Source organism: Methylophilus sp. Leaf414 (assembly GCF_001425425.1).
Taxonomy (GTDB): domain Bacteria; phylum Pseudomonadota; class Gammaproteobacteria; order Burkholderiales; family Methylophilaceae; genus Methylophilus.
Map to the genome: position 1 here is coordinate 461,374 of NZ_LMQQ01000004.1, position 57,671 is coordinate 519,044.

Genomic DNA, 57,671 nt, shown 5'->3' on the forward strand with positions numbered 1-57,671 from the left:
AAAATGAATATAGCGTTTACCTGGAGCGTTTACCAATGATGGATAAGCAGTTTGCATCGGCGAGTTACAGACCCTTATATGATCAGATTAAGGTGTTGATTACGCAAAGTCTGATAGGCGGTGAATGGCGCCCGGGTGATATGATCCCCAGCGAGATCGACCTGGCACAACGCTATAAAGTTAGCCAGGGCACGGTGCGTAAAGCCATTGATAGTCTGGCGACGGAAAATATCCTGATTCGCCGCCAGGGTAAAGGCACGTTTGTCGCTACCCATAACCAGGATGACGTGAAATTGCGTTTTTTGCGGTTGACGGCAGAAAATGGCCAGAAAGAGTTGCTGCAAAACGAGTTTCTCTCCTGTATCAAGAGTAAAGCCAACGCGCATATCGGCAAAGTATTAGAAATCAAGGCTGGTGCAACCACTATTGAAGTAAAGCGTCTGTTGACGTTTTCCGGTCGCCCCCTGATTTATGACCATATTGTGGTGCCAGCTGCCCCATTCAAAGGCCTGAACCGAGCCAAGGTTGAAGAAAGCAATGGCTCTATGTATAGCATGTACGAGTCACAATTTGGCATTCGCATGATACGGGCGGAAGAGCGCATTAAAGCCGTGGCGGCAGATACTGAAGTGGCGAAAGCACTGGGTTTGAAAGAAGGGTATCCACTACTGAGTATTGAGCGGGTGTCGTTTACTTATGGCGATAAACCTATGGAGTGGCGGTTCGGGTTGTGTCTGACTGATGATCACCACTACATGAGTGAGTTGGAATGATTAAAAATTCTTCATTAGCTGTGTTGAATTTCGCTGGCCGTGCTACTCGCACTGCCTGCGCTCATTCGCCTTGTTACTGAAATTTTTAAATCATTTATTAATAAAGCCAGGGCAATATTAAGGAAAAATCAATGGACGATTTAAAAAAACGCGCACTGGATTACCATCAGTTTCCCAAGCCGGGAAAACTGAGCGTTGAATCGTCCAAACCATGCGCCACCCAGCAGGATTTGTCACTGGCTTATACGCCTGGTGTAGCCGAGCCGGTGCGTGAAATCGAGGCGGACCCAGCCAATGCTTACAAATATACCAATAAGGGTAACTTGATTGCCGTGATTACCGATGGCACGGCGGTGCTGGGACTTGGCAATGTGGGCGCACTTGCAGGCAAGCCGGTGATGGAAGGAAAAGCCGTATTGTTCAAGCGTTTTGCCGGGATTGATGTGTTTGATATAGAAGTGAATGCAGCAACGCCGGATGATTTTATCCAGACAGTAGTAAATATTGCTCCTACGTTTGGGGGCATTAACCTTGAGGATATTGCAGCACCGCACTGTTTCTATATTGAAAATGAGTTGAAAAAACGCTTGGATATTCCGGTATTTCATGACGACCAGCATGGCACTGCAGTCATTGTTGCGGCAGCATTGCTGAATGCCCTTGAACTACAGGGCAAAGCTTTGCCTAATGTCAAAATTGTGTTTTTAGGCGCAGGCGCGGCTGGTTGTTCTTGTGCGAAATTGCTTAAGTTAATGGGCGCGACAAATATCATCATGGTTGATCGCAAAGGGGTGCTCGATACTTCACGTGATGATTTGCATGATAATAATCATGAGTTGGCCGTTGCGCCAACAGATGCCAAAACTCTGGCAGATGTCATATCCGGTGCCGATGTATTTATTGGCGTGTCCGCTAAAAATGGCATGCCGCCAGCACTGGTTACCGAGATGGCGGCAAAGCCTGTGATCTTTGCACTCGCGAATCCGGATCCTGAAATCTTGCCTGACCAGGTATTTGCACTACGCGATGACGTTATCATGGCGACCGGCCGCAGTGATTTTCCCAACCAGGTAAACAATGCCTTGTGTTTCCCTTATCTGTTCCGCGGCGCGCTTAATGCACAAGCGAAACAGATTACAGAAGAAATGAAAGTCGCGGCCGCTAAAGCATTAAGCGCGCTGGCACGTGAGCCGGTGCCGCAACAGGTGCTGGATGCTTACCAGTTGAAATCACTCTCATTCGGTAAGGATTACATTATCCCTAAACCATTTGATCCGCGGCTAATGGAGTTTGTCGCTGGCGCTGTGGCGCAGACGGCCAAATCAGGTAAATGAAGACAGTATGATTGTTAAAAAACCAAAAAAACAACGGCCCAAAAACCTCAATCTGTTCACCATTCGTTTGCCAGTCAATGCGGTGGTGTCGATTATGCATAGGGCCAGTGGCGTAGTGCTGTTTCTGATACAGCCGTTGATGTTATGGGCACTGTATCTCTCGTTGCGCAATGAGCAAGGTTACTCCGCTGTATCCATGCAGCTGCAGCAATGGCCGGCAAAGCTGCTGTTGACTGGTTTGGCCTGGGCTTTCTTTCATCATTTTTACGCCGGTCTCCGGCATCTGGCAATGGACGTGCACTGGATGACTACTTTGCAAAAAGCAAGATTCTCCAGCCGCGTGGTATTGGGTTTGGTGGCGGCGACCATGTTGTTTGTGATATTCGCCATCTGGAAATAAGTTTGGAATATTCTTTTTGCAGATTGAGTCTCAGCCATGCTTTTTGAACTGCTGACCGCAAAGTACCCTGGTATGCGGCTGTGGTTGACACAGCGCTTGTGTGCATTGTCCATGGTGGCGGGTTTACTGCTGTTTTGGGTGCGTGTGTTATGGCTGGCACCGCATGATTACGCCGGCTGGGTGGCTGTATTTGCACCTTGGTGGTGGCGTTTGCTCAGTATTTGGTTTTTTATCTGTATGTTGCTGCATGCCTGGCTGGGCGTACGAGATGTATTGCGTGACTACGTACCGCATTTAGGTATTCGGGTGGTGTTGCAATGGGTAGTCAATCTCGCTGTGTGCGGGAATGCATTAGCAGTTGTATGGATTTTGTTTGCAATGAAGTTTTAAGGTGATGGCATGACTGGGTTAACAATATGACTGCAAGTAATATTCAGCATCACAAGGTAGATGCCGTCATCATTGGTGGTGGTGGTGCCGGCCTGCGCGCCGCGTTACAGCTGGCTGAATCTGGTGCAGATGTCGCTGTGCTTTCCAAAGTATTTCCTACCCGTTCGCATACGGTGGCTGCACAAGGCGGCATTGCGGCAGCTTTGGGTAATGTCTCTGATGACAATTGGCTGTGGCATATGTATGACACGATCAAAGGTTCTGATTACCTTGGCGACCAGGATGCCATCGAGTTTATGTGCCGCAATGCCGCCAAGGCGATTATTGAGCTCGAACATTTTGGCATGCCGTTTGACCGGCTAGAGAATGGCCGTATCTTCCAGCGCCCGTTTGGCGGCATGACGCGTAACTTTGGCGAACAACCGATTTCCCGCACCTGTGCTGTGGCTGACCGTACCGGGCACGCCATGCTGCATACCTTGTACCAGCGTAATGTGAAAGCCAACACCCAGTTTTTAATCGAATGGTTCGCGCTGGATCTTATCCGTGACAGTGATGGCGATGTACTGGGCGTCATCGCTCTGGAAATAGAAACCGGTGATATCCATGTCATTCATGCCAAGGCAACCATGCTGGCTACCGGCGGTGGGGGCCGTATTTTCCAGGCCAGCACCAATGCGTTTATCAATACCGGCGATGGCCTGGGGATGGCGGCGCGGGCTGGCTTGCCGTTGCAGGATATGGAGTTCTGGCAGTTTCACCCGACTGGTGTACTCAATGCCGGTGTGCTGATCACTGAAGGCGTACGTGGCGAGGGCGGTTATCTGGTTAACAGTGAAGGCGAGCGCTTTATGGAGCGTTACGCGCCAACCGCCAAAGACCTCGCCAGCCGTGATGTGGTTGCACGTGCAATGGCGACTGAAATCAAAGACGGTCGCGGTGTAGGTAAATATAAAGACGCTGTCTACCTTAAACTGGACCATCTGGGCGAAGACATTATCAATAAACGTCTGCCCGGTATCCGCGAAATTGCCAAAACCTTTGCCGGGGTAGACCCGACTGTCGCTCCTATTCCGGTCGTGCCGACCGCACACTACATGATGGGCGGAATTCCAACTAACCTGGATGGCCAGGTAGTGATCCACGATGGCGAATCTGAACGTGTGGTCAATGGCCTGTATGCGGTGGGGGAGTGTGCCTGTGTATCGGTGCATGGCGCCAACCGCCTGGGTTCTAATTCATTGCTGGACCTGGTGGTATTCGGCAAGGCCGCTGGCGACAAAATGGCGGCAGATATTGCTACCAGCAAAACACACAAACCTTTGCCTGCCAATGCAGAAGAAGCCACCCTGGCACGCGTGCACCGCCTGGAAAGCCATTCAGCCGGAGAGAATGTAGCCGACACCGGGCACGCCATGCGCCAGGTGATGCAAAAACATTGTGGCGTATTCCGCTTTCCGGAATTACTGGAAACTGGTGTCAGTGCGATTGAACAAGTCGCCAGGCAGGCAGCGCATCTGCGTATCACAGACAAAAGCAAAGTATTCAATACCGCCCGCGTGGAAGCGCTCGAACTTGATAACCTGATGCAAGTGGCAATCGCGACCATGAGTGCCGCACATGCGCGACAGGAAAGCCGTGGGGCACATGCGCGCGCAGATTTCCCGGAACGCGATGATACTAAATGGTTAACGCATTCACTATATTTTGCCAGTGAACAAAAGCTGATTTATAAACCGGTGCGCTTGCAGCCGCTGAGCGTTGAAACATTTGCGTTGAAGAAAAGGGTGTATTGATATGCGCTTCTCCATCTACCGGTTTAATCCGGACGTAGACAAAAAACCTTACATGCAGGACTACGATATTGCACTGGAAGACAGCGACCAGATGCTGCTGGACGCACTCATGCGTGTGAAAGCGCTGGATGATACGTTGAGTATGCGTAAATCGTGCCGCGAAGGCGTATGCGGAAGTGATGCCATGAATATCAATGGCAAAAACGGATTGGCCTGTATTACCAAGCTGGAAGATTTGCAGGAGCCGGTAGTGTTGCGCCCTATGCCGGGCTTGCCGGTGATCCGCGATCTGGTGGTTGATATGACGCAGTTTTTTGAGCACTACAACTCAGTGATGCCCTATCTGCAAAATCACGAGTCACCGCCGGAAACCGAGCGCCTGCAAAGCCCTGAAGACCGCGCCAAGCTGGATGGCCTGTATGAATGTATTTTATGCGGAGCCTGTACCACCTCATGTCCCAGTTTCTGGTGGAATCCGGATAAATTTGTGGGCCCGGCAGGATTATTGCAAGCCTATCGTTTTATTGCTGATAGCCGCGATCAGGAGCAGGAAGCGCGTTTGGAAAACCTGGAAGACCCTTATCGTTTATACCGCTGCCATAACATCATGAACTGTACCGATGTCTGCCCGAAAAAACTTAATCCGAATGCCGCGATTGCAGCCATCAAGGATTTGAAAATCGAGAATGTTAAAGCGCACAAGCAGGATGCGCCGGGCAAGAAAATCTTTGGTATCAAAGTGCTTTAAGGAGTGGACATGTTGAATGCGGAAATCTTACGAGAGGCAGAACAACGAAGACTGGCCTGGCGATGCCGCCGTGGCATGCTGGAACTGGATATCGTATTGCAGCGCTTTGTCAGTGAACATTTTAATGGACTGACCCTGGCAGAAATGGCCCAGCTGGATACGCTCCTGGAATTGCCGGACAACGTGTTCTGGGAGTTGATACAAGAGGTGAAAACTCAAGCATCAGCCACAAAATCACTGGCTAAAGAGTACACAGCCGTGTTGCAGAAATTAAGGGAAAGCCGGCCATCGGCAGAACAGGAAACTGCATGATTCAGCATATGGGGGAAGAGCCAATCGCGCTGGACGCCAGCGCTTTAGGTGATTACTGGCCTGGGATCCAGTTGTATTATCCGCCGGTGAAATATGCGCCCAGCCTGGGTATTTATGAAGATATGGAGCAGGCAGCTAACCGTATGGTCAAGCATGCCCATTTCACCAATGCGCACACCCTGATTTTTGACCTGGAAGATGGCTGTAGACAGAAGGAAATGAGCCGGACTTTATTACGTCAGGAACTGCCAAAGCTGCGTAAAGTTAACGAGCGCGTGACAATTGCGATTCGTGCCAATTCTTTCCGTACTGATGAGTATGAAGAGGACATGAAACTGGTGCGCGACATGGGTGAGTATATCGATGTCGTGATGCTGGCTAAAGCAGGGGAGTCCTATGGCGCAGCAGAAGTACGCGACTTATCCAGTTTCCTGATCAGCATTAACCCACACATCACCATCCAGCCGATTATCGAGCACCCGAAATCGCTCAAAATCGCGCCTGACTTGATGCAGTACGACACGGTAAAACATGTGGTATTCGGTATCCATGACTTCTCCAAAGCATTAGGCATACACATCACGCCGGAACACTGGATAGAAGAGCTGTTTTACTTTATCAACCAGATGATTTTTGAAGCCAGGATTGCCGGTAAAGGGGTGATTGGCGGCGTGGAAACATTAATAGGCAGCAATATCATGCCGGACAAGTTTGTTGAGCCGCATGATGTGCGCCGCTGGCTGGACCTGCATGGTGATAACGAGTCGCGAGTGGTGTACAAGCATGCTTGCCAGGAAGCCGCGATGGGCCTGACCGGTAAGCAGGTGATACATCCTGGCCATATTCATTTATGCAAAACCGCCTACACGCCGTCACCTACTGAAATCAACCAGAAAGTGGCGATTTTAAAGGCAGCGATTGAAGCGGATGCTTTACTGGGTGGCGCAATCAAGTTTGATGGTGAAATGCTGGATCCACCTATGTTTGGTAAGGCCTTGCAGACATTGTTGCGGGCGCATGCATTAAGGGCGTTGAAGACCAGTGATATGGAGTTTGCTTTGCATGTACTGCAATTGATGCCGGCGCAAGTAGTACGCCAGAACTGGCCCTACGGCATTCTGCTTTAATCAATGGCTGCGCAGGCGAATCACGGCGTTGCGCGGTACTCGAAATCCTCATGTACTCGAGTACATTCCGGTTTCTGCGTGCCGTGCGTCTTGTGCTTCATCCCGCTCGCTCATTGATAGGAGTGATGGTTATTTAAAAGGCATTTCCAAAAGAAATGCGTATGACGCGTGATAACAACCCTGCACGCTTAGAGATTCAGGAAAGGTTTTGAGATGACACAGTTAGCACCTTATCCACAATGGCAATGGGATATCCCCGAGCTGTTCAATATTGGCGTCGCTTGTAGCGACCGCCATTTGGGAACTGCCAAGGCTGACGAGATTGCCATGATTGTGGAGGATGATACCTTCGGTACCAGCACGATTACCTTTGCTGAACTGGCGGAGCAGACGGACAGGTTTGCGCAAGTGTTGCGTGACCTTGGTGTTACCGTAGGGGATCGCATCCTGATTCGTTTGCCAAATAGCCTGGATTATCCGATAGCCTTTTTGGGAGCGATGAAAACCGGAGCGATTTCGGTGCCGACATCGACGTTGTTAACTGCTGAAGAAGTGGCTTATTTAGCTAAAGATTCAGGAGCTGTCTTCTTGGTCACGGATGCTGCTGCCTGGGCAACCATGTCTGCCAAAATGCAGGAAAATATCGCACAGACGCCTAACCTCAAGCATATTCTGCTGACACAATTGACTGATGAGGCAGTTGCTTCAACTGTTGTCAATGTATTGTCATTACAAACCGCATTGGCTGAAGCCACAGCAGCACAGGCTGCTTATGCTACGCGCGCTGAAGACCCTGCTTACCTGGTCTATACCTCAGGCACGACCGGTTATCCCAAAGGCGTGTTACACGCGCACCGTGCTTTGCTTGGGCGCCAGCCAGCGGCAGATTACTGGTTTAATTACAGTGATCAGTTGCAAGACCGCATTATGCATTCCGGCAAATTCAACTGGACTTATGTGTTAGGCACCGGCCTGATGGATCCTTTGTATCTGGGTAAAACCGTGATTGTGCATGAAGGTAAGAACGACGCACAAAAATGGCTGGACTTGATTGCCAAGCATAAAGCAACCATTTTTATCGGTGTACCAACGATTTATCGCCAGTTATTGCAGAAAACCTCCGCTACACAAGCGGATATTCCAAGCGTGCGCCACTATATGAGCGCTGGTGAGCATTTGTCCGATGAAGTGTTGGCGCAATGGCGTGAACGTTTTGGGTTGGATATCTATGAAGCGGTGGGTATGAGCGAGTTTTCCTATTACTTGTCGCAAAGTATTTACCGGCCTATCCGTGCCGGTTCGGCTGGTTTTCCGCAGCCTGGGCATGACCTGGTGTTGTTGAATCCGGAAACACGGGAACCGGTCGCGGCAGGTGAAGAGGGTATGATTTGTGTGCCTGAGTCTGATCCCGGGCTGTTCCTGAGTTATTGGAATCTGCCGGAAGAAACCGTCAAATACAAACATGATGGTTATTTCTTCACCGGTGACTATGCTAAATACGACGCTGATGGCTACATCTGGTTCCTGGGGCGCAAGGATGACATCATCAAGAGCTTTGGCTACCGCGTCTCGCCTTACGAGATTGAGCGGGTTTACAAAGGCCATCCTGCCGTGGCGGATTGTGCCGCGATTGGTGAAGAGATTGAGAAAGACAAATTGCTGGTGGTGATCTATGTGATACCTAAGCCGGAGTGTGAAGTGCAGGCAGATGAACTGATCGCCTTTGGTAAGCAACACCTGGCCGCTTACAAAACACCGAAAACGGTTTACCTGGCTAAGGAATTTCCACGCACTAAAAATGGTAAAATTCTACGTAAAGATGTTGGACCGGCGATTGCCTACATGAAAAGCAACGCCCGCTAACGATAACAATCATTTCAAGAACACCTATATCGAAAAACCATGGCCCTGATCAAGACCCAGGATTTTATCGAGAGTATTGCAGACGCCTTGCAATATATCTCTTACTACCACCCGGAAGATTACATCCGGGCCTTGGCCGTGGCTTACGAAAAAGAGCAGTCGCCTGCCGCGAAAGATGCGATTGCACAGATTTTGACGAATTCTCGTATGTGCGCAGAAGGCAAGCGCCCGTTGTGCCAGGATACCGGCATTGTGGTTGCCTTCGTGAAAGTCGGCATGCAAACGCAGTTTGAAGGCGATATGACAATCGCAGAAATGGTGAACGAAGGTGTGCGCCGTGCTTACCTGCATCCGGAAAATACCTTGCGGGCTTCTATTGTCAATGATCCGGCCGGCGCGCGTAAAAACACTAAAGACAATACACCTGCCATTACCCATATTGAAATGGTTGCGGGCGACACCGTCGATATCCAGATTGCGGCCAAAGGCGGCGGCTCGGAAAATAAATCTAAGTTGGCAATGCTTAACCCTAACGACAGTATTGTCGATTGGGTGATGGAAGTAGTCCCAAAGATGGGTGCTGGCTGGTGCCCGCCTGGTATGCTGGGTATAGGCATAGGTGGCAGTGCGGAGAAAGCCATGCTGCTGGCTAAAGAGTCATTGATGGAGCCGATTGATATCCAGGAGTTACAAGCCCGCGGCGCCCAAAATAAAATCGAAGAACTGCGGTTGGAATTGTATGAAAAGGTCAACCAATTAGGCATAGGCGCGCAAGGCCTGGGTGGCTTGACCACGGTGCTGGATGTGAAAATCCTGGATTACCCGACCCATGCCGCCAGTTTGCCGGTGGCGATTATTCCGAATTGTGCAGCCACACGCCACGTGCACTTTACGCTGGATGGTTCCGGTGTGGCAGAATTGGTGCCGCCAAGCCCTGATGTATATCCGGATGTGCATTGGGCACCAAGCCCGCAAGCTATCCGTGTTAATCTGGAGACGGTGACGCAAGAAGAAACCCAAACCTGGAAAAACGGCGATACATTGCTGCTGACCGGTAAGATACTGACCGGGCGCGATGCCGCACACAAACGCATTAAAACCATGCTGGAAAAAGGCGAGCGACTACCAGTAGATTTCAAAAACCGTTTTATTTATTACGTCGGCCCGGTAGATGCGGTCCGTGATGAAGCCGTTGGCCCGGCTGGACCAACCACTGCCACGCGTATGGATAGTTATACGGATATGATGCTGAATACCGGCCTGTTAGGTTCGATCGGCAAAGCGGAGCGTGGTGAACAGGCGCTGAAAGAAATCGCCAAACATAAGTCCGTTTATCTGATGGCTGTAGGCGGTGCCGCGTATTTAGTGAGCAAAGCCATTAAGAAATCCCGGGTGCTGGCCTTTGCAGACTTGGGCATGGAAGCGATTTATGAGTTTGATGTGGTGGATATGCCGGTGACTGTTGCTGTGAGTGCGAATGGCGAGTCTGTGCATAATACCGGCCCGGCACACTGGAAGAAAAAAATTGCCCTGCTTGCTGTGTAAGGCATACAAAAACATTGTGAGTGATATCACTGAACATAAGCACGATCTGGTAAAAGATACGTCATACAACTAAGCGCATAAATGAGGGTGGTATGATAAAAATGAACACTAGGGTTTTACAATATTCACTTGCATGGGCAGGGCTGATGTTCATATTTAGCCTGCCCGGGCATGCCGAATCGGCGCTGGATTATTTCACAGATAAAGATGGGCGCTACAGCGGACCATCACTTGAACAACAGGTAGCTTTAATGGATACGGATCGCAACGGCTTTGCCGATGTGTTTGAAGTACGTGCCTATCTGGAAAAGCAGCATGGCAAAGGCTACCAGAAAGAGTTGCTGGATAAATGGGAGTCATCTGCCTATGGAAAAAGTTGCAGTACCCCGTTTGCCAAAGAGTTATATGGAGACCGTACTCAATAGTCAGTTCGCTTAGGTGCAGATTTATTAACGGCTGAAAGAATGTTACACACAATTAACATTATGCCGAGTGGGCTGAATTATAATGACAAGATACTTCGCGGTTAGCCAATAACGCTGGCCCAGCATAACCAGTTTCAAGCATTACAACTTAAGTTTATTGATAGAGCTCACATCATGTTAGAAGCATACGACACCCACGTAAAAGAACGCGCCGCGCAAAACTTGCCTCCCTTACCCCTCAATCCCGAGCAGGTCGCCGGACTGGTGGAGTTATTAAAAAGTCCGCCAGCAGGTCAAGAAGCATTATTGGTCGACCTGCTTGAAAACCGTATTCCTGCAGGGGTAGACCAGGCAGCGTATGTGAAAGCGGCATTCCTGGCCGATATAGCCAATGGCAAAGCGCATTCTCGTTTGGTTAGCCCTGAAAAAGCGGTAGAGCTACTGGGCACTATGCTGGGTGGCTACAACGTGCAGGCCCTGGTTGCGCTGCTGGATACCCCCTTGGCAGCCCATGCCGTGAAAGCGTTATCAACCACTATCCTGATGTTTGATGCCTTTCATGATGTAGAAGAGAAAATGAAGGCGGGTAACCTGCACGCCAAAGCATTGATCACTTCATGGGCCAATGCTGAGTGGTTCACCAGCCGGCCAGCGCTGGCAGAAGAAATCAAGCTGGTGGTGTTCAAGCTGGATGGCGAGACCAATACTGATGACTTAAGCCCGGCGCAAGATGCCTGGAGCCGTCCGGATATTCCTTTGCATGCCAAAGCTATGCTGGTGAATCGCATGACTGACGGTCTCACTGTAATCGAAAACCTCAAGCAAAAAGGTTTGCCATTGGCTTATGTAGGTGACGTAGTCGGTACTGGCTCTTCACGTAAATCTGCCATTAACTCAGTGCAATGGTGGATGGGTGACGACATTCCATTTATCCCTAACAAACGTACCGGTGGCGTGGTCATCGGCAGCAAGATAGCGCCTATCTTTTTTAACACGGCTGAAGATTCCGGTGCCTTACCGATTCAATGCGATGTTTCCGGACTGAACACGGGTGATGTGATCGTGATTAAACCCTATGAAGGCAAAGTACTGTCTGAGGCGGGTGCATTACTTTCTACTTTTGAAATGAACCCGATTACCTTACCTGACGAAGTGCGTGCTGGTGGTCGTATTCCGCTAATTATTGGTCGCGGCCTGACTTCTAATGCACGCAAGGCCTTAAGCCTGCCGGACACTGATGTTTTCATCAAATCGATTCCAGCCAAAGATACTGGTAAAGGTTATACCCTGGCACAGAAAATGGTCGGCCGTGCATGCGGTTTGCCAGAAGGCTTTGGCGTACGCCCGGGTACATATTGCGAACCAAAAGCGACCACGGTAGGTTCTCAGGATACCACTGGAGGTATGACGCGTGATGAGTTGAAAGAACTGGCTTGCCTGGGCTTTAGTGCCGACCTGGTTATGCAGAGTTTCTGTCATACCGCAGCTTATCCAAAGCCGGTCGATATTAAACTGCAACACGAATTACCCGAGTTTATGTCCAGCCGTGGTGGCGTCAGTTTACGTGCTGGTGATGGCGTCATTCACTCCTGGTTAAATCGCTTGATCTTGCCGGATACGGTCGGAACCGGTGGTGACTCACATACCCGTTTCCCGATTGGCATCAGTTTCCCGGCCGGTTCAGGCCTGGTGGCATTTGCCGCGGCTACCGGCGCGATGCCCCTGGATATGCCAGAATCGGTACTGGTGCGTTTTAAAGGTGAAATGCAACCCGGGATTACCTTGCGTGACCTGGTGAATGCAATTCCTTATGCCGCGATCAAAGAAGGCACATTGACCGTAGGCAAACAAGGTAAGAAAAACGTATTTAATGGCCGTGTGCTGGAAATTGAAGGCTTGCCAGACCTGAAAGTCGAACAGGCTTTTGAGCTGGCGGATGCTTCAGCCGAGCGTTCTGCCAATGGTTGTACCGTGCTGCTGAATAAAGAACCGGTGATCGAATTCCTGAATTCCAACATTGTGCTGATGCAGAACATGATTGAAAACGGTTATGCCGATGCTCGCACACTGGAGCGCCGTATCGCCAGCATGAAAGCCTGGCTGGCGAAACCGGAACTGTTGCAACCTGATAGCGACGCCGAATATGCACATGTGATTGAGATTGACTTGGCAGACATCAAAGAGCCATTGGTGGCATGCCCGAATGACCCGGACGACATCAAACCATTATCCGCTGTCGTGGGCGACAAAATTGATGAAGTCTTTATCGGTAGCTGCATGACCAATATTGGACACTACCGCGCCGCCGGTAAAGTGCTGGAAGGCGCTGGCAGCATCCCAACGCGCTTGTGGATTGCCCCGCCGACGCGTATGGATGAAGCACAATTACGAGCAGAAGGTGTGTATTCCACCTTTGGTGTCGCCGGCGCGCGTACTGAAATCCCGGGTTGCTCGCTATGTATGGGTAACCAGGCGCGCGTGGCTGATAAAGCCACGGTATTCTCTACCTCTACCCGTAACTTTGATAACCGCATGGGTAAAGATGCACGCGTCTACCTGGGTTCTGCCGAGTTGGCCGCGGTGTGCGCAAAATTAGGCAGGATGCCGACGGTACAAGAGTACCTGGATACATTGGGTTCCAAACTCAGCAATACTGCCGAGATTTACAAATACCTTAACTTTGACCAGATGACACAGTACGCAGACTCACTGCAAAATGTGAAGAAAATCATACCGATACAAGAAACAGCCTAACCGTTTCAATAGCTATGCAAAAAGGGAGCCCAGGCTCCCTTTTTTGTTTTAAATCGAACGCATCCTTGCAACTGTAAAACCTGTATAGCCCACTTCAGTTTTGATTATGATGTATTTACCGGCGTAAGTTATCTGATGCGCACGCGTCACCTTATGTTGAGTTTATTCACCACTTTTCACTGTCAAGGAGAAACACATGAAACCGTTTGAACAAGGATTGGTTAATTATCAACATCGTTTATTGGCACATGATTATGGCCAGGTATTTTGCCGTTTTGATGCCGTGCAACAAACTTTGTGGAGCTATTTGCATCAGCCACAGCGTATCCCTTGCATCAACCACGACTTACTACTCAATCTGCATGCACATCATGAAGATATTCAGCGTAGCGGGGGTTATGTACAGACCGACGATGAAGAGGTGCTGCCTATTCGTTATTCAGTATTTGCTTCGGCCACACCGGGTTATTTCAATATGGGCGGCGATCTGCAAAAAATGGCCATGGCCATCCGCAATCAGGATAGGGCCCAATTGCAGGCATATGCAAAGCTGAGTATTGATGTTGTGGCGCAACGTGCCTTCCGTTTTAACCTGGATCACGTGACTAAAATATCGTTACTTCAAGGTGAAGTGTTAGGGGCAGGGATAGAAGCCGCAATGACCAGCGATATACTGATTGCTGAACGCCAATCCGTCTTCTGCTTCCCGGAATTATTTTTTAACATGATTCCTGGAATGGGTGCTTATAGTTTTATTGCGCGCAAAGCCGGTATGGCGGTGGCCGATAAAATGATTCTGGGTTGTGAGCGTTTTACGGCTGAGCAATGCCTTGAAATGGGCCTGATCGATATAGTGGTGGATGAAGGAGAAGGCGAGCAGGCGGTGCAGGCGTTTATCCAGAAAAACAGCCGCCAGGCAGAAGGCTTTTTATCTGCGCAAAAAGCTAAAGCCAGAATCAACCCGTTAACCTATAGCGAGCTGGAAGATATCGTCAACGTATGGGTAGAAAATGCATTGCGGCTGACAGAGCGCGATTTAAAAGTAATGGATCGTTTTTGTCGTGCCCAGACACGATTGTTCCCGGAGCAGGAGGCAGCCAAAGAGCAGGTGATATTAAATGATCAGCAGCAGACTGGGGAGTTACTGCAACAGCAGGTCGTAAATCAATAGGTGTTAAGCACTATTGAGGGTGCCTTCAGTTATCAATGCCAATTATTTGTTTGAGCGCTTAGAAGAAAGCTTGCTGCGATATAAGTGCAACTGCACGCGAGTTTCTTCATAAGCATCAAAAACTGCTTGATACAGACTGGAAATTGTTTGGGCATCCTCCATACTCAAGCCCAACAGGCGACGGCTGCGCTTGCTTAGTGGAATCAGGCCCATATTGGCTGATTCCCCGGCCAGTGTGTGCGCCAGCTTATGAACTTGCTCAAGTTTAAGGTCTAGCGTTTCTGTGCGCAAGTCACGGATCAAGTCGTCGGTAGTTTCGATAAATTCGGTAATTAAACGATACAAGAATGCTTCGCTGCCGCCCAGTTTCAGCAAATGTTCCATACGGTTAATATCAATCAAAGGCTCATTATAAGCTGCCATGTTCGCCACGCGTTCAGGGGCCTGCTCAATGGGCACGCTAACCGTTTTCACAGGCTCTCGTGCAGGTGCTGCACGTGCAACGCGTGTCGCCGGTTTGGAGGTTGGCTTGACTGTCTCACCGGTTTCAATGGTTTGTGCAACCGCTTCTATCAAAGTTTGGATCTGCCGGGAAATCACCGGTTTGGTCAGTACTTGATAGACGCCAGCATTTAAACAGCGGTCTTGAGTTGCTTTAGTTGCATCAGCGGTCAGGATCACCGTACGCAAAGGTTTGCTGCCAGGCAAGGCATGGTAAATATTGAATACTTCCAGGCCATTCATTTCCGGCATGTTGTAGTCAAGAATCATCAGGTCAAACTGGTGATGTTCCAGTGCATCCAGCGCATCATCGCCATTGTCGGCGGCTTTTACTACGCAATGCATCCGCTGCAATGTTTCATTCAAAATCATGCGATTAACTACATTGTCATCTGCAATCAATACGCGTATTTTCTTGCGGAACCGGGTGTGGCTGCTCAATGGCACCACGTTAGAGTTCACTTCAAGGTTGATCTCGTTTGTCGCCTGTTGCGTTGATGGCTCAGCATGTGCCAGAGGCAGCATTACTTCAAAGCTGGTGCCATTGGTTTCGTCGCTGGTGACATGAATTTTACCGGCCATCAGTTCAACCAATTGTTTGGCAATGGATGTCCCCAAACCTGTGCCGCCATAACGCCTGGTGATGCTGCTATCCGCTTGGGTGAAGCTATCGAAGATATGTGGCAATGCCTCGGGCTTGATGCCAATACCAGTATCGCGGATCTGGAACTTGAGCATGCTCATATTGGCATAGCGCTCGGCCACAGACACAACCACATCGACGCCGCCATGTTGGGTAAATTTGATCCCATTGGCGACCAGGTTCATTAATACCTGCTCGATATGATGCATGCTGCCGACATAATGACGTTCTACGCCAGGGTCTAGATCAAAGTGCAACCATAATTGTTTGCGATCAACTTCAATCTGGAACATCAACTGAAGCCGCTGAAACATGTCAGGAAGATAGAACGCGATTTCTTCCAGGTCAATTTTGCCTTTTTCAATTTTGCTGATATCAAGCACATCATTAATCAGCTTTTTCAGGCTGGTGGCGGAAGCGCCTACCATTTGTAACAACTCGGATTGTTTGATATCGAGTTTGGATTGAGCCAATAACTCACTTGCACCAATAATGCCATTGAGCGGCGTGCGCATTTCGTGGCTGATATTCGACAGGAAATTAGTTTTGGCCTCATTGGCTTCACCGGCCTGTTTGGTTGCTTTTTCCAGGCTGATCTGCAAGCGCAAGGTATGTGGCGGAATCAGCAATAATGTCAGCAGGAAACCATAAGCCAAGTGCTGGTGCTGGTTCCAGTAAGGGTTAAGGTATAAGGTGATGCTAAAACCGATCAGGCTTAATACATAACAGCCCTTAAAGAACTTGGTGCCGTAGCGCAGGCCATAGCCGATAATCAGCCATAAATAGATGCCGATAAACACGCCTGCCATCGGTCCGGAAATCATCTGTTCGACGGAGGTGGCCGTGATATCCATCACCATTGCAATCCACTGGCGTCTTTCGTTTTTCTGCGGGTTGCGCAGCGTATTTAAAAGCATCAGGAAGCCGCAGCACAAATACACCAGGCAAACGCCAACCGGTTGATAGCTACTGCCATTGAATAACAGGTACAGCGTGATGAAACTAACAAAAGTAACGCGAATCAAGGCCTGCTCAGTTTCGTTACTGACGGACTTGATTTCGATTAACTTATGTTTAATTTTTCTAATTAGATCGCGCATACCTGACGGCCAGAATTGTTGCATACAGATGCCCTTACATGGAGAACATCTTCTAAGATATATAACGGACAACTCTTAAGATAACTTAAAGTTTAACAGGCCCGATTTGATAATCAAAGAAAGTTTACCTTTGTAGCTGCCAAGCAGTGACAGTTGCTGCCATATATGATAAAAATGCCGATGGTTTTTAAGCTTTACCCTCCATTATGACTGATCCACTCATGTCTACGCCTGTTCCAGATCAACCCTCTTTCATAGCCCGCTGTCTCGGGCGCACGCGGGCCGTGCTGCCGATTACATTTTTTATCGGTGGATTTGCTTGGGATGCGATCACTATAGGAAAGAAAGTCGCCATTCTCGATATGGTGATTTTTGCCATTTATTTACTAATGGCTGCCATTCTGATGTATCAATTGGCCGAACCGAGCGCCAGCGCACGCCGCGTCCGTGAAAGGTTGATGGGCTGGCAGTGGGTCCAGAACAGAGTGTCGAGCTGGCCCGTGCACGACTGGCCTTACTGGATATTGCAGTTTTTGTTCGGCAGTGTATTAAGCGCGCTATTCATTCTCTATTTCAAAAGCTCAAGTTATGGCCTGGCCTGGGTGCTAACTTTGGTGCTGGGTGCGCTGCTGGTCGCTAATGAGTTTATGGAAAGCGAATACCGGCGTCTGAGTCTGTGCTGGAGTATGTTCGGTTTGTGCTCAATTCTGTGGTGTAACTTTGCGTTTCCTTTCCTGTTTGGTAGCGTGCATGCCGTATGGTTTTATTTAAGCACCCTGTTAGGTGCAGCTATTACATATGTGCTTTATAAACGTGCACCCAGCCATGCCGGACGCATCTGGCCGGTATGGGTGATTGCTGCTTTATTGATGGTCGCTTATCGTGCGGACATGATTCCGCCGGTTCCGCTGGTGAAACAGGCAGTCGTGGTCGCCTATGATTTAGAGAAATCACCTGAAGGCTACTGGATGACAGTAGAGAAATCGCCGTGGTGGAATTTCTGGCGGGTGGATACTGATCATTTACGCCTGGCGCCAGGCCAGAGGCTGGTCTGTTTTTCTTCGGTATTTGCACCACAGGGGTTGCATACCAAATTAGTGCATGACTGGCAGAAAAAGGTAGCAGGGCGCTGGGTTAGTGTATCGACCGCTGGATTTTCGCTGGTGGGAGGGCGGGATAATGGTTACCGCGGTTATACCTATAAAAGCAATGTCACAGCCGGCGAATGGCGGGTAAAGATACAAACGGCTACCCGGCAAACGATTGCCGTGAGCACTTTTGAAGTGAGTGTCGGCACGCAGTCTGATTCAGACCACCGCGTGCGTATCCGCTACTAAGCGCTTATTTCTGCTGGCCTTCACACCAGGCTCGCGCATGGTCATCTTGCGCTAATGTCTGTGCTAACCACTCTAATTGCGGCTCTACAGATTGGCGAAGTGTCCAGGGCGGGTTAATCACCCACATGCCGCTGCCATGCATGCCAAACCCATCGGCGCCGGCCTGCTGCACATCGAGGCAGATATGCAAATAATCCGTATTCAGTTCACGCAGTTTATCCAGCATTTGCTGCGGTTCAGGTCGTTGCAGTCGCGGATACCAGATCAGGTAAGTCCCGGTAGAAAAACGCTTTAGCGCTTCTTTGATACAGCTGACCACGCGCACATAGTCATCTTTGACTTCATACGGCGGGTCGATAAGCACCAGGCCGCGCTTGGTAGGCGGCGGTAAGCAGGCTTTGATCCCTTCAAATCCATCCTTGGCTTGAATGGAAACCTGCCTTTTGCGATGATCAAATTGCTGTTCAAGCAGGGTAGCATCTGCAGGATGCAGTTCAAACAAACGTAACTTATCGTCTGCTCTTAAAAAATGATCGGCGATACAAGGTGAACCAGGGTAAGAATCCTTGCCTGCGATGTTGTGCGTTTCTGAGACTGATTGTAAGTAACTGTCGAAAGCATCTGGTGGGCTGGTTTGCTGCAGTCTGGTAATACCGCCAAGATACTCAGCGGTTTTATTAGCGATTGCCGTATCCAGGCGATAAATACCCGCCCCGGCATGAGTATCTACGACCCAATAAGGTTTGTCTTTTTGATTGAAATATTCCAGCACCAGGCTGTAAACCCAATGTTTGAGAACATCGGCATGATTGCCGGCATGAAAGGCGTGTCGGTAACTTAACATGGCATAGCTCTTGAGGAGCCGCTATAAAACAATTCAATATTATAAGTCCATTTTTGTTGCGGCCTATTGTGGAATCACGCTAAATTGTTTTAGCATGCAGACATGGACAAATCTCATACAAAACACGCTGCAACGCATGACTGCTGTGGTTCAGGTCAGCAAAAACACCATGCAAAACATGATCACCATCACGATGACCATGTTCATGGTGATCACGAGCACACTAACCCGTTTTTAATTCCTTTTCTGGCAATCACTGTTTTTGCAGTAGTCGAGTTTGCGGGTGGACTCTGGACGCAATCGCTGGCATTACTTAGTGATGCCTGGCATATGTTATTTGATGTGCTGGCGCTCGGATTAGCCATGTGGGCCGCGCACCAGACGCGTAAAAGCCCGGAAACCAGCCGCCTGGAGTTACGCGTTTCCATGGTGAATGCTGCCTCCATGCTGGTGGTCGCGGTCTGGATCATTATCGAAGCGATTGAACGGCTTAGAAATCCAGTGCCTGTAGCCGGCGGCTATGTCAGTATCATTGCTGTATTGGGTTTGCTGGTGAATATCTTTGTTGCCAAGCATATGCATCATCAGCATCAACATCATGGGGGTGATGCCAGCCTCAATCACCGTGCCGCTTTTTTACACGTTCTGGGTGACCTGTTAGGCTCTGTCACAGCAATCGTCGCTGGGGTAGTGATTTATTTCACTGGCTGGGTGACTATAGATCCCATATTATCGATTGTGATTTCAGTTTTACTGTTTGCCGTCACCGTTAATTTAATCAGGGACATACGACGCGGCACTGTTAATCATCCACATTAGCTTGTACTTTAATTGATAGGAGAACACTTATGCCATACGTGAATGTCAAACTGGCTGGTTCTGTGACCAAAGAACAGAAAAAGCAAATCGCCAAGGAAATCACAGAAACTCTGACCAGGCATGCACAAAAACCTGCCAGCTATACCTATATAGTATTTGAAGAAGTCGAATACGAGGATTGGGCGATTGGTGGGGAGTTGCTGGGTTGACGCCTTCAAAGTTAACGTCTTGAACCCATGCACATGCGTGTAAAATACACGCATGTTTGATCCCAAACCCATACTCAAGAATTTGCCGAATTTGCCGGGTGTCTACCGCATGCTCAATGCGGAAAACACGCCTATTTATGTCGGCAAAGCCAAAGACCTGAAAAAACGGGTTTCCAGTTACTTCAATAAAAATATCAACAGCCCGCGGACCAAAATGATGGTGTCGCAGATTGCCGCTATTGAAACCACAGTGACCCGCTCCGAGGCGGAAGCCTTGCTGCTGGAAAATAACCTGATTAAAGGCTTGATGCCGCGTTACAACGTGTTGTTCCGCGATGATAAGTCCTATCCTTACATCAGCCTCACCGGCGACGCGTTTCCCAGGCTGGCGTTTCATCGGGGCGCGCAGCGTAAAGGACATCAATATTTCGGGCCTTTCCCGAGTGCATTGGCGGTGCGCGAAAGTATTCAGTTGCTGCAGAAGGTATTTAAATTACGCACATGTGAAAACACCGTATTTGCCAATCGTTCCCGCCCATGCCTGCAATACCAGATTGCACGTTGTACTGCGCCATGTGTGAACCTCATCTCGGAAGAGAATTACGCGAGCGATGTGCGGCACGCTGCCATGTTTTTGCTAGGCAAAACCAACGAAGTGATCGATGCGCTGGGTAGCGAAATGAATAAGGCCGCCGAAGCGTTTGAGTATGAGCATGCCGCGATTCTGCGTGACCGTATGCAAGCCTTGCGCCAGGTGCAGGCCAAGCAGTTCGTCAGTGATTTCAGTGTCAGTGACGCTGATGTGATTGCCTGCGCCGAGACACAAGGTCAGCACTGCATTAACCTGGTGATGATCCGTGGCGGAAGGCATTTGGGCGATAAAAGTTTTTTCCCAAAAAATAGCCAGGATGCTGAACTGGTAGAAACGGTAGAAGCGTTTCTCACACAGTATTACATTTCGCAAAACACGCCGCCATTACTGGTCTGCGGGGCTGAGGTAGCCAAGGATGAGTTTGAAGAAATATTAAGTGAACAGTCTGGCCGTAAAATCAGAGTGTTAACTAATGCCATTGGCGATAAGAAGGTATGGCTGAAAATGGCGCAAACGAATGCTGAGCTGGCGCTACAGCAACGATTGGCAACTTCAGCCAATCAGCAAGCGCGGCTGGTTGCATTGCGTGAAGCACTGCATCTATCAGAAGGCACAGAGCGCATCGAGTGTTTTGATATCAGTCACACCATGGGTGAAGCGACTGTTGGCAGCTGCGTAGTGTTTGACCGCGGCGATATGCAAAATAGCGAATACCGGCGCTACAACATCACCGGCATTACGCCAGGTGATGACTATGCGGCCATGCGAGATGTATTAACCCGGCGCTATCGCAAAGTGGCGGCGGGTGAGGGCAAGCGGCCTGACCTAGTGTTTATCGATGGCGGCAAGGGTCAGCTAGGCGTTGCTATCGAAGTCATGCAGGAAGTCGGTCTGGACGATATCTTGCTGGTCGGCATTGCCAAGGGCGAGGAACGTAAGCCTGGGCTGGAAACCATGATCTTTTCGGATACGGGTGAAATGCTGAATTTGCCGACCGATAACCTTGGTTTGCATTTGCTTCAGCAAATCCGCGACGAAGCGCATAGATTTGCCATTACCGGCCACCGTGCCAAACGAGCTAAAGCGCGAATTACATCCAGCCTGGAAGAAATCGAAGGCATCGGTGCCAAGCGGCGCAAAGCCTTGCTGATGCGTTTTGGTGGCCTGGATGGGATAAAAAGTGCTAGCATAGATGAAATTGCCCAAGTCGAAGGCATTAGTCAGGCATTGGCGCAAAGCATTTATGAACGCCTGCATTGATTACTTTCAAGCGACATCAATAAGAAACAGATATCTATGTGGACTATCCCCAACCTGCTAACCTTGCTGCGTATCGCCATGATTCCGGTGTTCGTCGGCATGTTCTACTTTCCAGCCAATGCAGTGACAGCACAAGGTTTACCCGCCCATTGGGTCAACCTGGCGGCTTCTTCCGTATTTATGCTGGCCGCATTTACCGACTGGCTGGATGGCTACTGGGCACGCAAATATCAGCAGATGTCAAAGTTCGGCGCATTCCTGGACCCGGTGGCAGATAAATTAATGGTTGCTGCAGCACTCATCGTGTTGGTAGAGTTAAATCGGGTAGGGGCCGTGGTTGCCCTCATCATCATAGGTCGTGAAATTGCCATCAGTGCTTTACGCGAGTGGATGGCCAGTATCGGTAAAGGTGCGAATGTTGCAGTGGCCGTGGTGGGTAAAGTGAAAACTGCAGCACAAATGCTCGCCATTATCCTGTTGCTTTGGTACGACCCGCTGTTCGGGGTGAATATCCAGTGGTTGGGCGAGTGGTTGATCGTCATCGCTGCATTATTGACCCTGATTTCGATGGGTTATTACCTTAAAGCAGCATGGCCTGCCATCCGCGAAACCATCTGAAAAAGCATTCCTGCATAAAGTCTGGTTTTTTCATAAATCTTCCTTGACACAGGGTCAAAAATCATTAAAATGCCAGCTTCCTTACGACGCATGGCGCAAGGAAATACGCGGGAATAGCTCAGTTGGTAGAGCGCAACCTTGCCAAGGTTGAGGTCGCGAGTTCGAGACTCGTTTCCCGCTCCAAATTCAGGGGAAAGCACTGCTTTCCCTTTTTAACATAAGTGGTTTTTATGTTGTTGGTTCTGGCGCGATAGCAAAGCGGTTATGCCGCGGCCTGCAAAGCCGTTTAGGCCGGTTCGACTCCGGCTCGCGCCTCCAGATATGCGGGAATAGCTCAGTTGGTAGAGCGCAACCTTGCCAAGGTTGAGGTCGCGAGTTCGAGACTCGTTTCCCGCTCCAAATTTCTCTCAAGCACGTCACCTAAGAGGGTATGCAAAACCCTTCAAAGTGTTAAAATACGCAGCTTGACAGACCTACCGCCCGGATGGTGAAACTGGTAGACACAAGGGACTTAAAATCCCTCGGCTTAACGGCTGTGCCGGTTCGATTCCGGCTCCGGGCACCATTACACAAAATCAATACCTGTTTATTCGGCTAAGCCAATAAACAGGTCCAGCCTAAACATCCCGCAGCCCTTTTTCCCTGTCCAAGCGTATACTGAGATATGTTGTAGAGACTACATTTCTTGTCAGCCGGATAGACTCAAAGGAACTGCCAGGTCTATCTTGTATCTATTCATATAAATAATAATCTTTGCCATGGTGACGCAGGTTTTTTTTGCAGTAAATCAACTTGGAGTGTTTATGAAATACATACTCATCCTGCTCATGGCCATTCATTTGACGGCATGCATAACCACGCCTCAAGTGAAGAGTAGCGAAGTGGCACCGGCGCAAAATTACCAGTTCGCAGGCGATAATGAATCCACCAAAATTACCGGTTTGCTGGAAAAGTACGGCAATGACTGGGCCTATCACGGTGCGTTTCTGACGGTTAAAATTGGTAACGAGGAAGTGATCGTAAGAAAGCCTGTCGATAGATATAATTTTTCAGGCGAAGTTGGCGGCAATACTTATCGTGACAAAAAGGTAAGCGCTTCATGCATAGGTTATGCGGTGACGGATAGATGGACGGATGTGCATTGTACTGTCTTCGTCGGTAATGAGCAGACAGTGACGCTGACATTCTAGTGGGTTGTAGTGGTTACACTTACTCTAGTGCCGCTGTAATATCCTTTATCAACCTAAAGTGGGCGTTGTTAATTCAATGTCCACTTTGCATTTAATAGCATGTAAATAGTTTTTCCCTTTTTAATCAAAGAATTAATTTCAATCAAATATGGTTACCTTATAAAAACATATAAGGAGGCAATCATGAATTTCAATACTATTGATGCTGTCAGCAAAATCGGGCATACGAATACAGTGCTTAAATTTAATAAGAAAGATATTGAAGACTCTGTAGAACAAAACGCTACTGCTAGCAAAACTTTCCTAAGTGAATCTTCCTCTCAAAAAGTGGGTGTGAAAGATCCGTACCAGGAATTGAGCGACTTTATGAAAATGACGGATGCGCAAAAGATGCAATATCTCTGGCTCAAGAAACATGGCATTTCACAAGAGGAGTTTGATGCCATGAGCGGTGAAGATAAACAGAAGCTGGTTGAAAAAATGCAGGAAGAACTGAAAGCTCAGATGAAAAACGCAATTGAGTCACCAGAGAAAACATCGTTATCCTTAGCCTAATCTGCGACTAATCCTGCGCACAAAGTTTGTTCGCTTTCCTAAACATAAAACACTACGTAAGCCCTTTCTGACAGCAGAATACGTTTTATCTTATGCCTTTGCCATAATGAAATAGTTATCCTGAGTTTGCTGATTTCAATGAGCTTGTCTCATTTAGAACGCGGCATCGAACGGTGCCTTTAGGCACCGTTTTCATTTTGATGAGAGCAATTTATTATTCTTCCATAAGATCGCTGCATTAGGCTAATTGCTTGTCACACCTTAAAAAACTAAAAATGAAGAGTGAATAGACTGAGATGACAATGAAAGAAACCTGGGTATTGATTAAAAGCGCTTTTACTTCGTGGAGCGATGACTACGCACAAAGTATGGGTGCTGCTCTGGCGTATTACACCATGTTTTCGATTGCACCTCTATTGCTGATCGTGATTTCTATTTCGGGCTTGATTTTCGGGCAAGAAGCGGCACGTGGCGAAATCATTGGCCAATTGAATAATCTGATGGGCGAGCAGGGTGCAGAAGCGGTGCAGACGCTTCTGCAAAGCACCAGTCAGCCACTTGAAGGCGTCACTGCAACCACTATTGGCATCATATTATTGCTGGTCGGTGCCACCAGTGTCTTTGGTGAGCTGCAAGATTCCCTGGACCGTATTTGGAAAGCGCCGGCAAGAGCCAAGAGTGGTGTGTGGAAACTGATTCGCGCCCGATTATTGTCTTTTGGCATGATCATGGGTATTGGCTTTTTACTAATGGTTTCCCTGGTATTCAGTGCAGGCTTATCAGCCATGAGTAAATGGTGGTCACCGGTATTTTCTAGTTGGGTGATGGTGGCTAGCATCTTCAATTTCATATTCAGTTTTTTACTGACCACAGGCATGTTTGCCATGATCTACAAAATCATGCCGCGGGCGAGGATCCGCTGGAACGAAGTGTGGATAGGGGCACTACTAACTGCAGTTTTGTTTACCATAGGTAAATGGTTAATCGGTATTTATATCGGCAGAAGTGCGATTTCAAGCGGTTACGGTGCTGCCGGTTCTATTCTGGCCTTGTTGATCTGGATTTATTACTCTGCACAGATATTCCTGATAGGCGCCGAGTTTACCTGGGCTTATTCGCATATTTTCGGTTCACGAAAAGGCAGGGATACACCAGAAGACCTGGCGAGTGCTTTGGTGGAGAATGGCGCTAAAACGCTGGAGTCTGACAGCAAAATTGCGCAAACCGTGCGTACCCAAAAACGTAAGCCCCGGCTTAAATAAGCTTCGCTATATCATTTAACCTTGCATACATATTTAATTTCTACATTATCAATTCTAATATTATATAAAATTGTATAATGATCCCGGTTCCAGCCTCAGTATTGATCTCGATCAATACGCCTGACAGCAACGATAGGCTGAGAAGACTCCAGGTCTTCAAACCGAACAAGAGTTTAAAATGTGGGAAGTAGTGTGATTTACGTTGAATTAAAATCTGTCATTCTAAAAAAACAATTGGTATGGGGTAGAACCATCACCATCACCGAAATTGCCGATGCAAGCGGGATCAGCCGCATGACCCTGCATCGTATGCTCAAAGACCAGACCTACAATGCCAGCACTGATCACCTCAATAAGCTGTGTGCTTACCTGGAATGTACATTATATGACCTGGTTCGCTGGGAGCCTGATAGCCCTAATTTGCAGGAATATGTCGCCTAGCCTTCACTCATTTCTGTTTCCAAGCAGCCTCTCGAATACAGCTCCTTCGCAAAACCCTTGTCAAAAACTGCATTGTTTACGGCTTTTTGCCCCAAAGCTTTAATTAAAAGCGCTGATTTATAAAAATCTGCAGAGCCATGGTTTTACCTGAGTTTGAGGCCAGGCAAAGGCTGGTAGGGTGTTTCGGGTAATGTTACCCGTTTGAAACAGTTAAGTTGACTGGTTTTTCCAGCGTTTTTTCTGCAATCCATATCTACGCAAACTCACAATAATAAGAGAAATTTTTTGGAATTTCTTTTATGCGTTTGTCGTCCGATGTCTCGTCGTCTGCTCACTCCCTGCAAAGGGATTGCAGCTATTGGATGCAACAGCTTGTTGAAGCCTGGAAACAGGGCGACTGGCCTCTGTGTCTGACATTGGCGCAGAAAATCACGACTGACTTCCCCGAGGAAGGCCTGGCCTGGAAGTTACTGGGCAGTCTGTATCAGCAGCAAGATCAATTAAGCGCTGCCGTAGAAGCCTTTTCACAGGCAGGAAAATTGCTGAAGAAAGATGCCGAAGTATTCTATAACCTGGCGAATGTACATGCCCAGTTGCAGGAGCATCCACAAGCAATCAAAAATTACCGCCAGACGCTCAAACTAAGCCCGGCCTTTAGCCGTGCCTATGCAAACTGGGCGAGCGTACTTAAAAAAACCGGTCAATTGAAAGAGGCCGAAAAACTATTGCGCCGCGGCCTGAATATTCACCAGCAGGATGGCCGTGTCAACTTTGAACTGGCAACCTTGCTGCATGAAGCAGACAAGCCATTGGAAGCGATCCAGTATTACCGCGAAGCGGCAGCTATCGAGCCAGGCAATGCCATCATCTTTTTTAATATGGCGGTCGCGCTGGAGCTATTGGGTAACGAAAGTGAAGCCATTCAGGCCTATGAAACAGCTATTGCACACCAGCCAGACTATGTGGAAGCTTATAGCCATCTGGGCGCGCTATATCTTAAAAAAGCCAATTTTGATGAAGCGGAGCAATGGCTGCTTGCGGGCTACGCTGTCAACTCGCAAGAATTATCCATATTAAAAAATCTTGCCAAGTTGTACCGGGTCACGCAACGTACACGCGAGTATCAGCATTACGTTGACCAGGTCATGCGCATGCAAGACTTTAATGCGGAGCAATTGAATAATGTAGCCGCTGAATTACTGGATCAGTGCCTGTACGCAGAGGCTGAGCGCTATTGCAATAAAGCTTTGGAGCAGGATCCCGGTAACCCTTATATTTATGGCAACCTGGGATTGATCGAGAATGCACGTTCAGCGTTTGACAAGGCATGCCTCAACTTTGAAAAAGCCCTGGAGTTGTTGCCTGATTCTGAGGTGATACTGAGCAATTACAGTATCAGCCTGCGCCTGTTGGGACGCTATCCTGAAGCGATTGCCAGCCTGGAAAAAGCCATCGCGCTCAAGCCTGACCATCTGTCAGCTTATATCAACCTGAGCAGTATTTACCTGGATCTGGGCAAAGCTGAACTGGCGATTGAGATACTGGAAAAAGTACTGGTACAGGACCCTGACCATGTTATGGCGCTGAGAAACCTGTTGTTTTCAGATAGCTATGTGAATTACCTGACTGAAGAAAAACATACTGCCTATGTTGCCAGACTTGGGCAGTTGATGATGCAGGAAAAAACGCCGTTCCAGGCATGGAACATCCACAAAAATGACCAGCGCTTACGCGTAGGCATTGTGTCTGCAGATCTGAGACGCCACCCGGTTGGTTATTTCATTGAAAACTGGGTAAAGCATTTTAATCCTGGCCAGCTGGAAGTCTATGGCTACTCTACCGATGGTCGTGAAGATGTACTCACGCACGAATTAAAAGGCTATTGCAACGAATGGCGTTCACTGGCTGGTTTGACCGATGAACAGGCTGCACGCCTGATTCATAACGATGGCATTCATGTTTTACTGGATTTGTCCGGCCTGACCGGCGGCACACGCTTACCTGTATTTGCCTGGAAACCGGCGCCGGTACAAGCTGCCTGGCTGGGTTACTGGGGTACCACTGGCTTGCCGGTGATGGATTATGTGATTGCTGACCCTGTCAGTGTCAATGCACAGGTGGCACAACGCTTTACCGAGCAAATTGCCTATCTGCCGCATACCCGATTGTGTTTTACGGCACCGCCATTCGATATTGCCGTCAATGCCTTACCTGCTGAACAATCGGGAGTTGTCACTTTCGGTTGCTATCAAAACTACACCAAAGTCACCGATGCGGTATTAACGCTTTGGGGACGCATTTTTTCGGCACACCCAGCAGCCAGGTTACGCTGGCAGTGCAAGACCTTCAACGATGCCGCCGCCAGGGCGGAAACTCTCGAAAGATTAGCTAACGTTGGTATCAATGCCGAGCGTTGTGAATTGCTGGGGATGGTGACGCGGGAGGCTTACCTGAAAAGCCATCACGCAGTGGATATGATCCTGGATACTTTCCCCTTCAGTGGCGGTACCACGACTTGTGAAGCCTTGTGGATGGGTGTACCTACCCTGACATTATTGAGCGATACGCTGATCGGTCGCCAGGGTGCCAGCATGCTGACCTGCGCAGGCTTGAGCGACTGGGTGGCGGAAACTGCTGATGAATATGTAGAAAAAGCGGTGACATTCGCCAATGATTTGCCGGCTTTGGCCACCACGCGACTAGGTTTGCGGGCAACAGTGTTGCAGTCACCATTGATGGATGCTGCACTATTTGCGCAAGATTTTGAAAGGCTGTTATTCAGCTTTTGGCAGCAGGCCACATCCGGCCTGAAGGAAAATCAGCTACTTGCTCGCGCGCCAGTTCAGGCCGTGTTTAGTGGGGAGCAACCGGTATGGGTAGTTAGTGCCACACGCATGAGCGAAGAAGCCTTCTGGCGCGATGCGGCGCTGGGCAAATCTTTAAAACGCCATATGCGCCAGGATGCGCGACTGGTTGCCAGGATCGCTTGTGAGAACACGCGCGGCCTGTCCGAGATTTTTAATGACGCCATTGCTGCTGCGCCTGATGATGCCTTGCTGGTATTTATCCATGACGATGTCTGGATTGATGAAAATACTTTTGTACAAACAATCTCTGACGGCTTGCAGCAATACGACGTGATTGGGGTGGCCGGTAATGCCCGTATTCAGCCCGGCCAAACCGGCTGGTGTTTTGTCGATACCAAATTTACCTGGGATGACACCGCTTATCTGCGTGGTGCAGTTAGTCATGGCCAGCACGCATTCGGTCCTGCATCAGCCTATGGCGAACCTGCCGGTGCTGCGCAATTAATGGATGGCGTTTTCCTGGCCGCTTATAAAAAGCGACTGGTCGAATCACAGGTGAGCTTTGATCCGCAGTTTGACTTTCACTTTTATGACCTGGATTTTTGCCGTACCGCCACCCGTGCCGGATTGCAACTGGGTGTGTGGCCTTTGCGCATGACCCATCAAAGTGGCGGTGCATTTGGTACCCAGCGCTGGCGTGATAAATATTTGCAATATGCGCAAAAATGGGAACCAGCATTGCAAACACCATCCGCTGCGCTGGAAGCCTCCATTGCCGAAGTGTTTGACCAGGCAGCTGCGGAGCAGCAACTGGGCCGGTATGCTGAAGCACGCGCGCTGTACCAGGAAATCTTGCAGATTCATCCCCAGCATGCACTGTCATTACATAACCTGGGCCTGATTGCCTGGGATGAGCAACAGCATACGCAAGCGATTGCTTTATTTGAGCAGGCTCACAGATTGGAGCCAGAGCAATGGCAATTATTGAGTAATTACCTGAATGCGTTACACGGTTCAAATGACCCTCAATTCCAGGAAGTACTGGGAAAGGCATTGCAAAGTGGCCAGCATACGCAAGCACTGAATGCTTTATTGGCCTCATGGGGGTTGGCAGAGCAGGCAACCAGTGTTCAAGCCCTGGAAGCGGAGGAGGCCGATTTAATGCGTCTGTTTGAGCTTGCCAAATACACCGAGATGCAACAGCGTTTGGACAGTGTGTTGCAACAGCACCCGGACTGGCTGAACGGCTGGAAAATGCTGAGTGACGTACGCATTTTGCTGAAGGAAGATGCACGCGAGCCGGCCAAGCGCGCCCTGGCACTCAATGCTAATGACCCGATAGAACATTGCTATTACGGCCTGGTGCTGAAAGCACAGGGTGATTTGACCGCTGCCGTCCAGGCATTTGAACAAGCCATCGCACTGAAACCGGATTACGCAGCTGCCTACAATAACCTGGGTATTGTGCTGAAAGACCTGGGTGCCGTGGATAAAGCGATCGCCCACTTTAAACAGGCACTGACATTACAACCTGGCGATGCCGGTTGTTTCAGCAACCTGCTGTTTTGCATGAGCCATGCGCAAGGCATTCCCGCAGGAGAATTATTGCAGGCCCACCAGGCCTATGCAGAATTATATGAAGCACCGTTAAAAGCTCACTGGCAGCCACATGACAATGACCGAGACCTGGATAGGCCACTGAAAGTAGGCTTTGTGTCTGCTGATTTCAGGGCGCATTCCATTCCCCATTTCCTCAAGCCATTGTTGCTTGGCTTGGCAAGTAACCAGCAACTGGAGTTGCATGCTTATTATAACCATCCAATAAGTGATCAAGTCACCGCAAAAATGCGTGAATATTTTGCCAGCTGGAAAGACGTCACTGAGCAGTCTGATGAGGCTCTGGCAAATACAATCCGCCAGGATGGCATTGATATCCTGATTGATTTATCCGGCCATACCTCAGGTAACCGCCTGCTGACATTTGCCAGGAAACCTGCGCCTATCCAGCTTAGCTGGCTGGGCTATATGAACACCACAGGCCTGGCTGCCATGGATTACTACCTGACTGATGAGGCATTGACGCCGGTTGGTGAGTTTGATGCCCAGTTCACTGAAAAACTGGTGCAGTTACCGGTAAATGCGCCATTTATGCCAGATACAAGCATGTCTGAGGTTAAGCCATTGCCTGCGTTAAGCAATGGTTATATCACCTTTGGCTGCTTTAACCGCCCGAACAAAATCACGCAGGCCACCGTACAGTTATGGGCGCAGCTAATGCAAGTTGTGCCAGATAGCCGCATGATCCTGGGGGGTATATCCTCTTCAGAGAATGGCAGTCATCTGGTGAGCTGGTTTCAGCAGGCAGGCATCGCGGGTGACCGCCTGCAACTGGTTGCGCGCAGTCACATGGCTGACTATTTACAGCAATACCATCGTGTAGATATTTGCCTGGATACCTTTCCGTCGAATGGGCTCACCACAACCGCCCATGCCTTATGGATGGGTGTACCTACGCTTTGCCAGGTAGGTGATCGCCTCAACAGCCGCGGTGCAATGGCATTGATGCAGCATGCGGGCTTAAACAACTGGATTGCTGCAGATGCACAGGCCTGGATAGCTCAAGGGGCCAATTTATGTGCTGATCTTGCAGCGCTGGCAGAAGTACGTAACGGCATGCGTGAGCGCTTGCAACAGTCATTGTTGTCACAGCCTGCCAAATTGTCAGCCACCCTTGCTGATGCATTACGCGTGATGTGGCAACGCTGGTGCCAACACCAGACTGCACAATCTTTTAACATGCACTTGCTTGCAGAAGAGAGCGACGCCCTGGCGTCACCTGCAACCCAACTGACCGCAACCAAACAAATGACCTTAAAAGGACCCACCATGGAAACTTTAGCGATGCAATCTGCCCCTGCGGAAACAGCTTTAGACTCACAAAACGCTCACCAACAGACACTGGAACAAACCGTTGAAGAAGTCTTGCAACTGGCGATACAGCACCAGGAAAAAGGGGAGTTGACTGAGGCAGCAGCGCTGTACCAGGAGATTCTGGGGATTGCCCCGAAACATGATGTGGCTTATTACGGGCTGGGGCTTATTGCTTTGCAGGAATCCGCTAAAGCAGCGTTGCCGTTACTCGAACAGGCTGTGATCCTGGCACCACAAACGCAGGATTACTGGACTGCCTATGTGCACGCCTTAATGCAAACCACAAATCAGAAAGAAGTGACTGAGGTCATCGCTTTCGCCAGACAGCATGGTTTGTCTGAAGCAGCGATCCAGCAACTGAACCAGGCCTGCCAGGAATTTTACGCGCAGGCTGTGCCGGTGACTGTTGCACCTGTTGCCACAGGCAACCAGAAGCCAGCAACTGTTGGTGGTTATATTTACCGCGCGCAAGACAACTTTTACCAGCGTGCGCAGGCGGAAGCCTTTGGCTACGAGGATGCCGGTAATGCCGAGCAACGGTTGTATGACATCATCCGCCAGGCCCGCGACAAAAGTGTATTTTCGGATGAATTGGCTTCCAAAGCCACTGACTGGCCCAGCTATTACCACCTGACTTCACAACGCGCCAACCTGTTGCGTCCTTTTGCAGAGAAAATAGCTAACGGTAAGGTACTTGAGCTGGGTGCCGGTTGTGGCGCGATCACACGTTTCCTGGGTGAGCTGGGTGGGGAAGTGGTCGTGGTGGAGGGCAGCCCTAACCGCGCCCGTATCATCGGCCAACGCTGCGCTGAGTTAAAGAACGTCAATGTATTCTGCGATCTGATCCAGTCTTATGAGACGGATGAAAAATTTGATGTCGTCACTTTGATTGGCGTGCTGGAATACGCGCAAGTGTATGTCAAGGAACCTAATCCGCTGCTGACTTTACTGCAAAAAGCCAAGTCTTTCCTGAAAGAAGACGGCATGCTGATTGTGGCGATTGAGAACCAGCTGGGCCTGAAGTATTTCAACGGCGCGCCTGAAGACCATATGGGTCAGGCGATGTATGGAATTAATGATTCCTACAGTACTACCAGCCCGATCACCTTTGGCCGCGTCGAGCTCGATGCATTGATCCGCAGCGCCGGTTTTGAAACGACAGAACTGTATGTGCCACTGCCTGATTACAAAACACCGGTCACTGTGATTTATCCTGAAGGGTTTAACACTGCGCATAAAGCAGCAGGCTGGGATATCGGTGCTTTGGCTGCCGGTTCAGTCGTGCATGACAGACAATCGCCACGTCATCCTACCTTCTCGCTGGAAAATGCATGGAAAGTCCTTGCCCGCAATAACCTGGTAGAAGACATGGCCAACTCGTTTATGTTCGTGGCTTATCCTACGCAGCAAACCGGCAAACAGCATCCTGAGGTACTGGCAGCCCATTATGGTTGCCAGCGCCAAGCTGTATTCAGCAAGGAAACCCAATTCGTGCAGGCTGACAAGGGATTGGTAACACGCACGCGTAATACCGGTGAGACTATCAAACTGCTGACAGCAGACTGGGAACAATCTCCTTACCACGGCGGTACTTTATGGATGGATAAACTGACCCAATTGGTGAACCGTCCTGGATGGCGTGTAGAGCATCTTGCTGCCTGGGCTGAAGTATGGGTAAAAGCACTTGCTGCCAATGCGACACAGGGTGGACATACCCTTCCGGAGTTTGCCGGTGCTACCGATTTACTGCCATCGAAATACTTTGATGCCACCCCGACTAATTTCGTGGTGGATACACAAGGGCAGGGCCATTTCTTTGACCTGGAGTGGGACTTTGCCATTCCTTTGCCAGTCTCGTTCGTGGCATTGCGTGGCCTGTTCCTGACGTTGCATCGCATCCGTGGCTGCGCCAAGCCGCATGCGAATACGCCATCTAATATTGGAGGCTTGTCACTGGCAATCCTCGAAACACTGGGATATACCTACCAGGATCATGAGTTACAGGCGTTTATCAGTGTATTCAACCGTTTGCAGAACCTGATCCAGGGCTTGCCGGAACAACATGTGAATGGCTTGACGGCGGAATTCTCCTGCGCTGTATTGCCGGTGCGTCAGCTGTTTACTTAATGAACGGGGTTTGATGAAAGCCTGCCATTGCGAAGTGGCAGGCTTTTTTATGGTTGCTGGATATGAAGCTCAGCAGACTAGCAAACTGTACGCTTAGTTTGCTTGCAACAAAGAGCAGTAGCTTTGAGGGTTTAATCGGTATTTCTTTGGTAATTCACCTATGTATTTCGCCCTTAGGCGAGTTACTTTTCTTTGCTTGCCCAAAGAATAAGTAACCAAAAGAAAGGGCACCCTAGCTTCCGCTTGTTTCCTGCGTTGCTCGTCAAAATAAGCGGTCGCGAAACTCGCCCTGACAAACCACACACTTCGTGGCTTGTTGCGGAGCTCATACAGTCGCTCCCTTATTTCTTATTTTGCCTGCGCTACTCGGCGCGTCAGATAGGGACCCGTGAAAACCACACGCTCGCAGTTTAACGAGACTCGCCGCATTCATTCCCGCACAATCATTGAAATAAAACAAAGCAAACCTGCAAAACAAAAGAATTGATTTGTGGGATTTAGTCTTGGGCGTTTAAAAGGGCACTAAGCGCCCTCAATGTAACCATTTAGTTATCGTTTCATCGTGGTGGTTTTAAACGGGCCCCTATCTGACGCGCCGAGTAGCGCAGTCAGCGTGGGAGTCTTCGGCCAGCGTCTGTTTGAGTTCCGCGGTGGCTTGCGATTTGTGCAAGCCGCTAGGGCGAGTTTCGTTGGACGCCCACGTTGACGAGCAACGCAGGGAACAAGCGGAAGCTAGGGTGCATTTCTTTTGGTTACATTTTCTTTGTGCAAACAAAGAAAAGTAACTCGCCTAAGGGCGAAATACATAGGTGAATTACCAAAGAAATACCGATTAGGAACTTCACATATCAGCCAGCAGGTGAGTACAATCATGTTGCGCGAAATCCCTGCCAGCACTGAAAATCTAGAACATCGTTTCCATACACTTGCGGATATGCGGAATAGATGCCGCCGAATTAGGCGCATGCTTGCTCAGTTTCACCAGCGTCTGCAACGCCTTATCCGCCTTCTGCTGCAAACAATACACTTCTGTCAGATTACTCAGCGGAATCGCAGGGTTTTCCTGCGCGAAATGCACCGCTTTTTCCAGCAGCATCTCGGCATCTTCAAATTGTCCCTGGCTGACCAGCAAGGTACCCAGGTCATTGTAGGGCTCCCAGCAGGTACTACCTTTTTTGATCAGCTCCAGCATGATCTGGGTAGACAGTTGCATATCGCCTTCTGCAGCCAGCTGTTCTGCATGCTGGTACGTCGTACGGTCGATTTCTACCTGGGCTGTCAGTGGCGGTGTCGGTAATGGCTGGCCTTGCAAGGCTGCGACCATATTGTCGACAATCAGTCTGGCGCTTTCACCAAGATGGGCAAATTGCTGTTTTTTATTCGTATCAATCTCGGTCTGGTATTGCTGCGGATTCTCCAGCACATTCAATACGGTGTCTCGCAGGTTGGCGCGTGTGGTTTTGGTGACATAATCATATGGCACGCAAGCCGGTCTTGGCGGGTTGGTGTCAGGAATCACCCAGTCAATCACCGCTACGCCGGGCACGTCCAGCAGCAAAGCTTCGGTCAATACACTGGATTCGTCAGATACCATGACATCGGCCAGCCCCAGGCAGTACATAATGCTGATCTCGCGATCAATCACATAGACATTGTCGGCGCAGCCTCTGTGCAGGGCATCCATCTCGTCAATATTATTCAACACCCAGCGGTATTTTTCTGACCAGGGCGCCTGTTTCAGCAGGAGGTTGACCGGCAAATCCTTTAACGCCTGTACAAAGTCATCCTGCTTGCCGTGGTTTTCCCAGGAAGGAGCATACAACACAGAGCGCTCGTATTTCAGACCCAGTTGCTCGCGCAGGGCTTTCGCCTGTTGCTTGAATTCATCCTGGTTGCGGTAGACCAGGTCGGCCTTGGGCCAGCCCAGATCAAATACGCCTAATTTAGGCCTGGCCTTGGCAAATACTGCCTGGGTTTGCCAGCGGTCTACCCAGTTGGCGCCGGGTACGATGCCCATATCAAAGGCATCCCAAGGTTCGTGATGCCAGAAGTGCGGCCAGATATCATGGCGCTGTGCCAGGTCGTGCAGCAATATGATGGAAAAGCCGGCATTGGGCTTGCAAGCATGCTCGCAATAGACACCGATTTCAGCATATTGCCTGGAATCCATGCTCCATTGAATCGGAAAACCTCTGCCTGCCGCTTCATCCGCGATAGGTGCTAATGCCTGGCGCTCGCAATTATCGGTATAAAAGAAAGTAATCGCAGGCAGGGTGCTAAGTGTGGATGTCGTCATGATCAGTCGTTATCCATGTAAATGTTTGGAGAAAATCACACTGAAGCGAAATTCGCTTTGCGTATAGTTGGGCACGCAGCTTTCAAAGGCCTGGTGCGGCCATTGCGGCAACTGATTGATAAACCATTCCGGAGTGTAATAAGTGTGGTGCAAACCACGGTATTTCTCTTCGTATTCAGCCTCAGTCAGGGCTTCACGGCGAGCCAGCTCACAGGCTGCCCTAGTGGCTGCATTCGGGACATCCAGTATGGCAATCCCATGCCTGGCTTTTTTCCACATGGCTTGTAATACCTGTGCGGCGGTCGCTTCATCGAAATAGTGAAACACGCTATTGGCAATGACAAAATCGTAGCCTGTTTCGGTATCGAGAGACTGGGCACCTTGTACCAGGAATTCACCGTCTGGCATGGCTTTTTGTGCAGCTTCTATCAAGCCTGCGGCATAATCCAGGCCGCCGACTTCCAGTGCCATCTGCTCGCGCAACGAAAACAGGAAAGCGCCGGCACCGCAACCTACTTCAAATACGGAGTTGCCCGGTTTCAGGCCCAGCTTTTCACTGATACGGCGGGTATATTCCTGCCAGTCGGCCAGGTTGATCTTGCCGGCACCGCTATCAAAGCCATCCAGCGAGATCAAGGTCTCGAGCGTGATTGCATGTTGCGGTTGCAGGGTACGTTTTTCCCAGATTTGTTGCCATAAATTGCTCATGAGTTAGCTTCCATTTTTTGACTGACGGCTTTGAGAACACGGGCACGCAACTGCGTGCTGCTGATACCTTCTGTGCGTGGCAGGATATGTAGTTTCTCAGCCGCGATCGGGTTGCTGTTATCGTGGCCGTGTACCAGTAAATCAATATTGTGCTGCTGCAGGAAATCGTCATCCAGCAGCCATGGGCTGGGCACGACTTCATCGACATCTCGCATTGCCAGTAACACTTCTGCACGAGCGGTATAATCCAGCTCAGGCTCATAGCCTTTCTTGCTGCGGATTTCTTCGTCGGTGGTCAAGGCCACTACTACGTGACCTAGCTGTTTCGCCTGTTTCAGCAGGCGGACATGGCCGTGATGGATCAGGGTGGCGGACATATCAACCATGATGCGTTTTGGTGCGTTCACGCCAGTACCTCCAGCATATTTAAGATCTCACCCGTTGCCGCTGAACCGAGGTGCGCTTCACCCAGGTGGCAGACTACGCTGCCACCGCTGATGCCGCGTGGTGCATACAACACTGCACGTGGGTCACGCGAGCCTATCCTGGCATCTACCCAGGTGCACAATGCAGGCTGGTGACTCGCGGGATGGGTGGCATAGCTTGAAAATTTTTGCAGCATGGCCGTTTTATTGATAAATACGGCTTCGCGTAAATCATTATGCTTGGGCAACACTTCATATAATGAAGCAATTGCATGGTAAGGGCCGGTCATGCGCCGCTCCAGATGCGTATGCAGGTTCAGGTAAAACCCGTCCACGCTATTGGTCGGCAACTGGTTAAATGCAATGAATGCAGCACCGGTCAGGCCAAACAGTCCTTTGCAGGAACTATAGGCAATCACATCCGCCTGGTCGTGGTCGGCTTCCAGGCCGATAGAGGCGGTCGCATCCAGGAAAAGTTGTGCATCTACGCGGTTTGCCAGCACACGTAATTCATTCATGGGTAGTTTCAGGCCTATGCTGGTTTCGGTGTAGCAGGCGACGACCCAGTCATATTGTCCAGCAATATCTGCAATATCCAGCCAGTTGACCACGGTAACCGTACGCACATGGCCCAGACGCTGGGCTGCTTCGGCAAAACTTGCCAGGCGTTGGGCATAGTAGCCGCTGTCTATCACCAGCACTTTGCCGAACAGGAAATTCAGTGAGGCGATTTCCAGCGCCAGGCTGGCAGAGCCTTGCAGGCGGGCGATCTGGGCATGACCTGTCATGCTTTTTAATGCATCGAGGACAGCCTGTTCTACCTGCTGGTAATCTGTATCGCCACGGCCAAAACACGGCCGCAAGCCGAGCAGGTTTTCTTCCAGCAAACTGGCTGGGCCAGCAGTAAACAAGGCTTTGGCGCTATTTTTCTGCGTGATATGCGCCAATAAAGTTGGCGACTGGTCAGGCATACGCGACCTCTTCCAAAAATTGCATAAAGTCTTGTTTGTTCTGTGCCGGTGTACGGGTAGGGCGACCTAAATCAGCGCGTGCTCCACGTCGGCAAAGTACTTCGATAAAGCAGCTTTGGCCCAGGCTCAAGGCATACTGTAATGCCTCACTGAGCTGGCTGTTCGAACTGACCCGGATGACCCACTGGTAACCGGCTGCTTTGGCTATGCTGGAAAGATTTAATTGTGCGGCCACGGTAGGCTGGCCGCCAACAGAATCATGCGCACCATTGTTAAAGACGATATGTACCAGGTTGTGTTGTTGTGCGCTCAATGTCAGGCTGCCCATATGCATGAGCAGGGCGCCATCTCCATCCAGGCAAACCACTTGCCGGTCCGGCTGTGCCAACGCGATGCCGCAGGCAATTTGTGAAGCGTGCCCCATGCCGCCTACGGTCAAAAAATCTCGTGCATGACCACTATTGTTTGCATGCCTGAATTCAAACAGCTCGCGCGATGCCATGCCAGTCGTGGAAACCACGGCGACATCTTTGGAAAGCAGGCTGACGATACGCGTCAGCATATCTTCACGGCTAGGCAGTAAAGCATCTTTGCCAACTGGTTTGTTGGCCGATTTTGGTTTGTAAGGCGCAAAACTTTGTTTGCGCACCACCAAAGCCACCGGGCCTGACCTGCGTTTTGCCAGGGAAAGCAGCCGGCGGGTTTGTGTCAATGCGCAACTAAGATCGGTCTGGAAAATTTCAAACGGAATACCCATGATTTCCAATTGCTCAAGCGTGATCTGGCCTTGCTTGACGTGCTGCGGTTCATCATGGATCTGCGTACCATCTTGCTGCATTTCACCACGCCAGCCAATCACCATCAGCATGGGGATACCATAAATCTGCGGGTCAGCCAGGGAAGCGACAGGGTTTACCACATTGCCGAGACCGGAATTCTGCATATAGACCAGTGCCGGACTGCCAGTGGCAAGGTAATGCCCCATGGCCAGACCAGTAGCACCCCCTTCATTGGCGGCAATCACATGTTTCTGTTCAGGCAGGCGATCAGAAAAGCAGGCGCATAACTCCTTTAATAAGGAATCAGGTACACCGGTAAAAAACTGCACGCCTGCCAGTTGCAGCGCCTCAAGAAATGCACCAGCTTCTATCATGGTGGATGCTCCTTTTATTATTTGGTACCAGGGATCAGTGACAACACGTCGTTGATCGACATCAGTTCGGATTCGACTTCTGCGGTCCGCCCATTTCTGAGAATTTCCATGGCCGTACGCTGCATGGCCGGATAAGCTGCGCGCATCATGTGGTTGGCATAAATCACCAGATTGAATCCACGGGCGGCCAGTTCTTCTTCGGTCACCGTGCAGTAACTGGTAGGTACACACACCAGTGGCGTCGTCGGGAATTCGGATTTAAAGATTTTGGCAAACTCGAATACTTCGTCCGGCGATTTCTGGCGGCTGTGTATCATGATGCCGTCCACGCCTGCACCGACATAAGCTTGTGCACGTTTGACGGCGTCTTCCATGCCTTTTTCCAGGATCAGGCTTTCGATACGCGCAATCACCATAAAGTCATCACTGACACGGGCGGCACGGCCGGCGGCGATCTTGTCGCAGAAGGGTTGAATGTCATCCTGCAATTGCGCAACCTCATTGCCAAACAGAGAATTCTTTTTTAAGCCTATCTTGTCTTCAATGATGGTGGCGGAAATACCAAGGCGTTCCATGCTGCGCACATTGAGTTCAAAGTGCTCCAGCTTGCCGCCGGTATCAGCGTCCATCACCAATGGTTTGGTGGTGACATCGAAAATATCGTTGATATTGGATAAACGGCTGTTGATCTCCAGTGCTTCAATATCCGGTTTGCCGCGCGCAGTGGAGTCCGTCAGTGAACTGGACCAGAAACCATCGAACTGGCAGTTCTTGCCATTGCGTTGGGCGATCGCATGCTCTGCAATGAGGGCCGAGATAGGGTTATGTGCTTCGATAAAACGGGAAATCGGTTTGGCAGCCAGCAATCTTTTTAAGGTACGGCGGCGGATATCCGGCGTGGTGCCCAGCGTTTGTATCTGGCCCAGCATCTCGTTGGATGAGATGCCGCGGGTATAAGGAATCTCAATGAGATGGCCGCCATATTCAGCCAGTGCTGCGCGGGCGCGTTCACGATAAGGCAGTAATGGACCATCCAGCCAGTCATCGCCATGCACCATGATGTCAGGTTTGTGTTTCAGCAGGTTGGGTGCGTAGTCCCATTCGTCCTGTGGTACGACATTGACCACACCGCGAATGTTCTCAACGATAGATTTACGTTGATCATAAGTCAGGTAGGGCAAGCGTTTGTGATCTGCCACAGCCGCATCCGACAATAAACCAATCGTGACATCGCCGTACTTTCTTGCCTGCTCGATGATATTGATATGCCCGTGATGCAGAATATCTACCGTCATACCTACATAAACTGATGCCATGCAACACTCCTATATATATGCCTTGTTCACATCCGCCAGAAAGGCGAGCTGAACATCTGTAGGAATTATGAAGTGCAGGGCATGAAATTAATTGTGTGAAAAACGCCTTAAAGTACCTTTAAATCCTTATCTATATATAAGGTTGCTTTGCAGGCAGATATCGCATCAGCTAGTTAAATAAATTAAGAGGTGATTCACGGCTAACTCCGCAAATGAGTTTGGGCTGGCCTTATTTAAAATAGGTCAAATTGAATTTATAACCATTAAATTTAAATAAGGACTAAAGAACTCCGAAGAGCCGTCGTTAACAGAAACAAGTGCTCGACCGATGTAAAGATGTAAAAAAAGAAATTTTAAATGCAACATTAAAGAAATTTCGGAAGCGGTCGATAACATAAACAACAACGATGAATTAGCAAGATTTAGTAAGTAGTAAGCGAATCAACGTTGAAGTAATAGTAATACGACGATTTGACACTTAACTGGATATACGACTCTCAAGGAGAAATAACATGGCTGCTGTAATTAACACAAACATTGCATCTTTAAACGCACAACGTAACCTGAGTGCTTCACAATCAAGCATGAATCAATCGATTCAACGTTTGTCTTCAGGTCTGCGCATTAACAGTTCTAAAGATGACGCTGCTGGCTTGGCAATTGCTACACGTATGGACGCACAAATCCGCGGTATGGATGTAGCGGTTCGTAACTCTAACGACGCGATTTCTTTCCTGCAAACTGCTGAAGGTGGTTTGAGCAAAGGTACTGACGCTTTACAACGTATGCGTGAACTTGCTGTACAGGCTGCTAACGGTTCTTATAGCTCTGGTGACCGTGCAAACCTGAATGCTGAATTCTCACAACTGTCTTCAGAATTGACCCGCTTGAGCACTGCCACCAAGTTTAACGGTGAGCCAGCTTTAGGTCAGGGCTATCAGTTCCAGGTAGGTGCAGATGCATCTGACACCATCAGCGTTAGCTCTGTAGCTGCGGTAAGTATGTCTGGTTCCCTGTCTACAGCAGCTTCTGCTTCTGCTGCACTGACAGCGATCGATGCGGCACTGGATACAGTGAACACCAACCGTGCGACATTGGGTGCTTACCAGAACCGTTTTGAATCTGTGATCAGCAACCTGCAAATTTCGTCTGAGAACATGTCTGCTGCCAAGTCTCGTATCATGGATGCCGACTTTGCTTCAGAAACAGCGAAGATGACACGTGCTCAGATCCTGCAACAAGCTGGTACAGCAATGTTGGCTCAGGCGAACCAGTTGCCTAACCAAGTGATGACACTGTTAAGAGGTTAATTCCCTAACCAGTTGAATCCCATCCACAGAGACCCGTCTCTGTGGATTTAGGTTAAGCAGAAGGAGCATTATCATGAGTCAATCTATAGATGGAGTAGGCGGACGTCCGGTAAGCGGACTGGCTGCTGTAAACAGTCTTAAGTTGGTGAAGTATGGAAGTGGTGAGCAAAAACCTGCTGAGGTGTTAGACAAGGCAACCTTGACAGGTGCAGTCAACAAACTGAATGAGTATGTTGCCCCTGCATTGCAGACCATTGAGTTTTCAATTGATGATGAGTCTGATCGCATTGTGGTGAAAGTAGTGGATACCGAAACGCAAAAGGTATTACGCCAGATCCCGAATGAAGAAGTGCTTGCGATTAGTAAAACCCTGGATAAGTTGCGTGGCCTGGTGATCAGGCAAACGGTCTAGGGTAACTTTGTTTAAAGTGTCTGGAGAATAAAAGATGGCTTCAATTACATCCACAACCGGGGCATCCGGCTTAGCAATCGATTCGATTGTGACAGGATTGATGACGATTGAGAAACAGCCATTAACTCAAATCCAGACCCAGATTACATCCTATAACAGCAAGCTTTCTGCCTACGGTAAACTGAATAGTGGTTTAAGTGCTTTTCAGGCAGCAGTGGATAAACTGGCTACTGCAGCCAAATTCACAGCACAATCAGTCAAAGTTTCTGATGGCAGCAGTATCGTAGCCACGGCTGACGGTACAGCGGCAAATGGAAACTACAATATTTCCGTTACGCAACTGGCGGCTTCGCAAAAAATTGCTACCTCTGCCTATGCCAATGCCACAGACATCATCGGCACCGGTACCCTGAATATTTCGTTCGGCACTTTTACCGCTGCGGATAGCGGAAACGGTACTCCGGCAAATTTTAGTGCCAATGCGGATAAACAGGCGATCAGTATTACGATAGATAGCACCAACAATACGCTGGCTGGTATTCGGGATGCAATCAATGCGAAAAATGCGTCTGTATCTGCCTCGATTGTAAATGACGGCAGTGGCAACCGTCTGGTCATCACTTCAAAAGATACCGGCGCAGTGAACAGCCTGAAAATCGATGTGACCGACAGCGATGGCAACAGCACGGATGGCACAGGGTTATCTGCGCTGGCCTATGATCCTATGGGTGCAGTCGGGACCGGTAAAAACATGACCCAGCTTGTAGCAGCACAAAATGCATTGTTAACCGTGGATGGATTAAGCATCAGCAAATCAAGCAATACCCTGAATGACGTAATCCAGGGGGTGACTTTAAACCTGAAATCCATCACTGCCACCAGTGCAACCCTGGAAGTAGCGACAGATACAGACACTATCCAGGCATCAGTACAGAATTTTGTCGATGCCTACAATAAATTAAATACCACTTTGCGGGACCTGACCAAGTTTGTGGAAGGCGGTTCTACTTCCAATGGTCCGTTATTGGGTGACTCCACCACCCGTGACATCATGGTGAAGCTGAAGTCTATGCTGGCTCGCCCTTCAACCACGGCAACTACCTTCCGTACATTGGGTGATATCGGTGTGAAATCGGATTATAAAGATGGCACGTTAACTCTGGATACCGCGAAACTGACAAGCGCATTAAGCACGAATCTGGGTGATGTAGCCAAGTTATTCGCACCCTCTGCAAAAACTTCAGATCCTCAGGTGACTTATGTCAGCAGCTCAGCCAAAACACAGACTGGTACTTATGCCATCAATGTGACCAGCCTGGGTAGCAGTACACAGGATGCCAGCGGCATGATTAATGGTGTGACTGCCTATGGTAGTGGTGCCAGTTTGATTGGTGCGGCTGACAACGCTGCACAAGGTTTGAAAGTCGCTATCAATGGTTCTGCCACCGGTGCACGTGGAACAGTCACATTTAACAAAGGCCTGGCCGGAGAATTAAGCAGCATGATAGGCAGCTGGCTGGACAGCACTGGTTCAGTAACCACCAAAACCGAAGGTATCCAGACATCGATTAAAGCATTGAACAAACGATCATCGGATTTGAGCGCCAAGCTGCCAGCCATTGAAGCCCGTTACAGGGCGCAATATGCAAAACTGGATGCATTGCTGTCTGGCATGCAAAGCACAAGCTCATATCTTAGCCAGCAAATTGCTGCATTGAATAAAAGCTAACAGCATCAAGAATTAGGAATCAGGAGAATTTTATGTTTGGGACAAAACAATCAGGTATCAATGCTTATGCAAAAGTTGGCTTGGAAACAGGCGTGGTGGATGCCAGCCCATTAAAGCTGACTGTAATGCTTTATGAAGGCGCTATTACTGCTTGCATTCATGCCCAGCAAGCAATCCAGCAAGGCAATATCGAGAAAAAAGGCCAATGCCTGACCAAGGCCGTGACCATTATCGATAATGGCTTGCGCTCAAGCCTGGACAAACGTGCTGGTGGCCAGATTGCCAGCAACCTGGACCAGTTGTACCAATACATGACCCGTAGCCTGATGCAGGCCAGCCTGCACCTCGATGCGAAAAAAGTAAATGAAATACAGCAACTGTTGATGGAGTTGAAAACTGCGTGGGAATCCCTGGAAAAATCCGGTGTACAAAAGACTGTCCAGGCTGGCGCACCTTTCAATGCACTGGTTTCCCAAAAGTCACAGTCCATTCCTGCAGTAAACTCAAATCGTTTGGTTGTTGCCGGAGTATAAGCGTATGTCAAAAGCACTGATTGATACCTATGAATCTTCTGCGAAAATCATGGAGCAAATGCTGATCGCCGCCAGGCAAAGTGCCTGGGAGAAAGTCACCGAGCTCGAGCAATCTTATATGCTCAAAATTGAGGTGATTAAAACCCTGGAACAAAACCTGAGGTTGCAGTCCGAGACATTAAGCCCGGAAGAGCATGGCCGCAAACAGAAACTGGTGCAGAAGATCCTGGCTGACGATGGTGAGATACGTAATTTGCTGTATCCGGTCATGCACAGGATTACCGATATGATTTTTGATGCGCAGCTACATGCGCGCATACCGCCGGACGCCATATAGATGATTCCTATCCCGCAAGTTCTCGCTAATCGTTTCGTTGCACAGGAAACAGAGAGCTTGCGTGCCGTCTCCTCTATCATGCCGGTCGAAGGGGCACAATCCGAAGCGCCTTTATGGAGCCGCTTGCGCCCGGGAATGCAGTTTTCCGGGATGATCCTGCAAAAAGAATCCAATGCCGCCAATGGCTCCGAATTAGCCAATTTCAAAGTCCAGATTCAACTCCCTAACCAGCAACCGGCTGTGGTACAGATGCAACTACCAGCACATCTTGCCCAGCAGCAAGCCCTGCAAATGCAATACCTGGGTCAGGCAGCTACTGGGAAAGATGCACAAAGCGTATATCCGCAGGTGCGTTGGGGAATACAGACACAGAATAAAAGTGCTGATCAGCCTGCCACCAGCTTGGTGACGGCCGGATCGCTGACCGCGTCGCAGTCAGATGCAGCCGACAATTTGCCTCAGTTATTAGGGGCCATGGCCGGCCAGACTGCCAGCCAGGTAGATTTAAGTAACCCTGCCCAGCAATTACAACGCTGGCTAAGCTCACCCATGTTTCAACAACAGGCGAGTGCATTGCAGGCGCAAGCCATTGTCAGTCATAGCCCGCAAAAGCCACAAGTGCTGGCGCAAGACTTGAAGCATGCACTGGATAGCTCAGGCCTGTTTTACGAATCCCACTTGAAAGATGCCGCGCTAGGCAGCCGCCCATGGCATCAGTTACTGCAGGAACCACAAAACAAACCAAATTTTGTGCCGCCGGAAATGGTGGCGCAACAGCTCCAGGTGCTTGAACAGCAACGACTGGCCTGGCATGGCGAAGTCTGGCCAGGGCAAAGCATGCAATGGGAAATCAGCGAGCGTGAGTCTTCTGCCCATTCGTCGGATGACCCGACCTTAAACGCCATTCAAAGTAACCTGAAATTACAACTGCCGCGCCTGGGCGAAGTCTCAGTGCGTATCACCATGGTGAATGGCCGTTTTTCAATTCGTGTACAACCGCAGGAGGCCAACATACTGGCGACTATGCAATCGACGCGTAGTCAGCTAGCCATGAATCTTCAGTCCGCCGGGCTAACGCTGGAATCATTACAGATTACCAGCGAGACACATGAAGCAGTCAGCCAATAATATGCAGCCGGATAAACACTACACCCAATCTGCAGTGGCGCTGGCTTATGAAGCAGGCGACCTCGCGCCCCGCGTAGTGGCAAAAGGTAAGGGATTATTGGCGGAACGGATTATCGCAATTGCAAAAGAGCACGATGTCTATGTGCATGAATCGCAGGCATTGTTGGGATTATTGATGCAGGTGGAGCTGGATGCGCATATTCCACCGCAGTTATACCAGGCGATTGCCGAGATTCTGGCATGGTTATATCAGTTAGAGCAGGGTGAAGTGAGGGAAGCGCCGCTGGTGTAAAGGGTTGGTGCTGAATATGCTGGTGGAACTGTCACTATTAGGCAGTTATAACGACGATTCCAGTTACACCTGCATATTCATCATGTCTTGATAAGCACTTACCAGCTTGTTGCGCACCTGCACGGTAGCCTGGAATGCAATGTTGGCTTTTTGCCCGGAAATCATGACATCAGACAGGCTGACGTTGTCATTCCCCATGGCAAAATCCTGTCCCAGTTTTTCGGACTGAAGTTGCATATTGTTAACCGAATCCAAAGAGGATTTCAAGGCGTCGCTAAAGCTGACCTGGCTGGTCGGGCTGGCCGCAGTGGGTTTCTGTACAGCATTAAGTGCCTGGGTTGCGCTGGCACCCAACCCTTCGGGTTTCTGGGCAGCTGCTCGCAATTGCGCCAGCATGGACGAGATGCGTTGAGCATCAATACCGCCTACGCTCATGTTGGACTCCTTTCATTATCGGGTTGTTAACCCACTTGTGTCGATGGTGTCACTTTAGCATTGCGCTATTGGAGTCGCTCTCAAAAATAGGCGATATTAAGCCGTCTTATTTGCCAATTTGAATTTGCAGGTGAGGCGCATAATGTGTCCCATGTATGAATACCAATGTAATGGTGTTCTGTTTAGATTTAAGACATGCCTGCTGCAGTACCTTATGTCTGGTGCAGGTGATCAACATGGAGATTTAAATGGCTGCTGCTGATGCCACGCTTGCTTCAACAATAGAGTCCACCACTGCGACACCGGATATATTCGGTAAGATGGGCCAGAAATTGCTGCTAGTAGCTGGAATTGCCGCCGTGGTTGCGGTGATGGTAGTGTTTTGGCTATGGAGCCAGAAACCGGATTACCGTGTCCTGTTCTCCAATTTTGCCGATAAAGATGGCGGTGCCATCGTTGCTGAACTCGACAAGCTCAATATCCCATACAAATTTTCTGAAGGTGGCAGTGCCATCATGATCCCTGCCGACCAAGTGCACCAAGTGCGTTTGAAACTGGCAGCACAAGGTCTGCCAAAAGGCGGCAATATCGGTTTTGAATTACTTGAAAACCAGAAGTTCGGTGTTTCCCAATTTGTTGAACAAGTCAATTTCCAGCGTGGCCTGGAAGGCGAACTGGAGCGTAGCATCCAGTCTATTTCTGCTGTCCAGGCAGCGCGTATTCATTTGGCTATTCCTAAACCAAGCGTGTTCGTACGTGAGCAACAGTATCCGACAGCTTCCGTATTATTAAACCTGCATAATGGCCGCCGTCTGGATGGCCAGCAAGTGGCTGCTGTGGTGCATCTGGTGGCCAGTAGTGTGCCCAACCTCTCGGCAGACCATGTGACCGTGGTAGACCAGAATGGCAACCTGTTATCCGACAATGCGAATAAATTAAAGCAAAACGGCCTGGACCCTGAGCAAATGGCTTATGTGGAAAACATGCAAAGCAACATTGCCCGCCGTGTAGAGTCCATCATCACACCGATTGTGGGCGCGAAAAATGTACACGCTGAAGCCAGTGCTGAAATTGATTTCTCAAACACTGAGCAAGCCAACGAATCTTACAAACCAAACAGCAAACCGGAAGACATGGCGGTGCGTAGCGCACAAAACCACGAGTCACAAAATAGCAGTGGCAGTAATGGTGCCGTGCCAGGTGCAGTATCTAATCAGCCACCTGGTGAATCTACTGCCCCTGTCAATGCACCAGCCGCACAGGGCGGGGATGAAAATGCGCCGGCTGCAGCTCCACCAGCACCGCCACAAAACACCCAAAAAGACACGACTACCAATTATGAGCTGGATAAAACCATCAGTTATGTCCAGCAGGCTAAAGGCGGTGTCAAACGCCTGCACGTAGCGGTCGTGGTTAACCATATCCCGGTAGTGGATAGCACCGGTAAAACAACTTACCGCGCACTGAATACTGCCGAGAAACAGCAAGTGAGTGACCTGGCGATGCAGGCGATGGGTTTCAACCGTGAACGCGGTGACACTATCTCTGTGGTCAATACGCCATTTATCAGCGAAGCACAGGAAAAACTGGCTGAGCCACCATTGTGGAAAGATCCGATGGCAATCGAGTATGGCAAGGATGCCTTGCGTTTCCTGGCTGGTGTGATTGTCCTGTTGATGATCTACAAGAAATTGCTCAAGCCTCTGGCCAACAAGCTGACTGGTGCTGATAAAAAACAACTGGAACTGGTGCAGGGTGCTGCGGCGTTGCCTGGTGCTGAGGGTGCTTCAGAAGAAGACGCGCTGGTGACATTGAGTGGCGATTCACCAGCCTTGCCAGGCGCTGCCAGTACCAGTGCATTGAATGCAACTCTGGAGGCAGCAAAGCTGGTCGCGAAAGAAAATCCGCGCATGGTAGCTAATGTGGTTTCTAATTGGACTTCCGCGGAGAAATAGCAAATGGCTGCTGATGGTTTAACAAAAAGTGCAATTTTGATGCTGGCTCTGGGCGAAGACGAAGCTGCCGAGGTCATGAAACACCTGACGCCTAAAGAAGTACAGCGTTTGGGCATCGTCATGGCTTCCATGAAACCAGTGCCTAAAGAAGAAGTGGAAGAGGTGCTGGAGAAATTCATGCTCGACTTCGCCGGCAGCAGCGACTTTGGCCTGGATTCTGACAGCTATATCCGCTCTGTGCTGGTAAAAGCGTTTGGTGATGACAAGGCTTCCAATTTATTGAACCGTATCCCGCAATCACAGGATGCCGCAGGTATCGAAAGCCTGAAGTGGATGGATGCATTCAGCGTGGCTGATTTCATCAAGAACGAGCATCCACAGATCATTGCTACTATCCTCTCGCACCTGGAAGCGGAACAGTCTGCAGAGATTCTCGGCCATTTCACGGAGCGCTTACGCCAGGACGTCATTTTGCGGATTGCCACACTAGATAGTGTCAAACCAACCGCCTTGCGCGAGCTGAACGAAGGCATGCTGAAAATGCTGGCCGGTAACGATAACCTCAAGCGCCAGACCATCGGGGGTGTGAAAACTGCCGCTGAAATCATGAACTTCCTCAGCGGTGAAAATGAAGCCAAATTGATGGATGGCCTGAAAAGTTATGATGATGGCATGGCGCAGCAGATCATGGACCAGATGTTTGTATTCGATAACATCATCGATATCGATGACCGAGGCATACAGGTATTGCTGCGCGAAGTGCAATCCGATGTGCTGATCGTGGCACTGAAAGGGACTTCCGAAGAAATGCGCGAGAAATTCTTCCGCAATATGTCTTCGCGTGCGGCTGACATGATGCGTGAAGACCTGGAAAGCCGCGGCCCGGTTAAATTGTCTGAAGTTGAAACACAACAAAAAGTCATTCTGCAAACCGTTAGACGCTTGTCCGATGAAGGCCAGATCATGCTGGCTGGCAAAGGCGACAGCGAGCAGTACGTATAAAGCATTTTAAGGAAACACTGACATGGTAGCTTCTGCAACGCCTAAAGAACAAATGACCGCTTATCAACGTTGGGAAATGGCCAGCTTTGATGATGTCGCTTCTACCGAGCGGGTCAGGCGCGATCGCGTACAGGCAGAAGAAAATGCCCGTACCGTCAGCCATATTCTCAAGCAAGTAAGGCAGGAAGCGTACGAAGAAGGCTTTAAAATAGGTTATAGCGATGGCATCAAGCAATCGCAGGCCGAGATTGAGGCAGAGCGTACGCAGTTGCTGCAACTATCCGGTAATTTCCAGCAGGCTTTGTCTATGCAGGATGTGGCGATCGCGGAATCTGTACTGACCCTGGCGTTGGAACTGTCAAAAGCCATGCTGAAAAGTAAACTGCAGGCTGACCCGCAAAGCATTATTCCAGTAGTGCTGGATGCCATGCAATACCTGCCACAAGTGAAACAGCCTGCACGCGTGATTGTGCATCACGAAGATGCCAAAATATTGCGCGCCAGCATTGGCGATCAGATGAAAGATCAAGGCTGGCAATTAGTAGAAGATAGCCAGATTGAACGTGGTGGCTGCCTGGTGGAAACTGCAGAAAACCAGATTGATGCGACTAATGAAATGCGCTGGAAACGACTGGTACAAGGTTTGTCCCGTTATGATGACTGGAATAAACCTGCTTCATTGACGGATTAAAACAGCGTCTTTCAATCCAGAATAGATGGTATGAATAACGCACACGACGCTGACATCGATTCCAAACCCTTTTCCGGGCAAGATCAAAGCTCAGAATCAGAATCCCCAGGATCACAGACACCAGAATTACCTTCAATACTGTCTGAGGCCACCGGCTCTACTGACCCCGATTCCGCTAGTCCTGCTCCCAAATACATGCAAGACAATATACATACCCAACGGTGGCAGAGTTATCTAAAAGATTGCCGCGAAATCATCAACCTGGTTGAACCGCTGGAAGTAGCTGGCCGTATTATTAAAGTCACTGGTCTGGTAATGGTCGCTACCGGTATCAAAATGCCGATTGGCGGCGCCTGTTTTATCCCCTTGCAGGATGGTGGCCGGGTAGAAGCAGAAGTGGTCGGTTTTGATGGCGAAAACCTGCTGTTGATGCCGCAAACTGCGGTGGATGGCGTTACGCCGGGTGCCAAGGTATTCAGTATGGAAGTCATGGAAACATTGCCTAAACCGCAATTCGGCCGCCCGCCACGCCGCCGGGCCCAGGACAGGGCGCGCCATTTTCCGGTGGGGGATGGTTTGCTTGGACGGGTAGTGGATGCGGCGGGTATTCCGCTGGATGGCCTGGGGCCCATCCCCAACGATGTCACGGCACCGTTGAATGGACGTGTGATCAACCCGCTGATGCGTGCCCCGATTGAAGCGACCATGGATGTAGGCGTGCGTGCCATTAATGCCATGCTGACCGTGGGTCGCGGACAACGCCTGGGCCTTTTTGCCGGTTCCGGCGTTGGTAAAAGCGTGTTGCTGGGCATGATGGCGCGTTATACCACTGCCGATGTGATTGTGGTGGGTCTGATTGGTGAGCGGGGACGTGAGGTTCAAGAATTTATCGAACAGATTTTAGGTCCTGAAGGCCTGGCACGCTCAGTCGTCGTTGCGGCGCCGGCCGATGTCTCCGCGTTGATGCGTTTGCAGGGGGCAAGTTATGCCACCACGATTGCCGAAGGCTTCCGCAAGCAGGGTAAGCATGTATTGCTGATTATGGATTCATTGACACGTTATGCCATGGCACAACGTGAAATCGCACTGGCGATTGGCGAGCCACCGGCTACCAAAGGTTACCCACCTTCCGTTTTTGCCAAATTACCGGCGCTGGTAGAGCGCACCGGTAATGGCGCACGTGGTGAAGGTTCGATTACCGCTTTTTACACTGTGCTGACCGAAGGCGATGACCAGCAAGACCCGATTGCCGATTCTGCACGTGCCATTCTCGATGGACACATCGTGCTCAACCGTACGCTGGCCGAAAGCGGTCATTACCCGGCAATTGATATCGAACAATCGATCAGCCGAGCCATGCATAACATTACCAGCAGCGAGCATCAGCAACAGGCACGCTTGCTCAAGCAATTGTATTCCCGTTATTTGCGTAACCAGGACTTGATCGCCGTCGGTGCTTACCAGCCGGGTTCTGACCCGATGCTGGATGTCGCGATTAAAAAGCGCGACCAGATCAATGCCTTTCTACAGCAGGATATTCACGAATGTGCGGATATGCAATTCAGCTTGCAGCATTTGTCACAAGTGCTTTCTTAAAGTGAATTAAAAACAGGCATGGCTAATAAACAATCTACCCAGACATTAACCCTGCTGAGTCAGCTGGCCGGTGATGAAGTAGAGCTTGCCATGAAGGCATTGGCACACGCGATGAAACAGCTGGAGCAGGGCCAGCAGCAAAAGTCATTGCTGAGTCAATATCAGCAGGAATACCAGCAGCAATGGCAAACTGTCGTGCAAAAAGGACTCAAAGCGGATTTATACCGCAACTTTCAGGGCTTTTTCTCGCAATTGGAAACCGCTGTCAACAGTCAGAATGCTCAAATAGAACAATTGCAGGCAGTTGTTCTGCAGCGACAACAGGTGCTGCAGGAAAAACAGCGTAAACAAAAGTCGTATGAAGTGCTGATCACGCGGGCCCGGACCTTAAACGAAAAGATCGAGCGCAAGCGTGACCAGAAACTGATGGATGAGTTTGCCAGCCGTGCGAAGCGGACCACTATGTAAAGCATCAGGCCGTGCGAAACACTCTATTCAAAGCGTAGGGCCGTGCGAAACGCACTAGCATTTAAAGTATCAGGAGGGTCACATGACATTTTTAAATTCCGCAGGATTACTGAATAAGGGTAATGCTGATGCCGTAAAGACTGCAGCCAGCAATGCACCGCAGGATTTCCAGGCTAACCAGTCTGATGAATTTGCCCAGGCGTTACGTAAACAATTGCAGCAAGCTAACAAACCTGCCAATACTATTGTCCCGCCTGCAGATAAAAATAAGCCATCGCTGAAAGAGCCTGCAAAAGCAGAATCAGCGCAGACTAATAACGTCAAAAACGAAGCTGCGGCCAAAGAACCTGCAGCAAAAGACCAGCCAAAAACAAACACTGCCACTGCTAAAGATAAAAGCGCAGATGACAGTAAAACGGACAAAAGCAAAGAGATTGACGACCAGGCAGCTGCCGCTGGAGAAACCTCCGGCATAGATGAAACTGCGCTGGACCGCAAAAGAAGATTAATCACTAACCTGCAAGCAACCGACCCGAATGACCCTAGTATTACGCCATGGATGCAAACCATGACAGCCATGATTGCCATGCGCAATCCATCAGGCCAGAGTGGTACAGACGACAAGGCAGGTCTGAATATTGACGATGCCGGATTGGCGTTGCCAAAAGGTGAATTTGTAGTTGACCCGAATGCAACAGCCTTGCCTGAAGAAGCGCTGGCTGATAAAACACTCGCAGCCAACATTCCGGTCAGTGCACAACCCGCAAATCAGACAGCTGCGGTAGATACAAAAACGCCATTAGTGACTGATGGCCAAACACCGGTGACCGATAAACCGGCTAATTTCTCCGAAACATTGGGCATTGCAAAATCAACAGCAGATGCGGTTAGCGAAACTGTAATCACCGATAAAGCCGTGGCCCAGGCGATGAGTGCCGATATTCAGATTGAAAATGCCAATACGGTGACTGTACCAGTCGCACAGGCCTTGCCTAATAGCCCATGGTTAAATACAGCAGGCATTTCACAGAATGCCAACGTCATTATGTCGCAAGTCTCTACGCCATTTGGCAATGAGCGTTGGCAAACGGCGATGAACCAGCATGTAATGAATATGGTAGGCAGTGGCGACGATGTAGCCAGTCTGACTTTGTCTCCGCCTGACCTTGGTCCGATTCAGGTGGTGTTGAAAGTTGATAACCAGTCAGTGAATACCAGTTTTATTACCGATAACCCCTTAGTACGTCAGGCACTTGAAGATGGCATGCAGGACTTGCGTGACCGCATGGAGTCGCAAGGCCTGCAATTAGGGCAGACTTTTGTCGGTAACGGTCATCAGGCCGAGCAGCATTTTGAGCAACAATCCGCAAAAGGTAGTGCTAAAGTGACTGCTGAAACCGAGACTGTTGCAGCAACCCAGACTGCCGTTAAAACCACCGTCTCACGTGGCCTGGTAGATACCTTCGCCTGACTATAGCGCCAGCCTGATGGCTGGTGCAGCATAAAATCTGATTAAGCACCGAATTCACCCTTTTATTCAGCAATCTCCCAGCCCTTGCCATGGGCATAATGTTACCAACTCTGATGCTTTTTGGTCACAAGCTGTTTTGACCATACTATTTAAAGCTTAATTGAAAGGTTTTGTGCAATGGCTCAAGAACCCGCTAAAGCGGAAGCTGCAGTAGCAGCACCCAAATCCAAAAAGAAATTAATTGTCATCCTGGCGATCATTCTGGCACTAGCTGTCGTTGGCGGTGGTGCGGCATTTTTCCTGATGCAGAAAAAGGAAGATGCACATGCTAAAGCCAAACCAGCCAAAGAAGGCGAAGCTGCGGCTGAAGCCGAAGAGGGCGAGCATGAGGAAGAAGCCGAGGCCGAAGGCCATGCTGACCCTAAAACTGCATTGACCTATGTGCAGTTTGAAACCTTTACCGTTAACCTGTTGCCAGACCCGGATGAGAAGTTTTTGCAGCTTGACCTGACAGTAGAAGTAAAAGGCGCCGAGCTCGCCGAAAAATTTAAAACCCAGATGCCGGTATTGCGTAACCGTATCCTGTTGCTTTTGACCAGCAAAAAGGCCAGTGATATTTCAACACCGGAAGGTAAAACACAATTAAGCGAAGAATTACTGACAGAGTTGAAAAAGCCGTTAACCGCTAACGGCAAGCCGGTAAAAGTCACGCAGGTATTGTTTACCTCTTTTGTGATCCAGTAAGTTCAGGCCACGTTTTAAGTTTAAAGACCAGTAGTTTATAGCGAGTAACCATGTCAGCTGACAAGTTTCTATCACAGGATGAAATTGACGCGCTCCTCAAAGGTGTTGAGGGCGATGACGATGGTGATGCGTCGGATAAGGATGATTCCAGTGTCCGCAATTACAACCTGGCAACACAGGAACGTATCGTGCGTGGCCGGATGGCGACGCTGGAAATTATCAACGAACGTTTCGCGCGCCTGCTGCGCGTGGAACTGTTCAACTTTTTGCGCCGTACGGTTGAAGTATCAGTCGGCCCGGTGCGTATCATCAAGTACACCGACTTTATCCGTAACCTGGTCGTGCCGACCAATTTAAACCTGATCCATATGAATCCATTACGTGGTACAGGCGTGATGGTGCTGGACCCGACTCTGGTGTTCCTGGTGGTAGACAATATGTTTGGTGGCGATGGCCGCTTTCATACCCGGGTGGAAGGCCGCGACTTCACGCAGACAGAGCAACGTATTATCCAGCGCATTCTGGCGTTGATGTTTGATTCATATGCCAAAGCCTGGGCCCCTGTTTATCCGGTCGAGTTTGAATACCTGCGCTCGGAAATGAATACCCAGTTTGCCAATATTGCGACACCAAATGAAGTCGTCGTTGCGATTACCTTTAATATCGAGCTGGGCCCTAACAGTGGTGAAATGCATTTCTGCGTTCCTTATGCCATGGTCGAGCCGATTAAAGATTTGCTGACATCACCGTTGCAAGGTGAAAACCTGGGTGGTGACAAACGCTGGGTCAAATTGATGACACAACAGATCCAGGCTGCCGAAGTGGAGATTGTGGCTAATCTGGCTAACCGCAGATTGACGGTAGCCGATTTGCTGGAGCTAAAACAGGGGGATGTTATCCCTATTAATATCAGTGACACTATCGAAGGTCAGATTGACAATATCCCGGTAATGGAATGCCGTTACGGGGTATTTAACGGGCAATATGCCCTCAAAGTTGAGAAATTAATACGTGCTGACGGAAGTCAGGAGCAATTGCAAGGAGAGTCATAATGGCGATGGATCCCGCTACTGGCAACAGTGCAGATGATGAAATGGAAGCAGCGATGGCTGCAATGGGCGTGTCAGATACAGGTGATGTACAAACCATCGCCGAAGATGACTGGGGTGCGGCATTGGCTGAGCAGACACAAGCCGAGTCTTCTGCACTGCAAGAGCCAGTCAGCAAGACAGCAGTATTTAACGAGTTTAGTGCCAACAATAAGCTGGAGGGGACACAGAATGATATTGATTTCATCCTGGATATCCCGGTACAACTGACCGTAGAGTTGGGCCGTACCAAAATTTCTATCAAGAATCTGCTGCAATTGGCTCAGGGCTCTGTGGTGGAGCTGGATGGCATGGCCGGTGAACCGATGGATGTACTTGTCAACGGTTGCCTGATTGCGCAAGGTGAAGTTGTGGTGGTGAATGACAAATTTGGTATCCGCCTGACTGATATCATTACCCCGGCCGAGCGTATCCGTAAACTGAATCGTTAAGTGATTAACGGCATCAATTAAAACTGATATAGAGCATAAAAAGTGATCAAGCTTGTGAAGTTATTGCCAGTCTATATAGTCAGCCTGTTGTGGTCTGCCATTGCATTTTCCGCTGAAAAGGTTAAAACGGCAGCGCCGCCATCAGCCAGCGACAGCCTGGGCCGCATGGTGTTTGGTACCGTGATTGTTTTACTGGTGATTGCGGTCATTGCCTGGGTGTTAAGACGTGTGTTACCAGGACAGGGTTTGGCACAAACTGGCGTGATTAAACAAGTCGGTGGCGTGCAGCTAGGCCCCAGGGAACGTGTCGTGGTGCTTGAAGTGGCCGGACGCTGGTTAGTGGTTGGCGTGAGCGCTGGACAAATGACTGCGCTGGGTGAAGTGGCACCTGCCACACCAGAGCCTGTTTCGACCAATCATTCTTCAAATGGTGGCATTGATCCACATGCATCTTTTGCCGTACGCTTACAGCAAGCGATGCAGCAAACAGTCAAATCCTTCAAAAACAAGCCTTGAGTCGTTTATTTCCGGCCTTTGATTTCCATAAGGCCAGCGTACACTATCTCCATCTTTAAAAAGCATGCCCGGCGATAACGGCATGCCTAAGTTCTGGATACGATGACGATGCGTGTAATCTCTGTTTTAAAATTTCTTTTGTTCCCTCTGTTGCTTGGGCTAATTTACCTTTGGCCTGCGTATTCCTGGGCAGCTGAAGGATTATCAATAGGCTCGGTGACCCCTGTACCCGGTGGCGGTCAGGATTACACACTCAGCCTGCAAACCCTGATTCTACTGACATCGCTGACGTTTATTCCGGCAGCGATCCTGATGATGACCGGCTTTACCCGTATTGTGATTGTGCTGTCTTTATTGCGTCAGGCATTAGGCACACAATCAGCGCCATCCAACCAGGTATTAATTGGCCTGGCGCTGTTCATTACTTTTTTCGTCATGGGTCCGGTATTCGACAGGATTTATGTGGATGCCTACCAACCTTTGTCTGAGAGCAAAATCACTATGCAGGAAGCCCTTGATCGCGGCGCACTGCCACTCAAAGGTTTTATGCTCAAGCAGACGCGTGAAAATGATCTCGCCATGTTTGCCAATATGGCACACACACAGGCTATCAACACCCCGGAAGAAGTGCCATTGCGCATTCTGGTGCCGGCCTTTATGACCAGCGAATTGAAAACTGCTTTCCAGATTGGTTTTGCTATTTACATCCCGTTCCTGATAATTGACATGGTGGTCGCCAGTATCCTGATGGCAATGGGCATGATGATGG

Annotated in this window: 50 protein-coding genes and 4 tRNA genes (1 of these 54 running past the window's edge); 45 read left to right on the plus strand and 9 right to left on the minus strand. The window is 49.6% G+C overall.

All coding sequences use genetic code 11. The features are described 5' to 3' along the window. The first annotated feature begins 38 nt into the window (after nucleotides 1-38). The 13 genes from ASG24_RS11090 to ASG24_RS11150 all read left to right on the plus strand — a co-directional run bounded on the left by ASG24_RS11090 (nucleotide 39) and on the right by ASG24_RS11150 (nucleotide 14,638). On the plus strand, nucleotides 39-773 hold the full coding sequence (locus ASG24_RS11090; RefSeq protein ID WP_055872038.1) for a GntR family transcriptional regulator: 735 nt from the start codon (nucleotides 39-41) through the stop codon (nucleotides 771-773). A 131-nt stretch (nucleotides 774-904) separates the two neighbouring features. After that, complete coding sequence (locus ASG24_RS11095; RefSeq protein ID WP_055871371.1) at nucleotides 905-2,107, plus strand: malic enzyme-like NAD(P)-binding protein; 1,203 nt, start codon at nucleotides 905-907, stop codon at nucleotides 2,105-2,107. Between the two features lie 7 nt (nucleotides 2,108-2,114). Continuing rightward, a complete protein-coding gene (gene sdhC / locus ASG24_RS11100) occupies nucleotides 2,115-2,507 on the plus strand; it encodes a succinate dehydrogenase, cytochrome b556 subunit (protein ID WP_055871374.1) in 393 nt (130 codons plus the stop codon). Between the two features lie 36 nt (nucleotides 2,508-2,543). Next, a complete protein-coding gene (gene sdhD, locus ASG24_RS11105) occupies nucleotides 2,544-2,897 on the plus strand; it encodes a succinate dehydrogenase, hydrophobic membrane anchor protein (protein ID WP_055871377.1) in 354 nt (117 codons plus the stop codon). A gap of 26 nt (nucleotides 2,898-2,923) precedes the next feature. Further along, complete coding sequence (gene sdhA, locus ASG24_RS11110) at nucleotides 2,924-4,693, plus strand: succinate dehydrogenase flavoprotein subunit (protein ID WP_055871380.1); 1,770 nt, start codon at nucleotides 2,924-2,926, stop codon at nucleotides 4,691-4,693. Nucleotide 4,694: 1 nt separating this feature from the next. Continuing rightward, nucleotides 4,695-5,441 carry a succinate dehydrogenase iron-sulfur subunit gene (locus ASG24_RS11115; RefSeq protein WP_055830957.1) on the plus strand — a complete coding sequence of 249 codons (747 nt, stop codon included), beginning with the start codon at nucleotides 4,695-4,697 and terminating at the stop codon, nucleotides 5,439-5,441. Nucleotides 5,442-5,450: 9 nt separating this feature from the next. Further along, a complete protein-coding gene (locus tag ASG24_RS11120; RefSeq protein ID WP_055830959.1) occupies nucleotides 5,451-5,753 on the plus strand; it encodes a succinate dehydrogenase assembly factor 2 in 303 nt (100 codons plus the stop codon). Then, nucleotides 5,750-6,880, plus strand: coding sequence for a CoA ester lyase (locus tag ASG24_RS11125; RefSeq protein ID WP_055830961.1), 1,131 nt, complete (start codon nucleotides 5,750-5,752; stop codon nucleotides 6,878-6,880). Before ASG24_RS11120 ends, ASG24_RS11125 begins: the two co-directional genes overlap by 4 nt. Nucleotides 6,881-7,093: 213 nt before the next feature. Next, nucleotides 7,094-8,743 carry an acyl-CoA synthetase gene (locus ASG24_RS11130; RefSeq protein WP_055871384.1) on the plus strand — a complete coding sequence of 550 codons (1,650 nt, stop codon included), beginning with the start codon at nucleotides 7,094-7,096 and terminating at the stop codon, nucleotides 8,741-8,743. 39 nt (nucleotides 8,744-8,782) lie between these two features. Further along, nucleotides 8,783-10,288, plus strand: coding sequence for a fumarate hydratase (locus ASG24_RS11135; RefSeq protein ID WP_055871386.1), 1,506 nt, complete (start codon nucleotides 8,783-8,785; stop codon nucleotides 10,286-10,288). Between the two features lie 146 nt (nucleotides 10,289-10,434). Next, nucleotides 10,435-10,713 (plus strand): hypothetical protein, encoded by a 279-nt coding sequence (locus ASG24_RS11140; protein ID WP_229007125.1) that lies wholly within the window; start codon nucleotides 10,435-10,437, stop codon nucleotides 10,711-10,713. Between the two features lie 174 nt (nucleotides 10,714-10,887). After that, a complete protein-coding gene (gene acnB / locus ASG24_RS11145; protein WP_055871393.1) occupies nucleotides 10,888-13,467 on the plus strand; it encodes a bifunctional aconitate hydratase 2/2-methylisocitrate dehydratase in 2,580 nt (859 codons plus the stop codon). Between the two features lie 196 nt (nucleotides 13,468-13,663). Then, complete coding sequence (locus tag ASG24_RS11150; RefSeq protein ID WP_082488078.1) at nucleotides 13,664-14,638, plus strand: crotonase/enoyl-CoA hydratase family protein; 975 nt, start codon at nucleotides 13,664-13,666, stop codon at nucleotides 14,636-14,638. A gap of 42 nt (nucleotides 14,639-14,680) precedes the next feature. Here the strand turns inward: ASG24_RS11150 and ASG24_RS11155 are convergent, their stop codons facing one another. Beyond that, entirely contained in the window at nucleotides 14,681-16,906 is a 2,226-nt protein-coding gene (locus ASG24_RS11155; RefSeq protein WP_235562401.1) for an ATP-binding protein, read from the minus strand. A gap of 197 nt (nucleotides 16,907-17,103) precedes the next feature. Between ASG24_RS11155 and ASG24_RS11160 the strand changes: the two genes are divergently transcribed. Then, entirely contained in the window at nucleotides 17,104-18,219 is a 1,116-nt protein-coding gene (locus ASG24_RS11160) for a DUF2914 domain-containing protein (protein WP_055831435.1), read from the plus strand. Between the two features lie 4 nt (nucleotides 18,220-18,223). Here the strand turns inward: ASG24_RS11160 and ASG24_RS11165 are convergent, their stop codons facing one another. After that, nucleotides 18,224-19,063 (minus strand): 23S rRNA (adenine(2030)-N(6))-methyltransferase RlmJ, encoded by an 840-nt coding sequence (locus ASG24_RS11165; protein ID WP_055871396.1) that lies wholly within the window; start codon nucleotides 19,061-19,063, stop codon nucleotides 18,224-18,226. 102 nt (nucleotides 19,064-19,165) lie between these two features. Between ASG24_RS11165 and ASG24_RS11170 the strand changes: the two genes are divergently transcribed. From ASG24_RS11170 to ASG24_RS11230, 13 genes are all read left to right on the plus strand, one after another. Further along, complete coding sequence (locus tag ASG24_RS11170; RefSeq protein ID WP_082488079.1) at nucleotides 19,166-19,882, plus strand: cation diffusion facilitator family transporter; 717 nt, start codon at nucleotides 19,166-19,168, stop codon at nucleotides 19,880-19,882. 29 nt (nucleotides 19,883-19,911) lie between these two features. Then, on the plus strand, nucleotides 19,912-20,091 hold the full coding sequence (locus ASG24_RS11175) for a 4-oxalocrotonate tautomerase family protein (RefSeq protein WP_055830975.1): 180 nt from the start codon (nucleotides 19,912-19,914) through the stop codon (nucleotides 20,089-20,091). Nucleotides 20,092-20,143: 52 nt separating this feature from the next. Next, a complete protein-coding gene (gene uvrC, locus ASG24_RS11180; RefSeq protein WP_055871399.1) occupies nucleotides 20,144-21,943 on the plus strand; it encodes an excinuclease ABC subunit UvrC in 1,800 nt (599 codons plus the stop codon). Nucleotides 21,944-21,979: 36 nt separating this feature from the next. Further along, nucleotides 21,980-22,561, plus strand: coding sequence for a CDP-diacylglycerol--glycerol-3-phosphate 3-phosphatidyltransferase (pgsA, locus tag ASG24_RS11185; RefSeq protein ID WP_082488080.1), 582 nt, complete (start codon nucleotides 21,980-21,982; stop codon nucleotides 22,559-22,561). Between the two features lie 107 nt (nucleotides 22,562-22,668). Continuing rightward, nucleotides 22,669-22,744: transfer RNA gene (locus ASG24_RS11190), tRNA-Gly, on the plus strand. 61 nt (nucleotides 22,745-22,805) lie between these two features. Next, a tRNA-Cys gene (locus tag ASG24_RS11195) sits at nucleotides 22,806-22,879 on the plus strand. Nucleotides 22,880-22,884: 5 nt separating this feature from the next. Continuing rightward, nucleotides 22,885-22,960, plus strand: a tRNA-Gly gene (locus tag ASG24_RS11200). 79 nt (nucleotides 22,961-23,039) lie between these two features. Then, a tRNA-Leu gene (locus tag ASG24_RS11205) sits at nucleotides 23,040-23,126 on the plus strand. A gap of 238 nt (nucleotides 23,127-23,364) precedes the next feature. Next, nucleotides 23,365-23,751, plus strand: a complete 387-nt coding sequence (locus ASG24_RS11210) for a hypothetical protein (RefSeq protein ID WP_156376556.1) — start codon at nucleotides 23,365-23,367, stop codon at nucleotides 23,749-23,751. Between the two features lie 183 nt (nucleotides 23,752-23,934). After that, nucleotides 23,935-24,306, plus strand: a complete 372-nt coding sequence (locus tag ASG24_RS11215) for a hypothetical protein (RefSeq protein WP_055871403.1) — start codon at nucleotides 23,935-23,937, stop codon at nucleotides 24,304-24,306. 302 nt (nucleotides 24,307-24,608) lie between these two features. Further along, nucleotides 24,609-25,568 (plus strand): YihY/virulence factor BrkB family protein, encoded by a 960-nt coding sequence (locus ASG24_RS11220; protein ID WP_229007135.1) that lies wholly within the window; start codon nucleotides 24,609-24,611, stop codon nucleotides 25,566-25,568. A gap of 192 nt (nucleotides 25,569-25,760) precedes the next feature. Further along, complete coding sequence (locus ASG24_RS11225) at nucleotides 25,761-26,009, plus strand: helix-turn-helix transcriptional regulator (protein ID WP_055871406.1); 249 nt, start codon at nucleotides 25,761-25,763, stop codon at nucleotides 26,007-26,009. Between the two features lie 299 nt (nucleotides 26,010-26,308). After that, nucleotides 26,309-33,874: a tetratricopeptide repeat protein gene (locus ASG24_RS11230; protein ID WP_055871409.1), complete on the plus strand. Its 7,566-nt coding sequence runs from the start codon at nucleotides 26,309-26,311 to the stop codon at nucleotides 33,872-33,874. A gap of 904 nt (nucleotides 33,875-34,778) precedes the next feature. On the opposite strand, the gene ASG24_RS11235 is transcribed toward ASG24_RS11230, so the two are convergent. Genes ASG24_RS11235 through aepX form a run of 6 tightly spaced genes read right to left on the minus strand, consistent with a single transcriptional unit; the run spans nucleotide 34,779 to nucleotide 40,743 of the window. Continuing rightward, nucleotides 34,779-36,170, minus strand: coding sequence for a tetratricopeptide repeat protein (locus ASG24_RS11235; RefSeq protein ID WP_055871411.1), 1,392 nt, complete (start codon nucleotides 36,168-36,170; stop codon nucleotides 34,779-34,781). Between the two features lie 9 nt (nucleotides 36,171-36,179). Then, nucleotides 36,180-36,878 carry a bifunctional 2-polyprenyl-6-hydroxyphenol methylase/3-demethylubiquinol 3-O-methyltransferase UbiG gene (locus ASG24_RS11240; RefSeq protein ID WP_055871414.1) on the minus strand — a complete coding sequence of 233 codons (699 nt, stop codon included), beginning with the start codon at nucleotides 36,876-36,878 and terminating at the stop codon, nucleotides 36,180-36,182. After that, nucleotides 36,875-37,285, minus strand: a complete 411-nt coding sequence (locus ASG24_RS11245) for an adenylyltransferase/cytidyltransferase family protein (RefSeq protein WP_235562402.1) — start codon at nucleotides 37,283-37,285, stop codon at nucleotides 36,875-36,877. Before ASG24_RS11245 ends, ASG24_RS11240 begins: the two co-directional genes overlap by 4 nt. Beyond that, on the minus strand, nucleotides 37,282-38,274 hold the full coding sequence (locus ASG24_RS11250; protein ID WP_055871418.1) for a hypothetical protein: 993 nt from the start codon (nucleotides 38,272-38,274) through the stop codon (nucleotides 37,282-37,284). The genes ASG24_RS11245 and ASG24_RS11250 overlap by 4 nt, the downstream gene beginning before the upstream one ends. Then, nucleotides 38,267-39,427 (minus strand): phosphonopyruvate decarboxylase, encoded by a 1,161-nt coding sequence (aepY, locus tag ASG24_RS11255; RefSeq protein WP_055871421.1) that lies wholly within the window; start codon nucleotides 39,425-39,427, stop codon nucleotides 38,267-38,269. Before aepY ends, ASG24_RS11250 begins: the two co-directional genes overlap by 8 nt. 17 nt (nucleotides 39,428-39,444) lie before the next feature. After that, nucleotides 39,445-40,743 carry a phosphoenolpyruvate mutase gene (gene aepX, locus ASG24_RS11260; RefSeq protein WP_055871423.1) on the minus strand — a complete coding sequence of 433 codons (1,299 nt, stop codon included), beginning with the start codon at nucleotides 40,741-40,743 and terminating at the stop codon, nucleotides 39,445-39,447. A 512-nt stretch (nucleotides 40,744-41,255) separates the two neighbouring features. Between aepX and ASG24_RS11265 the strand changes: the two genes are divergently transcribed. The 7 genes from ASG24_RS11265 to ASG24_RS11295 all read left to right on the plus strand — a co-directional run bounded on the left by ASG24_RS11265 (nucleotide 41,256) and on the right by ASG24_RS11295 (nucleotide 46,484). Further along, entirely contained in the window at nucleotides 41,256-42,053 is a 798-nt protein-coding gene (locus tag ASG24_RS11265) for a flagellin (protein ID WP_055830996.1), read from the plus strand. Nucleotides 42,054-42,123: 70 nt separating this feature from the next. Then, nucleotides 42,124-42,465 (plus strand): flagellar protein FlaG, encoded by a 342-nt coding sequence (locus tag ASG24_RS11270; protein ID WP_088178548.1) that lies wholly within the window; start codon nucleotides 42,124-42,126, stop codon nucleotides 42,463-42,465. A gap of 34 nt (nucleotides 42,466-42,499) precedes the next feature. Continuing rightward, entirely contained in the window at nucleotides 42,500-44,194 is a 1,695-nt protein-coding gene (fliD, locus tag ASG24_RS11275) for a flagellar filament capping protein FliD (RefSeq protein ID WP_055871426.1), read from the plus strand. A 32-nt stretch (nucleotides 44,195-44,226) separates the two neighbouring features. After that, nucleotides 44,227-44,727, plus strand: a complete 501-nt coding sequence (gene fliS, locus ASG24_RS11280; RefSeq protein ID WP_055871428.1) for a flagellar export chaperone FliS — start codon at nucleotides 44,227-44,229, stop codon at nucleotides 44,725-44,727. A gap of 4 nt (nucleotides 44,728-44,731) precedes the next feature. Beyond that, nucleotides 44,732-45,064, plus strand: coding sequence for a flagellar protein FliT (locus ASG24_RS11285; protein ID WP_055831004.1), 333 nt, complete (start codon nucleotides 44,732-44,734; stop codon nucleotides 45,062-45,064). Beyond that, nucleotides 45,065-46,192: a flagellar hook-length control protein FliK gene (locus ASG24_RS11290; protein ID WP_055871431.1), complete on the plus strand. Its 1,128-nt coding sequence runs from the start codon at nucleotides 45,065-45,067 to the stop codon at nucleotides 46,190-46,192. A gap of 1 nt (nucleotide 46,193) precedes the next feature. Continuing rightward, nucleotides 46,194-46,484, plus strand: coding sequence for an EscU/YscU/HrcU family type III secretion system export apparatus switch protein (locus ASG24_RS11295; protein ID WP_055831444.1), 291 nt, complete (start codon nucleotides 46,194-46,196; stop codon nucleotides 46,482-46,484). A gap of 63 nt (nucleotides 46,485-46,547) precedes the next feature. Here the strand turns inward: ASG24_RS11295 and fliE are convergent, their stop codons facing one another. Continuing rightward, nucleotides 46,548-46,919 carry a flagellar hook-basal body complex protein FliE gene (fliE, locus tag ASG24_RS11300; RefSeq protein WP_055871435.1) on the minus strand — a complete coding sequence of 124 codons (372 nt, stop codon included), beginning with the start codon at nucleotides 46,917-46,919 and terminating at the stop codon, nucleotides 46,548-46,550. Nucleotides 46,920-47,167: 248 nt separating this feature from the next. Here fliE and fliF point away from each other — a divergent pair, with 248 nt between their 5' ends. The 11 genes from fliF to fliP form a co-directional block, all read left to right on the plus strand. Continuing rightward, complete coding sequence (gene fliF, locus ASG24_RS11305) at nucleotides 47,168-48,874, plus strand: flagellar basal-body MS-ring/collar protein FliF (RefSeq protein ID WP_055831010.1); 1,707 nt, start codon at nucleotides 47,168-47,170, stop codon at nucleotides 48,872-48,874. 3 nt (nucleotides 48,875-48,877) lie between these two features. Continuing rightward, nucleotides 48,878-49,876 (plus strand): flagellar motor switch protein FliG, encoded by a 999-nt coding sequence (fliG, locus tag ASG24_RS11310; protein WP_055831012.1) that lies wholly within the window; start codon nucleotides 48,878-48,880, stop codon nucleotides 49,874-49,876. Nucleotides 49,877-49,898: 22 nt separating this feature from the next. After that, a complete protein-coding gene (locus tag ASG24_RS11315; protein ID WP_055871438.1) occupies nucleotides 49,899-50,567 on the plus strand; it encodes a flagellar assembly protein FliH in 669 nt (222 codons plus the stop codon). A gap of 195 nt (nucleotides 50,568-50,762) precedes the next feature. Then, entirely contained in the window at nucleotides 50,763-52,163 is a 1,401-nt protein-coding gene (fliI, locus tag ASG24_RS11320) for a flagellar protein export ATPase FliI (RefSeq protein ID WP_055872042.1), read from the plus strand. Nucleotides 52,164-52,181: 18 nt separating this feature from the next. Continuing rightward, nucleotides 52,182-52,631, plus strand: coding sequence for a flagellar export protein FliJ (gene fliJ / locus ASG24_RS11325; protein ID WP_055871441.1), 450 nt, complete (start codon nucleotides 52,182-52,184; stop codon nucleotides 52,629-52,631). An 82-nt stretch (nucleotides 52,632-52,713) separates the two neighbouring features. Continuing rightward, nucleotides 52,714-54,102, plus strand: coding sequence for a flagellar hook-length control protein FliK (locus ASG24_RS11330; RefSeq protein WP_055871444.1), 1,389 nt, complete (start codon nucleotides 52,714-52,716; stop codon nucleotides 54,100-54,102). 177 nt (nucleotides 54,103-54,279) lie between these two features. Continuing rightward, on the plus strand, nucleotides 54,280-54,846 hold the full coding sequence (locus tag ASG24_RS11335; protein ID WP_055831021.1) for a flagellar basal body-associated FliL family protein: 567 nt from the start codon (nucleotides 54,280-54,282) through the stop codon (nucleotides 54,844-54,846). A gap of 50 nt (nucleotides 54,847-54,896) precedes the next feature. After that, entirely contained in the window at nucleotides 54,897-55,898 is a 1,002-nt protein-coding gene (gene fliM, locus ASG24_RS11340; RefSeq protein WP_055831023.1) for a flagellar motor switch protein FliM, read from the plus strand. Continuing rightward, nucleotides 55,898-56,386, plus strand: coding sequence for a flagellar motor switch protein FliN (gene fliN, locus ASG24_RS11345; RefSeq protein ID WP_055831024.1), 489 nt, complete (start codon nucleotides 55,898-55,900; stop codon nucleotides 56,384-56,386). Before fliM ends, fliN begins: the two co-directional genes overlap by 1 nt. Nucleotides 56,387-56,428: 42 nt before the next feature. Further along, complete coding sequence (gene fliO / locus ASG24_RS11350) at nucleotides 56,429-56,902, plus strand: flagellar biosynthetic protein FliO (protein WP_235562403.1); 474 nt, start codon at nucleotides 56,429-56,431, stop codon at nucleotides 56,900-56,902. A gap of 108 nt (nucleotides 56,903-57,010) precedes the next feature. Beyond that, nucleotides 57,011-57,671: the 5' portion of a flagellar type III secretion system pore protein FliP gene (gene fliP, locus ASG24_RS11355; RefSeq protein WP_055871447.1), read on the plus strand. The gene runs 104 nt beyond the window's last position; 661 of the gene's 765 nt are visible here — the first part of the coding sequence; it begins with the start codon at nucleotides 57,011-57,013; the stop codon falls past the right edge of the window.

Excerpts from the sequence above, each read along its gene's own strand:
- ASG24_RS11090 (WP_055872038.1), top strand. The coding sequence starts at position 39 with ATGGATAAGCAGTTTGCATCGGCGAGTTACAGACCCTTATATGATCAG.
- ASG24_RS11095 (WP_055871371.1), top strand. The coding sequence starts at position 905 with ATGGACGATTTAAAAAAACGCGCACTGGATTACCATCAGTTTCCCAAG.
- sdhC (WP_055871374.1), top strand. The coding sequence starts at position 2,115 with ATGATTGTTAAAAAACCAAAAAAACAACGGCCCAAAAACCTCAATCTG.
- sdhD (WP_055871377.1), top strand. The coding sequence starts at position 2,544 with ATGCTTTTTGAACTGCTGACCGCAAAGTACCCTGGTATGCGGCTGTGG.
- sdhA (WP_055871380.1), top strand. The coding sequence starts at position 2,924 with ATGACTGCAAGTAATATTCAGCATCACAAGGTAGATGCCGTCATCATT.
- ASG24_RS11115 (WP_055830957.1), top strand. The coding sequence starts at position 4,695 with ATGCGCTTCTCCATCTACCGGTTTAATCCGGACGTAGACAAAAAACCT.
- ASG24_RS11120 (WP_055830959.1), top strand. The coding sequence starts at position 5,451 with ATGTTGAATGCGGAAATCTTACGAGAGGCAGAACAACGAAGACTGGCC.
- ASG24_RS11125 (WP_055830961.1), top strand. The coding sequence starts at position 5,750 with ATGATTCAGCATATGGGGGAAGAGCCAATCGCGCTGGACGCCAGCGCT.
- ASG24_RS11130 (WP_055871384.1), top strand. The coding sequence starts at position 7,094 with ATGACACAGTTAGCACCTTATCCACAATGGCAATGGGATATCCCCGAG.
- ASG24_RS11135 (WP_055871386.1), top strand. The coding sequence starts at position 8,783 with ATGGCCCTGATCAAGACCCAGGATTTTATCGAGAGTATTGCAGACGCC.
- ASG24_RS11140 (WP_229007125.1), top strand. The coding sequence starts at position 10,435 with ATGTTCATATTTAGCCTGCCCGGGCATGCCGAATCGGCGCTGGATTAT.
- acnB (WP_055871393.1), top strand. The coding sequence starts at position 10,888 with ATGTTAGAAGCATACGACACCCACGTAAAAGAACGCGCCGCGCAAAAC.
- ASG24_RS11150 (WP_082488078.1), top strand. The coding sequence starts at position 13,664 with ATGAAACCGTTTGAACAAGGATTGGTTAATTATCAACATCGTTTATTG.
- ASG24_RS11155 (WP_235562401.1), bottom strand. The coding sequence starts at position 16,906 with ATGCAACAATTCTGGCCGTCAGGTATGCGCGATCTAATTAGAAAAATT.
- ASG24_RS11160 (WP_055831435.1), top strand. The coding sequence starts at position 17,104 with ATGTCTACGCCTGTTCCAGATCAACCCTCTTTCATAGCCCGCTGTCTC.
- ASG24_RS11165 (WP_055871396.1), bottom strand. The coding sequence starts at position 19,063 with ATGTTAAGTTACCGACACGCCTTTCATGCCGGCAATCATGCCGATGTT.
- ASG24_RS11170 (WP_082488079.1), top strand. The coding sequence starts at position 19,166 with ATGGACAAATCTCATACAAAACACGCTGCAACGCATGACTGCTGTGGT.
- ASG24_RS11175 (WP_055830975.1), top strand. The coding sequence starts at position 19,912 with ATGCCATACGTGAATGTCAAACTGGCTGGTTCTGTGACCAAAGAACAG.
- uvrC (WP_055871399.1), top strand. The coding sequence starts at position 20,144 with ATGTTTGATCCCAAACCCATACTCAAGAATTTGCCGAATTTGCCGGGT.
- pgsA (WP_082488080.1), top strand. The coding sequence starts at position 21,980 with ATGTGGACTATCCCCAACCTGCTAACCTTGCTGCGTATCGCCATGATT.
- ASG24_RS11210 (WP_156376556.1), top strand. The coding sequence starts at position 23,365 with ATGAAATACATACTCATCCTGCTCATGGCCATTCATTTGACGGCATGC.
- ASG24_RS11215 (WP_055871403.1), top strand. The coding sequence starts at position 23,935 with ATGAATTTCAATACTATTGATGCTGTCAGCAAAATCGGGCATACGAAT.
- ASG24_RS11220 (WP_229007135.1), top strand. The coding sequence starts at position 24,609 with ATGAAAGAAACCTGGGTATTGATTAAAAGCGCTTTTACTTCGTGGAGC.
- ASG24_RS11230 (WP_055871409.1), top strand. The coding sequence starts at position 26,309 with ATGCGTTTGTCGTCCGATGTCTCGTCGTCTGCTCACTCCCTGCAAAGG.
- ASG24_RS11235 (WP_055871411.1), bottom strand. The coding sequence starts at position 36,170 with ATGACGACATCCACACTTAGCACCCTGCCTGCGATTACTTTCTTTTAT.
- ASG24_RS11240 (WP_055871414.1), bottom strand. The coding sequence starts at position 36,878 with ATGAGCAATTTATGGCAACAAATCTGGGAAAAACGTACCCTGCAACCG.
- ASG24_RS11250 (WP_055871418.1), bottom strand. The coding sequence starts at position 38,274 with ATGCCTGACCAGTCGCCAACTTTATTGGCGCATATCACGCAGAAAAAT.
- aepY (WP_055871421.1), bottom strand. The coding sequence starts at position 39,427 with ATGATAGAAGCTGGTGCATTTCTTGAGGCGCTGCAACTGGCAGGCGTG.
- aepX (WP_055871423.1), bottom strand. The coding sequence starts at position 40,743 with ATGGCATCAGTTTATGTAGGTATGACGGTAGATATTCTGCATCACGGG.
- ASG24_RS11265 (WP_055830996.1), top strand. The coding sequence starts at position 41,256 with ATGGCTGCTGTAATTAACACAAACATTGCATCTTTAAACGCACAACGT.
- fliD (WP_055871426.1), top strand. The coding sequence starts at position 42,500 with ATGGCTTCAATTACATCCACAACCGGGGCATCCGGCTTAGCAATCGAT.
- fliS (WP_055871428.1), top strand. The coding sequence starts at position 44,227 with ATGTTTGGGACAAAACAATCAGGTATCAATGCTTATGCAAAAGTTGGC.
- ASG24_RS11285 (WP_055831004.1), top strand. The coding sequence starts at position 44,732 with ATGTCAAAAGCACTGATTGATACCTATGAATCTTCTGCGAAAATCATG.
- ASG24_RS11290 (WP_055871431.1), top strand. The coding sequence starts at position 45,065 with ATGATTCCTATCCCGCAAGTTCTCGCTAATCGTTTCGTTGCACAGGAA.
- ASG24_RS11295 (WP_055831444.1), top strand. The coding sequence starts at position 46,194 with ATGCAGCCGGATAAACACTACACCCAATCTGCAGTGGCGCTGGCTTAT.
- fliE (WP_055871435.1), bottom strand. The coding sequence starts at position 46,919 with ATGAGCGTAGGCGGTATTGATGCTCAACGCATCTCGTCCATGCTGGCG.
- fliF (WP_055831010.1), top strand. The coding sequence starts at position 47,168 with ATGGCTGCTGCTGATGCCACGCTTGCTTCAACAATAGAGTCCACCACT.
- fliG (WP_055831012.1), top strand. The coding sequence starts at position 48,878 with ATGGCTGCTGATGGTTTAACAAAAAGTGCAATTTTGATGCTGGCTCTG.
- ASG24_RS11315 (WP_055871438.1), top strand. The coding sequence starts at position 49,899 with ATGGTAGCTTCTGCAACGCCTAAAGAACAAATGACCGCTTATCAACGT.
- fliI (WP_055872042.1), top strand. The coding sequence starts at position 50,763 with ATGCAAGACAATATACATACCCAACGGTGGCAGAGTTATCTAAAAGAT.
- fliJ (WP_055871441.1), top strand. The coding sequence starts at position 52,182 with ATGGCTAATAAACAATCTACCCAGACATTAACCCTGCTGAGTCAGCTG.
- ASG24_RS11330 (WP_055871444.1), top strand. The coding sequence starts at position 52,714 with ATGACATTTTTAAATTCCGCAGGATTACTGAATAAGGGTAATGCTGAT.
- ASG24_RS11335 (WP_055831021.1), top strand. The coding sequence starts at position 54,280 with ATGGCTCAAGAACCCGCTAAAGCGGAAGCTGCAGTAGCAGCACCCAAA.
- fliM (WP_055831023.1), top strand. The coding sequence starts at position 54,897 with ATGTCAGCTGACAAGTTTCTATCACAGGATGAAATTGACGCGCTCCTC.
- fliN (WP_055831024.1), top strand. The coding sequence starts at position 55,898 with ATGGCGATGGATCCCGCTACTGGCAACAGTGCAGATGATGAAATGGAA.